General features: G+C 57.9%; 50 protein-coding genes, 1 tRNA gene and 1 pseudogene (1 of these 52 running past the window's edge). 17 read left to right on the top strand and 35 right to left on the bottom strand.

The window, feature by feature from the left end:
* The 11 genes and pseudogenes from argF to uvrA form a co-directional block, all read right to left on the bottom strand.
* A pseudogene (gene argF / locus RAE09_RS08735) lies at positions 1-398 on the bottom strand (ornithine carbamoyltransferase); it reaches 522 nt to the left of the window's first position.
* Positions 395-721, bottom strand: a complete 327-nt coding sequence (locus RAE09_RS08730) for an aminotransferase class III-fold pyridoxal phosphate-dependent enzyme (protein ID WP_005327867.1) — start codon at positions 719-721, stop codon at positions 395-397. The pseudogene argF and the gene RAE09_RS08730 overlap by 4 nt, the downstream one beginning before the upstream one ends.
* Positions 722-865: 144 nt before the next feature.
* Positions 866-3,379 (bottom strand): phenylalanine--tRNA ligase subunit beta, encoded by a 2,514-nt coding sequence (gene pheT, locus RAE09_RS08725; protein ID WP_316981483.1) that lies wholly within the window; start codon positions 3,377-3,379, stop codon positions 866-868.
* A 24-nt stretch (positions 3,380-3,403) separates the two neighbouring features.
* Positions 3,404-4,450: a phenylalanine--tRNA ligase subunit alpha gene (pheS, locus tag RAE09_RS08720; RefSeq protein ID WP_005327862.1), complete on the bottom strand. Its 1,047-nt coding sequence runs from the start codon at positions 4,448-4,450 to the stop codon at positions 3,404-3,406.
* Positions 4,451-4,553: 103 nt separating this feature from the next.
* Positions 4,554-5,357 carry a TrmH family RNA methyltransferase gene (locus RAE09_RS08715; protein WP_316981482.1) on the bottom strand — a complete coding sequence of 268 codons (804 nt, stop codon included), beginning with the start codon at positions 5,355-5,357 and terminating at the stop codon, positions 4,554-4,556.
* A gap of 108 nt (positions 5,358-5,465) precedes the next feature.
* Complete coding sequence (locus RAE09_RS08710) at positions 5,466-5,918, bottom strand: NINE protein (protein WP_179386453.1); 453 nt, start codon at positions 5,916-5,918, stop codon at positions 5,466-5,468.
* A gap of 152 nt (positions 5,919-6,070) precedes the next feature.
* Positions 6,071-6,454 carry a 50S ribosomal protein L20 gene (gene rplT, locus RAE09_RS08705; protein WP_005323264.1) on the bottom strand — a complete coding sequence of 128 codons (384 nt, stop codon included), beginning with the start codon at positions 6,452-6,454 and terminating at the stop codon, positions 6,071-6,073.
* Between the two features lie 55 nt (positions 6,455-6,509).
* Positions 6,510-6,704 carry a 50S ribosomal protein L35 gene (gene rpmI / locus RAE09_RS08700; protein WP_005323265.1) on the bottom strand — a complete coding sequence of 65 codons (195 nt, stop codon included), beginning with the start codon at positions 6,702-6,704 and terminating at the stop codon, positions 6,510-6,512.
* Between the two features lie 36 nt (positions 6,705-6,740).
* Positions 6,741-7,262 carry a translation initiation factor IF-3 gene (gene infC / locus RAE09_RS08695; RefSeq protein ID WP_080970442.1) on the bottom strand — a complete coding sequence of 174 codons (522 nt, stop codon included), beginning with the start codon at positions 7,260-7,262 and terminating at the stop codon, positions 6,741-6,743.
* A 270-nt stretch (positions 7,263-7,532) separates the two neighbouring features.
* Positions 7,533-8,381, bottom strand: coding sequence for a serine hydrolase (locus RAE09_RS08690; protein WP_316981481.1), 849 nt, complete (start codon positions 8,379-8,381; stop codon positions 7,533-7,535).
* Positions 8,382-8,388: 7 nt separating this feature from the next.
* Positions 8,389-11,229, bottom strand: coding sequence for an excinuclease ABC subunit UvrA (gene uvrA, locus RAE09_RS08685; RefSeq protein ID WP_316981480.1), 2,841 nt, complete (start codon positions 11,227-11,229; stop codon positions 8,389-8,391).
* Between the two features lie 65 nt (positions 11,230-11,294).
* Between uvrA and RAE09_RS08680 the strand changes: the two genes are divergently transcribed.
* The 4 genes from RAE09_RS08680 to RAE09_RS08665 all read left to right on the top strand — a co-directional run bounded on the left by RAE09_RS08680 (position 11,295) and on the right by RAE09_RS08665 (position 16,417).
* Positions 11,295-11,897 carry an MBL fold metallo-hydrolase gene (locus RAE09_RS08680; RefSeq protein WP_005327847.1) on the top strand — a complete coding sequence of 201 codons (603 nt, stop codon included), beginning with the start codon at positions 11,295-11,297 and terminating at the stop codon, positions 11,895-11,897.
* A gap of 77 nt (positions 11,898-11,974) precedes the next feature.
* On the top strand, positions 11,975-12,991 hold the full coding sequence (locus RAE09_RS08675; protein ID WP_005323270.1) for a DoxX family protein: 1,017 nt from the start codon (positions 11,975-11,977) through the stop codon (positions 12,989-12,991).
* A 163-nt stretch (positions 12,992-13,154) separates the two neighbouring features.
* Positions 13,155-15,380, top strand: coding sequence for a HelD family protein (locus RAE09_RS08670; protein WP_316981479.1), 2,226 nt, complete (start codon positions 13,155-13,157; stop codon positions 15,378-15,380).
* Between the two features lie 20 nt (positions 15,381-15,400).
* Complete coding sequence (locus RAE09_RS08665) at positions 15,401-16,417, top strand: App1 family protein (protein WP_316981478.1); 1,017 nt, start codon at positions 15,401-15,403, stop codon at positions 16,415-16,417.
* Between the two features lie 67 nt (positions 16,418-16,484).
* Here RAE09_RS08665 and RAE09_RS08660 read toward each other — a convergent pair whose 3' ends face one another.
* The 7 genes from RAE09_RS08660 to rpsA all read right to left on the bottom strand — a co-directional run bounded on the left by RAE09_RS08660 (position 16,485) and on the right by rpsA (position 24,668).
* The gene (locus RAE09_RS08660) at positions 16,485-16,925 is read right to left on the bottom strand and encodes a universal stress protein (protein WP_005323273.1); all 441 of its coding nucleotides are present in this window, start codon (positions 16,923-16,925) and stop codon (positions 16,485-16,487) included.
* An 83-nt stretch (positions 16,926-17,008) separates the two neighbouring features.
* Positions 17,009-17,461, bottom strand: coding sequence for a universal stress protein (locus RAE09_RS08655; RefSeq protein WP_005323274.1), 453 nt, complete (start codon positions 17,459-17,461; stop codon positions 17,009-17,011).
* A 129-nt stretch (positions 17,462-17,590) separates the two neighbouring features.
* Positions 17,591-19,684 (bottom strand): excinuclease ABC subunit UvrB, encoded by a 2,094-nt coding sequence (gene uvrB, locus RAE09_RS08650; RefSeq protein ID WP_179386448.1) that lies wholly within the window; start codon positions 19,682-19,684, stop codon positions 17,591-17,593.
* Positions 19,685-19,724: 40 nt separating this feature from the next.
* Positions 19,725-20,087, bottom strand: a complete 363-nt coding sequence (locus tag RAE09_RS08645) for a DUF4259 domain-containing protein (RefSeq protein WP_005323276.1) — start codon at positions 20,085-20,087, stop codon at positions 19,725-19,727.
* A 90-nt stretch (positions 20,088-20,177) separates the two neighbouring features.
* Positions 20,178-20,777: a dephospho-CoA kinase gene (gene coaE / locus RAE09_RS08640; protein ID WP_316981477.1), complete on the bottom strand. Its 600-nt coding sequence runs from the start codon at positions 20,775-20,777 to the stop codon at positions 20,178-20,180.
* 81 nt (positions 20,778-20,858) lie between these two features.
* Complete coding sequence (locus RAE09_RS08635; protein ID WP_250410846.1) at positions 20,859-22,910, bottom strand: glucose PTS transporter subunit IIA; 2,052 nt, start codon at positions 22,908-22,910, stop codon at positions 20,859-20,861.
* A 297-nt stretch (positions 22,911-23,207) separates the two neighbouring features.
* Positions 23,208-24,668, bottom strand: coding sequence for a 30S ribosomal protein S1 (rpsA, locus tag RAE09_RS08630; RefSeq protein ID WP_023021654.1), 1,461 nt, complete (start codon positions 24,666-24,668; stop codon positions 23,208-23,210).
* A gap of 251 nt (positions 24,669-24,919) precedes the next feature.
* Here rpsA and RAE09_RS08625 point away from each other — a divergent pair, with 251 nt between their 5' ends.
* A complete protein-coding gene (locus tag RAE09_RS08625; protein WP_316981476.1) occupies positions 24,920-25,651 on the top strand; it encodes a class I SAM-dependent methyltransferase in 732 nt (243 codons plus the stop codon).
* A 9-nt stretch (positions 25,652-25,660) separates the two neighbouring features.
* Positions 25,661-26,131, top strand: a complete 471-nt coding sequence (locus RAE09_RS08620; RefSeq protein ID WP_302257588.1) for an RDD family protein — start codon at positions 25,661-25,663, stop codon at positions 26,129-26,131.
* Here RAE09_RS08620 and RAE09_RS08615 read toward each other — a convergent pair.
* The 3 genes from RAE09_RS08615 to polA all read right to left on the bottom strand — a co-directional run bounded on the left by RAE09_RS08615 (position 26,095) and on the right by polA (position 30,118).
* Entirely contained in the window at positions 26,095-26,451 is a 357-nt protein-coding gene (locus RAE09_RS08615; RefSeq protein WP_302257587.1) for a hypothetical protein, read from the bottom strand. The two genes, RAE09_RS08620 and RAE09_RS08615, sit on opposite strands and share 37 nt — an antisense overlap.
* A gap of 75 nt (positions 26,452-26,526) precedes the next feature.
* Positions 26,527-27,381, bottom strand: a complete 855-nt coding sequence (locus RAE09_RS08610) for a DNA glycosylase AlkZ-like family protein (RefSeq protein WP_302257586.1) — start codon at positions 27,379-27,381, stop codon at positions 26,527-26,529.
* Positions 27,382-27,469: 88 nt separating this feature from the next.
* Positions 27,470-30,118, bottom strand: a complete 2,649-nt coding sequence (gene polA / locus RAE09_RS08605) for a DNA polymerase I (protein WP_302257584.1) — start codon at positions 30,116-30,118, stop codon at positions 27,470-27,472.
* Between the two features lie 149 nt (positions 30,119-30,267).
* On the opposite strand from polA, the gene RAE09_RS08600 reads away from it, so the two are divergent.
* Positions 30,268-30,341: transfer RNA gene (locus RAE09_RS08600), tRNA-Leu, on the top strand.
* 53 nt (positions 30,342-30,394) lie between these two features.
* Here the strand turns inward: RAE09_RS08600 and RAE09_RS08595 are convergent.
* Entirely contained in the window at positions 30,395-32,578 is a 2,184-nt protein-coding gene (locus RAE09_RS08595) for a LamG-like jellyroll fold domain-containing protein (protein WP_316981475.1), read from the bottom strand.
* A 425-nt stretch (positions 32,579-33,003) separates the two neighbouring features.
* Between RAE09_RS08595 and RAE09_RS08590 the strand changes: the two genes are divergently transcribed.
* Genes RAE09_RS08590 through RAE09_RS08575 form a run of 4 tightly spaced genes read left to right on the top strand, consistent with a single transcriptional unit; the run spans position 33,004 to position 36,437 of the window.
* Complete coding sequence (locus RAE09_RS08590) at positions 33,004-33,840, top strand: DUF368 domain-containing protein (RefSeq protein WP_005323286.1); 837 nt, start codon at positions 33,004-33,006, stop codon at positions 33,838-33,840.
* Positions 33,840-34,727, top strand: a complete 888-nt coding sequence (locus RAE09_RS08585; RefSeq protein ID WP_005323287.1) for an ABC transporter substrate-binding protein — start codon at positions 33,840-33,842, stop codon at positions 34,725-34,727. The genes RAE09_RS08590 and RAE09_RS08585 overlap by 1 nt, the downstream gene beginning before the upstream one ends.
* A complete protein-coding gene (locus tag RAE09_RS08580) occupies positions 34,720-35,673 on the top strand; it encodes an amino acid ABC transporter permease (RefSeq protein WP_005323288.1) in 954 nt (317 codons plus the stop codon). Before RAE09_RS08585 ends, RAE09_RS08580 begins: the two co-directional genes overlap by 8 nt.
* Positions 35,673-36,437: an amino acid ABC transporter ATP-binding protein gene (locus RAE09_RS08575; RefSeq protein ID WP_005323289.1), complete on the top strand. Its 765-nt coding sequence runs from the start codon at positions 35,673-35,675 to the stop codon at positions 36,435-36,437. Before RAE09_RS08580 ends, RAE09_RS08575 begins: the two co-directional genes overlap by 1 nt.
* 83 nt (positions 36,438-36,520) lie before the next feature.
* Here RAE09_RS08575 and RAE09_RS08570 read toward each other — a convergent pair whose 3' ends face one another.
* The 8 genes from RAE09_RS08570 to RAE09_RS08535 are packed head-to-tail and all read right to left on the bottom strand — an operon-like array spanning position 36,521 to position 43,742.
* Entirely contained in the window at positions 36,521-37,264 is a 744-nt protein-coding gene (locus RAE09_RS08570) for a TSUP family transporter (RefSeq protein WP_200435231.1), read from the bottom strand.
* Complete coding sequence (gene coaD, locus RAE09_RS08565; protein ID WP_005323291.1) at positions 37,261-37,734, bottom strand: pantetheine-phosphate adenylyltransferase; 474 nt, start codon at positions 37,732-37,734, stop codon at positions 37,261-37,263. The genes RAE09_RS08570 and coaD overlap by 4 nt, the downstream gene beginning before the upstream one ends.
* Before the next feature lie 26 nt (positions 37,735-37,760).
* Entirely contained in the window at positions 37,761-38,342 is a 582-nt protein-coding gene (rsmD, locus tag RAE09_RS08560) for a 16S rRNA (guanine(966)-N(2))-methyltransferase RsmD (protein ID WP_005323292.1), read from the bottom strand.
* Positions 38,343-38,555, bottom strand: coding sequence for a biotin/lipoyl-containing protein (locus tag RAE09_RS08555; RefSeq protein ID WP_005327804.1), 213 nt, complete (start codon positions 38,553-38,555; stop codon positions 38,343-38,345). It lies immediately after the preceding gene.
* Positions 38,556-38,574: 19 nt separating this feature from the next.
* Positions 38,575-40,707 carry an ATP-dependent DNA helicase RecG gene (locus RAE09_RS08550; protein ID WP_316981474.1) on the bottom strand — a complete coding sequence of 711 codons (2,133 nt, stop codon included), beginning with the start codon at positions 40,705-40,707 and terminating at the stop codon, positions 38,575-38,577.
* A gap of 2 nt (positions 40,708-40,709) precedes the next feature.
* Complete coding sequence (locus RAE09_RS08545) at positions 40,710-42,053, bottom strand: DAK2 domain-containing protein (protein ID WP_316981473.1); 1,344 nt, start codon at positions 42,051-42,053, stop codon at positions 40,710-40,712.
* 10 nt (positions 42,054-42,063) lie between these two features.
* A complete protein-coding gene (locus tag RAE09_RS08540; protein WP_250409210.1) occupies positions 42,064-42,702 on the bottom strand; it encodes a uracil-DNA glycosylase in 639 nt (212 codons plus the stop codon).
* Between the two features lie 2 nt (positions 42,703-42,704).
* Entirely contained in the window at positions 42,705-43,742 is a 1,038-nt protein-coding gene (locus RAE09_RS08535; RefSeq protein ID WP_084771629.1) for a thiamine-phosphate kinase, read from the bottom strand.
* On the opposite strand from RAE09_RS08535, the gene RAE09_RS08530 reads away from it, so the two are divergent.
* Complete coding sequence (locus tag RAE09_RS08530; protein ID WP_034668164.1) at positions 43,690-44,589, top strand: DUF3515 domain-containing protein; 900 nt, start codon at positions 43,690-43,692, stop codon at positions 44,587-44,589. The two genes, RAE09_RS08535 and RAE09_RS08530, sit on opposite strands and share 53 nt — an antisense overlap.
* A gap of 13 nt (positions 44,590-44,602) precedes the next feature.
* Here the strand turns inward: RAE09_RS08530 and RAE09_RS08525 are convergent, their stop codons facing one another.
* Both RAE09_RS08525 and RAE09_RS08520 read right to left on the bottom strand, forming a co-directional pair.
* Complete coding sequence (locus tag RAE09_RS08525; RefSeq protein WP_150850527.1) at positions 44,603-45,664, bottom strand: D-alanine--D-alanine ligase family protein; 1,062 nt, start codon at positions 45,662-45,664, stop codon at positions 44,603-44,605.
* A gap of 22 nt (positions 45,665-45,686) precedes the next feature.
* Positions 45,687-46,685, bottom strand: coding sequence for an NAD(P)H-dependent glycerol-3-phosphate dehydrogenase (locus RAE09_RS08520; RefSeq protein WP_316981472.1), 999 nt, complete (start codon positions 46,683-46,685; stop codon positions 45,687-45,689).
* Between the two features lie 161 nt (positions 46,686-46,846).
* Between RAE09_RS08520 and RAE09_RS08515 the strand changes: the two genes are divergently transcribed.
* Positions 46,847-47,845 (top strand): NUDIX hydrolase, encoded by a 999-nt coding sequence (locus RAE09_RS08515; protein ID WP_005323301.1) that lies wholly within the window; start codon positions 46,847-46,849, stop codon positions 47,843-47,845.
* 104 nt (positions 47,846-47,949) lie between these two features.
* Here RAE09_RS08515 and RAE09_RS08510 read toward each other — a convergent pair whose 3' ends face one another.
* From RAE09_RS08510 to leuC, 3 genes are all read right to left on the bottom strand, one after another.
* Positions 47,950-48,861 carry a hypothetical protein gene (locus RAE09_RS08510; RefSeq protein ID WP_316981471.1) on the bottom strand — a complete coding sequence of 304 codons (912 nt, stop codon included), beginning with the start codon at positions 48,859-48,861 and terminating at the stop codon, positions 47,950-47,952.
* Positions 48,862-49,060: 199 nt separating this feature from the next.
* A complete protein-coding gene (gene leuD / locus RAE09_RS08505) occupies positions 49,061-49,651 on the bottom strand; it encodes a 3-isopropylmalate dehydratase small subunit (protein WP_316981470.1) in 591 nt (196 codons plus the stop codon).
* Between the two features lie 21 nt (positions 49,652-49,672).
* Positions 49,673-51,094 (bottom strand): 3-isopropylmalate dehydratase large subunit, encoded by a 1,422-nt coding sequence (leuC, locus tag RAE09_RS08500; protein ID WP_316981469.1) that lies wholly within the window; start codon positions 51,092-51,094, stop codon positions 49,673-49,675.
* 52 nt (positions 51,095-51,146) lie between these two features.
* Between leuC and RAE09_RS08495 the strand changes: the two genes are divergently transcribed.
* The 4 genes from RAE09_RS08495 (at position 51,147) to RAE09_RS08480 (ending at position 57,385) form a co-directional block, all read left to right on the top strand.
* Positions 51,147-51,830 (top strand): IclR family transcriptional regulator, encoded by a 684-nt coding sequence (locus RAE09_RS08495; protein WP_316981468.1) that lies wholly within the window; start codon positions 51,147-51,149, stop codon positions 51,828-51,830.
* 183 nt (positions 51,831-52,013) lie between these two features.
* Positions 52,014-52,307: a hypothetical protein gene (locus tag RAE09_RS08490; RefSeq protein ID WP_083798063.1), complete on the top strand. Its 294-nt coding sequence runs from the start codon at positions 52,014-52,016 to the stop codon at positions 52,305-52,307.
* A gap of 215 nt (positions 52,308-52,522) precedes the next feature.
* Positions 52,523-55,174, top strand: coding sequence for a YhgE/Pip domain-containing protein (locus tag RAE09_RS08485; protein ID WP_034668160.1), 2,652 nt, complete (start codon positions 52,523-52,525; stop codon positions 55,172-55,174).
* Between the two features lie 3 nt (positions 55,175-55,177).
* Positions 55,178-57,385 (top strand): YhgE/Pip domain-containing protein, encoded by a 2,208-nt coding sequence (locus tag RAE09_RS08480; RefSeq protein WP_316981467.1) that lies wholly within the window; start codon positions 55,178-55,180, stop codon positions 57,383-57,385.
* Positions 57,386-57,671 lie beyond the last annotated feature (286 nt).

Raw genomic sequence — 57,671 nt, 5'->3', positions numbered from 1 at the left:
ATCTGGCAGGGATGCAGGTCGTCGGAAAGCGCATTGACCAGAGGAACGGTCGCAGTCTCCGCCATCTGGAGGAGGTTGTCATGGTCAAAGGTGCGCCACACGATTGCCTCCACGTACCGCGAAAGCACCGCGGCCGTATCTTGGTAGGACTCCCCTTTGCCCATCTGAGTCGTAGAAGTATCGACGGTAATGCCCTTGCCGCCCATATTCGCTACTGCGGTTTCAAAGGAAAAGCGGGTCCGCGTAGACGTTTTATCAAAAAGCACCGCCACGGTCTTAGGTCCCTCTAGTGGGCACTCCGCAAAGGGATCCTTCTTGAGCCTTTCAGCTAGGTCCAAAACGGTTGCTTGTTCTTGTGGGCTGAGATCGTCGTCAGCCAGAAAGTGTCGCAGGCTCATGCCAGTTCCTCCATTATCGTCCGAAGTGTTGTCAGTGCTGTGTCTAGTTCATCTTGGGAAATAACCAAGGGCGGGGTGAGGCGGAGTACATTCTCACTGGGTGCGTTGAGGATGAGCCCCTGTGCAAGCCCGTCGCGCACGGCCTGCTTAGCCACCGGTTGTGCTAAAACAATGCCGAGCATCAGGCCGCGGCCGCGTACGCGTTCTACAAGCGGCAATTTTTCAATCTCTTGCCGCAGATAGTCACCCTTATGGGTAACTTCCGCAAGAAATTCCGCATCCACGTATCCGGTGGCGCCTGCAATTGCTACTGAAATCGTCATAGGGGTGACTATAGCAATAAATACACTCGACCGTATGTTATTCATACAATTTAGAAAAATGCCTGGTTAAAGCTTCGTCAGGAGCGGAAAAATGTATGAAAAAGGGGCGGTGAGCTAAATCTCACCGCCCCTTTTTTGGGAAAGCTATGCGCGCATCTCTGCGCCCAAGCGCTGCTTAGCCAGCTCCGCTGCCGCCGTACGGTGCTCGTTGACTTCCTCATCGGTCAACGTGCGGTCCGCTGCACGGAACAGAAGCTGGAAGGCCAAGGACTTCTTGCCCTCGCCCAACTGCTCGCCACGGAAGATGTCGAAGAGTTCGACGGACTCGATGAGTTCGCCTGCTCCCTCTTCCACAGTGGCGCGCACGTGCTCTGCTGGGACGTCTTCATCCACCACGAGCGCAATATCCTGGTGCAACGCTGGGAAGGAGGACAGTACCGGCGCAGGGAATTTCTCTTCCAATGGCATAGCGGTAACGTCCAGCTCCATGGCGCAGGTGCGCGCCGGCAGGTTCAGCGCCTCCAGGACCTGCGGGTGGAGCTCACCGGCATGACCCAAGACCACATCGGTGCCAGCCACCTTCACGGCAGCACAACGGCCTGGGTGCCAAGGCAGAACGTGCGCAGCCTCCAGCTCGATATCCACACCGGCGGCGCGCGCGACCTGGCGGGCGGATTCGATGGCGTCGGCGTAGCTATATGCGCGACCCTCGCCCCACGGACCCTCATGCTCAATATTGCCGGTGGCCACCGTTGCAACGTGCAGCGGCTGCTCAGGAAGGGTATCTAGAAGTTCGGAAACAACCTGCTCAGCAGGTCGCTCCTCTACAGAAGGCATGGGCGATGCCTCGGCGCGCTTGAATGCCACCTGCTGCAGACCATACAGGGCGAGGTCGCTGCGGCCACGCGCAACATTGCGGCCGATGGCCTCCAGCATGTTCGGGAGCAGAGTCGTGGACAAGATGGCCTTATCTGCCTCAAGCGGATTCTGCACCTCTACGGTGCGGCGGCGAGCATCATCCTTGTCCAAGCCCCACACATCAAAGGTGTCGTTCGCCACGAACGGAGCCGGCAATACCTCTGCATAACCGGCATAGGCCAGGCCGTGGCCAATAGCGCGGCGACGCTTCTGCGCTGGGGTGAGACCGCGACCGCCGGCCGGAGTAGGCAGGACGGTAGGAATGTCCTCCAAGCCCTCCAGACGTAGGACCTCCTCAATGAGGTCTACATCCATGGAGATGTCGGTGCGCCACGTAGCGGGCGTTACCTGCAGCATTTCGCCCTCATCGGCAACAGCGCAACCGACTTCCTCGAGGCGGGAAATAACGGTTTCACGGGAATAGTCAACGCCTGCATACTCGCTAGCCTTTGCGGTACGCAGGGCAATAGGCTCGCGCTTGGCGACGTCCCCGATAAGCGGCCGGCCCTCCTCAATGGTGCCGCCCGCCAGCTGCTGCAAGAGCGCACATGCGGTGTCTAGAGCGACCTCGACGACCGCTGGATCCACGCCACGCTCGAAGCGGCGGGAGGACTCGGACGACAACTTATGGCGGCGGGAGGTGCGCGCCACGGTGATCGGATCCCAGATAGCGGATTCGAAGACAACATCAGTGGTCTCCGCCGAGATTTCGGAGGTAGTACCGCCCATGACTCCGGCCAGTGACTGGATGCCATTGTCATCGCAGATGACCACATCTTCTGCAGAAAGCTCACGCTTTACGTGATCCAGGGTCTCAAACTTCTCGCCTTCGTTGGCATTACGGACAACGAGATTTCCTTGGATAACGTTGGCGTCAAATGCATGCATCGGGGCGCCCAAAAGCAACATCACATAGTTAGTAATGTCCGTGGGCAGGTTGACGCTGCGCTGGCCGCAGAGCATAAGCTCGCGCTCGAGCCAGAACGGGGTACGCGCCTGCGGGTCTATACCGCTGACTTTGCGGAGGCCGAAACGCTGCGCCTTGGTCGCGGGGTCTAGAGTGACGTCGATAAGCGAGCCCTGCGCCGCCGGAACAGCAGAGGTATCAATTCCAGCAACTGACGGATCTTCGGCAATATCGGCAAAGTCCAGGTCGAAAGCGGAGGCAATCTCACGGCTCAAACCGCGTGCGGACAGGGCGTAGCCGCGATCCGGGGTGATGTTGACGTCAAAGTCGGTATCGTGCAGCCCAATAACCGGGCGAGCATCCTCGCCCACCTTATCGGCGACGTCATCGCCCAAGACGATGATGCCGTTAGCCTGTGCACCCAAACCGAGCTCAGCACCGGAGCACAGCATGCCATTGGAGATGTGATCGTAGGTCTCGCGAGCCGCAATCTTAAAGCCCCCTGGCAATTCCGAGCCCGGAAGAGCTACTACGACATAATCATTCAGGCGGAAGTTGCGGGCACCGCAAATGATGCTCTGGAGCTCACCCGTCCCATTAGCCTGGCCAACATTCACCTGGCAGTAGCGGATGGGCTTTTTGAACTGAGTAAGTTCCTCGATCTCTACCACCTGGCCGATGACCAGCGGACCGGTGCTCTCCGGAACGGCAGCATAGCCCTCGGTTTCAAAACCGACGCGCACGAATCCGGAGTCCATATCGGCAGCGGAAACGTTCCAACCAGGGTTCTTAGCGCCCAGGATGCGGGTGACCCAGTCTTGGGAAATAAGCATTAGTGTGTCTATCCTTTCTGGGTTTTAGGCCTGTACGCCAAACGGCAGGGTGAAGCGGACATCGCCTTCGACCATGTCACGCATATCGGTCAAGCCATTGCGGAACTGCAGCGTGCGCTCGAGGCCCATACCGAAGGCAAAGCCCGTGTATTCCTCTGGGTCAACGCCTACGGCGCGCAGCACATTGGGGTTCACCATGCCGCAGCCGCCCCACTCGATCCAGCCAGCGCCACCCTTCTTATTGGGGAACCACACATCAACCTCGGCAGAAGGCTCGGTGAACGGGAAGTAGTTCACGCGCATGCGCGTCGTGGTCTCCGGACCGAACAGCACCTTGGCCAAGTGCTCCAGGGTGCCGCGCAGGTGGGCCATGGTCAGACCCTTGTCCACGGCCAAACCTTCTACCTGGTGGAAAACCGGGGTGTGGGTGGCATCCAGCTCATCGGTGCGGAATACGCGGCCTGGGCAAGCGATATACAGCGGCACATCGCGCTCCAGCATCGTGCGGACCTGGACCGGAGAGGTGTGCGTGCGTAGCACCTGCTTAGAGCCCTCGCCGGAGACGTGGAACGTATCCTGCAAGGTACGTGCTGGGTGATCCGGCTTAAAGTTCAAAGCATCGAAGTTGAAGTACTCCGCCTCGACCTCGGGGCCATCCGCGATTTCCCAGCCCATACCGACGAAAATATCCGCTATGCGCTCAGAGAGTGCGGTAATTGGGTGAAGGGCACCAGTCTGGGTGCGGGTGGTGGGAATGGTGACGTCAACGGTCTCTGCTCGCAACTGCTCCTCGCGAGCCTTTTGCTCCAAGACATCCTTAACCTGGGCAAAGCGCTTTTCCATCTTGCCGCGGGCCATGTTGACAGCCTTGCCAGCGCTCTTGCGCTGGTCCTTAGGCAGCTGCCCCAATGACTGGCGAGCCTGCGGAATATAGCCGCCATCTCCTAGGTGCTCGCGGCGGGCTGCAGCCAGCTCATCGAGCGTTTCGGCTGCGTCGAAGGCTGCGATAGCCTTATCGGCCGCGGCCCCAAGAGCCTCTTCGGTCAATTCGATCTGCGGTGTATCGGACACGTACTTCGTACCTTCTTCTCGCGCGAAAACTAACGCGTGCAATCTTACTCTGTCCCGGCTAGTCCGACCGCCCCAGGGACCCCCTTTTCATTCGGAGATCTGCTTAGCTGTGTTCTTGGGCCTTCGCTGACTCATAAAGACAGATACTCGCCGCGGTCGCTAGGTTGAGTGACTCTGCTCGCCCACGCAGCGGAATACGCACCCGCATATCGGCTTCTTCCAGTAGCTCGCCCAACCCGTGGGCCTCGTTGCCAAAAAGCCACGCCGTTGGCTGTGATAGATCTGCCTCTGCGAGGTCTACTTCCCCATCAGCGGCCGTAGCCACAATCTGCATGCCCGATTTACGCAGCTGCCCCAAGACGTCCTTAATATTGGGGTCTCGCGCTACCGGGACATGAAACAGCGAGCCGGCCGAAGCGCGCGCTACCTTGCAGCTGAGGGGATCGACCGTCTCGCCCGCAAAAATTACTCCATCTGCTCCCATGGCGTCGGAAGTCCTAATCAACGTACCTGCATTGCCCGGCTCCGAAGTGAGCACGGGAACAGAGACCAAATTTGGCTTGCCGTTAAGGATTTTGCCCGCGGACCACAGCACCGGCTTGCACAGCGCGAAAAGCCCCGTGGTGGTGGCGGTATCAGATAAATGCTTAGCCGCTTTATCGGTAATGGGATGTACGTACACCCCCATGTATCCACAGGCGGTAATAATGTCACCGAAGCGTTCTGCGGCCTTTTCAGTGACGAAAACATCGACAGCCGCGCCTGTAGACACCGCGGCATCGACGGCGTTTTCTCCCTCAATCAGGAATTGCTTCGCCTTCTTCCGGTTAGCCGCACGGTGCAGCTTGGCTGCGTTAACAATGCGCGGAGTTCGTTCAGTAAAGGCAGAGTCAAAATCCAAATTCATGGCTCCTACCCTACCTACTAGTTGCCTAGCCCCAGACTCAGACCCAGCTGCGTATGCAAAACAAAAAATCCTGTTGCCCGTGTGGCAACAGGATCACAATGTTGAGTGCTACTTAGCTAGTGGCACGCCGCGGGCGTCCTTATCGTAATCACCGGCGCCGGCAATGATCATGATGAACTCAATGAAGACCCAGATTCCGACGATGGCCCAAAATGCGAATCCAAGCAAGAACCAGAAAGTAGCCCAGCCCAAGATATTAAGCACCAGCTGCGTTACGCCGAAGGTCGTGCGACCGGTATAGAAGTTATGCGCGCCGAAGAAGCCCAAGAAGAAGCACAGAAGCAAAGTCGCGATCCAAGACTTTTGCTGTCCCTGCGCCACATACTGCTGCTGCACCGGATAGGAACCCATATTCGGTTGTGGTGCATAGCCCTGGTTGTACTGCGGCTGGTAACCGGCCTGCTGGTTATAGGGGTTGTACTGCTGCCCCTGGTTGTTGTCATAGGACTGGCTAGAATACTCGCCATTTTCTGGTTGGTAGCTACCATTTGGGTTTGTCACAGGGAATCTGCTCCTTGGTCTCGGGGTCACTCGTGGTCTGGACTCAATGTAGCATGCGAGACCGAGCTCACTAGACAGATAGAGTGTAAAACGAACAAAGCCCGCTTCGCCCGGCACATAAGCCGGAGAAACGGGCGTTGTATTCCTAGTAACTAGGCAGCCTTAGGAGCGTTGACGTCCTCAGGCAGAGCAGCCTTAGCAGCCTCGCACAGTGCGGAGAATGCCTCGAAGTCATTGACAGCAAGCTCAGCCAGAATCTTGCGGTCAACCTCGATCTCAGCCAGGCGCAGGCCGTGGATGAGACGGTTGTAGGTGATGTCGTTCATGCGGGCAGCAGCGTTGATGCGCTGGATCCACAGCTTACGGAACTCAGACTTACGAGCGCGACGATCGCGGTAAGCGTAAGTCATGGAGTGCAGCCACTGCTCCTTCGCCTTACGGTACAGGCGGGAACGCTGGCCGCGGTAGCCCTTAGCGGACTTCAGAATCGCGCGACGCTTCTTCTTTGCGTTAACTGAGCGCTTTACTCGTGCCACAGTGATACTTCCTTAATTCAAATTGTGATGGCGGATGTGGGTTGATTCGGCGCTATTATGCGCGGCCGAGCAGGCGCTTGACGCGCTTGGTGTCAGGCTGGGCGACTGCCTCGGTGCCCTTCAGACGGCGGGTACGCTTGGACGGCTTGCCCTCCAGCAGGTGGCGGCGGCCAGCCTGCTCACGGCGCAGCTTGCCGGAACCGGTCACCTTGATACGCTTTGCGGTGCCCTTGTGGGTCTTCTGCTTCATGAGTATTAAGTCCTTAAATCCTACGTGGAATCTGGTCTACTTCTTGCCCTTGCGAACCGGACCCAAGACCATGGTCATATTGCGACCATCCTGCTTGGGGCGGGACTCAACAACGCCAACTTCAGCGACGTCATCAGCCAAACGCTCCAAGAGGCGGAAACCCAGCTCCGGACGCGATTGCTCACGACCACGGAACATGATGGTCACCTTGACCTTGGATCCCTTCTCGAGGAAGCGAACTACGTTACCCTTCTTGGTCTCATAATCGTGATCATCGATCTTCGGGCGGAACTTCTGTTCCTTAACCACGGTCTGCTGCTGGTTCTTACGGGCTTCGCGAGCCTTCTGAGCCTGCTCGTACTTGAACTTGCCGTAGTCCATGATCTTGGCCACTGGGGGCTTTGCCTTCGGGGCTACCTCAACCAAGTCAAGGTCAGCCTCGTATGCAAGCTTGCGAGCATCATCGGTACGGACGATGCCCACCTGTTCACCACCGGGGCCTACCAAACGGACCTCGGGTACTCGGATACGCTCATTGATGCGAGCTTCAGCGCTGATTGTGGTTCTCCTCGATTAGGGGGTGTATGAGTAAGTAGTTCACCTACCGGGACCACAAACGAATCAAACCCGGTCTGCCAAAGACAGCCGGGAGTTCTCACAGTGCCAAGCACGAGTGCTTGGTTACCTTTACCTTTATCCTACGAACGGTGTTCGCGGCATCGGGTGGGAGAGACTCCGCTTGTGACCCACGAACCTCGAAAAGGCATCATGGGCGGTAGTGGCATTGAGGATAGCAGCTTCTACCCTTTCCACCAAATCGCAACTCGCTTAGCTGTCCTTGCATTGAGCAACTGGTTCAATGTTGCCCTTCTCTACCCCTTTATCAACGATGTCCACTAACTCATGGGCGAGATACTTTACCGCTGGCTCGGCTTTGGCATAATCCTCGCCATCTGTAACCACAGATAACGCGACGCCGACGCGCTTGCCGGCAACCTCATGAACTCCAAATTGGCGGTAGGTGTACTCATTGTCGTCCTCGTCCAAGCCCCAGCCGCTTTTAGCGCGGGTTCGTTTCTCTTTCGACAGGCCAATTTTCTGCCAGGACACAATGTCTTTGAGCACCTTGTGGACGTAGTCCGCCTCCTCAATGCAAGGCAATTCAGCACCGAAGACTGCTTGGTCTTTCAATGACCACGTGGAGTAGCCAAAAGCGGTGTCATGGATATCCGCGTGTGATCCATAGTCTTCGAGCAATTCCTCTACTGCCTTATCGGCGGAGCCTTCGCGCCATTTCACCTGCGACCATAGGGCGTAGGCGGCATCGTTATCGGATTCCTTGATTGCCAGGTCGACCAAGCTCTTATCTGCGCCGTCTTTCAGCGCCGCGATGGCGATAGGGACCTTTATGGTCGACCAAACAGGGCCTTTGCCTTTATCGCCCACAGCAATGGTGTCATCGCCGGCCGAAATAGCAACCCCAACCTTGGCGTGGTACTTCTTTGCGGTCTTGTCTACTGCACGATCAAGCTGAGTGCGCACTAAGTCTGGGTCGGGCGCTGGAGAGGACGTCGCGGGTGCTGAGACGTTCTCGGACTCAGGATCACCAGAGCAAGCGCTCACCGTAAACAGAGCGAGCGCTGCCAACAGGCTGGCGCCGAGGCGGTAACTATTCACAGTGTCCCTACTTCAACATGTCCTTTAGGTAGCTACCGGTATAGGAGCCCTCCACCTGCGCGACATCTTCCGGGGTGCCCTGCGCGACTACGGTGCCACCGCCGGCACCGCCTTCCGGTCCCATATCCACGATCCAGTCCGCAGCCTTGATGACATCGAGGTTGTGCTCGATGACGAGCACCGAATTTCCCTTGTCTACAAGGCCCTGGATGACCAACATCAGCTTGCGGATGTCTTCAAAGTGCAGACCGGTGGTCGGCTCGTCCAGGATGTAGATAGTCCTACCGTTGGTGCGCTTTTGCAGCTCTGAGGCGAGCTTAACGCGTTGCGCCTCACCGCCAGACAGTGTGGTAGCGGCTTGGCCGAGGCGGACGTAGCCCAAGCCGACGTCGACAAGCGTGGCAAGGTAGCGGTGAATCGAGTTAATGGGTTCGAAGAAGTCCGCTGCCTCAGAAATTGGCATATCAAGAACCTCGGCGATGTTCTTTCCCTTGTAGTGCACTTCCAGGGTCTCGCGGTTATAGCGAGCGCCCTCACACACCTCACACGGAACATACACGTCCGGCAGGAAGTTCATCTCGATCTTGATGGTGCCATCGCCTTGGCATGCCTCGCAGCGCCCACCCTTGACGTTGAAGGAGAAGCGGCCGGCCTTGTAGCCGCGAACCTTGGCCTCCTGGGTTTCGGCAAAAAGGTTACGGATCTTGTCAAAGACGCCCGTGTAGGTCGCCGGGTTGGAACGCGGCGTACGGCCAATCGGGCTCTGGTCAACCTGGACCAGCTTATCCAGGTGCTCCACGCCCTCGACGCGCTTGGCGCGGCCGGGCACCTGGCGGGCGCGGTTGAGCTTATTGGCCAAGGTCTTGGCCAAAATCTCATTAACCACGGTGGACTTACCAGAACCAGAAACGCCGGTAATGCATGCCAACACTCCCAGCGGGATTTCGACGTTTATGCCCTTGAGGTTATTCTCGCGCGCGCCTACGACCTTCAGGGTGCGATCCTTGTCGATCTCGCGGCGGTGGTCAGGGACGGCGAGCACCTTCTTGCCAGAAAGATACTGGCCAGTCAGGGACTCCTCTACCTTTTCAATTCCCGCCGGTTCGCCTTGATAGACCACCTCGCCACCATATTCACCGGCACGCGGGCCCACATCGACAAGCCAATCGGACTCTCGGATGGTGTCTTCGTCATGTTCGACCACGATGAGGGTATTGCCAATATCGCGCAAACGCTGCAGGGTCTTAATAAGGCGCTGGTTATCGCGTTGGTGCAAACCAATGGAAGGCTCATCGAGCACATAAAGTACGCCGGCCAAACCGGAACCAATCTGCGTGGCCAAACGGATGCGTTGTGCCTCGCCGCCCGAAAGCGTGGACGCACCGCGATCCAGGGTCAGGTAATTCAGACCGACGTCCAGAAGGAAGCGCAACCGAGCCTGGGTTTCCTTGAGTACCGCACCGGCAATGATTTCCTCGCGGTGCCCCAGCACCAAAGAGTCCAGGAACTCAGAGGCATCTTCAATCGAAAGCGCACACAGCCCCGCAATGGACTGCTCACCGTGAGTAGTAGAGGCCAAGCGGACAGCCAAGATCTCCGGCTTCAAGCGCGTGCCTTTACAGGTGCTGCACGGCACGCGGCGGGTGTACTGCAGCAGGCGATCCTTTTGGGACTGAGAATCGGTCGTTTCCAGTTTGCGGTGAATGAAACCGGTCGCGCCCTCAAACGGCGCGGTCCAATTGCGCTGGCGCCCGTAGCGGTTCTTGTACCGAACCTGCACCTCCTCGTCCGTGCCATAGATGAGCGCATGGCGCTGCTCCTTGGTCAATTCGCTCACTGGCGTCTTAGGGTCAAAGCCCATTGCCTTGCCCAGACCCTCCACTAGTTTGACAAAGTAGCGGGAGTTGGGAGAGGAGTGCCACGGCTGAATCGCATCAACCGCCGGGGCATCCGGATCCGGAATAAGCAGGTCAACATCGACTTCCAGCTTGGTACCCAAACCATCACACACCGGGCAAGAACCAAACGGAGCATTGAAGGAAAAGGCACGGGGCTCATACTCTTCAATGGTCAAGGTGTGGCCATTGGGGCAGGCGGCCTTTTCCGAGTACGTGTGGGTGAGCTCTTCCCTATCTACGAACTCGATGGTGACCAGACCATCGGCCAAGCGCAGGGCCGTTTCCACCGAATCCGTTAAGCGTTGCTTCTGCGAGGCCTTCACCTGCAGGCGGTCAACCACTACCTCAATATTGTGCTTGATCTGCTTCTTTAGCTTGGGAGGATCGCTGAGCTGATGGGTCTCTCCATCCACTCGCACGCGGGAATAACCCTGCGCCGACAGGTCTTGGAAAAGATCCACAAACTCGCCCTTGCGCTTGCGCACTACGGGTGCAAGCACCTGGAACTTCAGCTTTTCTTCTAGTTCCAGCACCGCATCCACGATCTGCTGCGGCGTTTGGCGCTCAATTACCGCATCGCACTTTGGGCAGTGCGGCGTACCAGCACGGGAAAATAGCAAGCGCAGGTAGTCGTAGATCTCCGTGATCGTGCCCACCGTGGAGCGTGGATTATGGTTGGTGGATTTTTGATCAATGGACACCGCGGGTGACAGGCCATCAATAAATTCCACGTTGGGCTTATCCATCTGCCCTAAAAACATGCGGGCATAAGAACTCAAGGATTCCACGTAGCGGCGCTGGCCTTCAGCGAAGATGGTGTCAAAGGCCAGCGAAGATTTACCGGAGCCGGATAGGCCGGTAAAAACAACCATTTTATCGCGGGGGATATCGATATCCACGCCCTTGAGGTTGTGCTCGCGGGCACCGCGCACCACCAAACGATCAGCCACTGTGCTCAGACCTCCAGTCCTAGGGATTGCAATCTTCCCTCGAATGTACCCGTAGGCTGGGACACATGACTAACGAGCTTCAGCTACATCAGATTTCCGTGTCCGAGATGGACAATAACTGCTACCTCCTTCAGGCGGGCGAAGAGGGCTTGCTTGTCGACGCCGCCGATGACGCGCCCGCAATCCTCGACATGGCCCGCAAGGCCGGAGTGAAAATTACCGCGGTGCTCACGACCCACCGCCACTGGGACCACGTGCGCGCACTCGAGGAGATTTTGTCCGAAACGGGTGCTACTCACTACGCCTCCTTCCTTGATTCCCCCGCCATCCCGGCTGAGGTAGACGTGGAGCTGCGCAAGGGCGATTCCATCGAGTTCGCGGGTCTTCAGCTGCCAGTCATCATCTTGCGCGGCCACACCCCCGGCGGTGCAGCCCTAGTTGCAAGCATCGATGGCGTCACCAATCTCTTCGTAGGCGATTCCCTCTTCCCCGGTGGCCTGGGCAAGACTACCTCTGAGGGAGACTTCGTCCGTCTATATAAGGACGTCACCGCGCGCATCTTTGATGAGTTCCCCGACAATACGATCGTGCGCCCGGGACACGGCAAGTCCACGACCTTGGGCGAGGAGCGACCCAAGCTTGGTGACTGGTGGGAACGCCGCTGGTGATCCAAAGGCGGTTTTCCGCGTACAATGGTCTAGCACACGATAGGTCTAGAACAACGAGCTAAGGAGCTTTAAGGACTATGATTCGCAAGCTTGCCCGCCCCATGCTGGCATCCGTATTTGTATGGGAAGGCGTAGACAACCTGCGCAACGCGTCCGAGCATGTCAAGGAGACCGAGGGTTTCCTCAAGACCGTGCGCAAGGCCGTTCCTTCTGAGTACCAGGGCTACATCCCCAATGACCCAGAACTAGTTACCCGCGCCATTGGCGGCGCTAAGGTAGGCGCCGGCTCCACCTTGGCTCTGGGCAAGGCACCGCGCACTTCCGCTGCGGTACTGGCCGCCGCAACCCTGCCTAACCTGATTGGCAAGAATAACTTCTGGGCAGCAGACAACAAGGAAGACAAGGAATCCCGCCGCAACGGATTCGTTACCAACACCGCTTTGCTCGGCGCCCTATTTATCGCTACCCAGGACACCGAGGGCAAGCCTTCCCTGCGTTGGCGCGCACAGAAGGCCGGCAAGCGCACGAATAAGAAGATTCAGCAGGCACTGCCTACCAAGTCTGAATCCGAGCAGAAGCGCGAGGAGCTCTCTGCCCGTGCTAACGAGCTGTCTTCCAAGGCCGGCGACTGGATCAACGAGACCTCTGCCAAGGCACAGGCTTATGTAGACGACAACAAGGATGACTGGCAGTCCACCGGCCGTGGTCTGCTGGATACTGCAAAGTCCTATGTTGACGATGCCAAGACCTATGTAGAGGACAACAAGGACGATTGGCAGGAGTCTGGCCGCGGCTTGCTGGGCAACGCTAAGTCCTTCATTGAGGACTCGGTCGACAACGCCAAGACTTACGTTGAAGACAATAAGGGTGACTGGCTCGAGACCGCACAGGCTAATCGCGACATCGCCCGTACCCGTGCTGTGAAGGCAGCTACCAAGGCTCAGGCACGTGCCGACAAGGCCGTCGCCAAGCTGGATGGCGCCAAGTCCAAGCGCGCAAACAAGAAAGCCTCCAAGCACGCTGACAAGCTGCAGCAGGAGGCAAATAAGAAGATCGAGGCAGCTATCAAGAAGCTGGAAAAGCGCTCTAAGTAGCCACATCTTCCTTGGCCGAGTATCTCGGCGATGACTCAACGGCCCAGCCTTATGCTGGGCCGTTGTTCTTTGTCACAGCAGGGTCTAAACTCATCTCTCCCCCTCGCCGGACAGCGTGCCCGGCACCTTCCACCCCATCAACGTCCAATCACCAAGGAGTCACGTGAACTCAGCATCCCAAAAGCACGCGGCGGCCGCAGGTTCCTCGGAGCGCGAAGCCATCGCTACGGAGCAAGATTATGTGGACGGCCTTTTCTCCCGCCTCGACGATGAGGTGGCTGCAGCAAATGAACGGCTCAATGAGGTGCAGGCGGACGTAGATCCCTCCACCCCGGACGCAGATGCCTTGGTACGCCGCGAAACGGAATACCACGGGCTCCAAGCCAAGCTGGATCGTCTCAATGTGGCCCAAATGGGATTGGTCTTTGGCCGCATCGATATTGACGCCCCCGGTGACAATCCCACCGCGGAAGGCCTAGATCGCCGCTACATCGGCCGCATGGGACTCGATGCGCGTGAAGAGGACTATCGCACGCTCCTTCTAGATTGGCGTGCCCCCATGGCACGGCCCTTCTATCTCGCTACCACCGCCCAACCAGAAGGCGTGCACACCCGCCGCCAAATCCGCACCAAGGGGCGCACCGTCACCGGCATTCATGATGAGGTCCTTGCCGGTCCCGGCGTGCGTGAAGAAGAGGCCGGCGTAGCGAGCGAATCCGCTCTCTATCACGCTATGCAGCGAGCCCGCACGGGCCACATGGGTTCCATTGTGGAGACCATTCAGCGGGAGCAGGACGAGATTATCCGCGATAACACCCGCGGCGTGATGGTGGTAGAAGGCGGCCCTGGCACCGGTAAGACCGCAGTTGCGCTGCACCGCGTTGCCTATCTGCTCTATACCCACCGCGAGCTGCTTTCTGCCACTGGCGTACTCATCGTTGGTCCCAATAGCAGCTTCTTGGACTATATTTCGCGCGTGCTCCCAGAACTAGGCGAGACCGGCGTGGTGCTCTCCACCATCGGCGGACTCTTCCCTGGAATCGAACCGGAACACGAAGAAGACCTGGTGGCTCGGGAAATCAAGGGCAGCGACGCCATGGTGGAAATCCTCTCCACCGCGGTCAAGGACTACCAGCTGCTTCCCGACGACCCGCGTGAACTGGCAGTCGACGGCCTGGCCCTAGAGGTAACGCCCAGCATGGTGAAAAGCGCCCGCACACGTGCACGCCGCTCGCGAAAGCCACACAATGAAGCGCGTGGTGCCTTCATTGAGCACCTCGTAGAGGACCTAGCCCAGCAAATGGCAGAAAAGGTAGGTGCCGATCCGCTTGGCGGAAAAAATCTCCTTTCCCGCGCCGATATTGATCAATTCCACGATGACCTTGCTGAGGACGCGGCCGTTACAGCCTTGATCGATGAATTTTGGCCCGAACTACACCCCACCGATGTACTTGCTGCTCTAGTCTCCTCGCGAGAGCGCATCGCTTCTGCCGCCCACGGGTATGACGAGGAAACCCAAGAAGCGCTCTACCGTGCAGAGGGACGAGCATGGACGGATTCGGACGCGGCCTTGCTAGACGAGCTTGCCGTCCTCATCGGTCTGCCCAACCCTGAAGAAAAGAAGGCAGCCGATGATGCCGCGTGGCGCGAGCAAGTGGCGGATGCGGAAGACGCACTGGATATTTTGTCCTCCTCCGAGTCCACAGATAATGACGATGACATGTTTGAAGCAGAAATCCTCTCTGCCCACGATGTCATCGACGCCGAAACCTTGGCGCACCGCCAGGAGGTGCGCGATAAGCGCACCACTGCCCAACGTGCCCGCGAAGATCATACGTGGGCTTATGGTCACATCATCGTGGACGAAGCCCAGGAATTAACGCCTATGGAGTGGCGAATGCTCTTCCGCCGCTGCCCTTCGAGGTGGATGACTTTGGTGGGTGATACCTCCCAGACTGGTTCCCCGGCAGGTGTTGATGACTGGGGCGAGGCCCTCGAGCCCTTCGTGGCCCAACGCTTCCGTCACCACTTCTTAACCGTCAACTATCGCACCCCGCAGCCCATTACGGAATTGGCCAATGGACTGTTGGAAATGATTAACCCTGACGCCATTCCGGCGACAGCCATCCGTGATGGGGTGCAGGTGCGCCGGCTTGAGCAGGGCACCTACACCCCTGGAGTACACAGCGAAGAGGACGGCAGGCTCACAGCGGTTATTGATGCCGCCACGGCGGAGCGCTACAAGGGCCTCGAGTTTGATCACGTGGTCGTGCTCGATCCGCAGCGCATCGTGGATTCCTCCCCACAGGGATTGCAGAACCTCTATGTCTGCATCACTCGTGCCACTCAATCCCTCACGCTCGTTGGTGACTGCGGCGAAGTTCTTTAGGCTCCCGTAAGCTTTATGCCATGGCCTTATCTGACATCATGCGCAAAGCTGAAAGCTCACTTAACTCCATTACTTTGAAGCGCTCCCAACAGCGTGGATGGCAGCCCCTGATTGTGGGATATACAGGCTATGGCACCACCGATCAGGTGAGAATCTTCGGCCGCGTCCTCATGCACGATCCTGATGAAGGCAAGAAGGATACGTGGGGTCAGCGCGGCTACCAGCAGTTTCTTACCATTCAAGTAGGACACCACGACGTTTCGGTAACTATTGGGGAAAAGACTGTCACCGGCACCACCGATCGAAACGGATACATTGACTTACTAGTCCATGACCACGAATTAGAGCCCGGGTGGCATACGGCAACAATCGAGGCCGCAAACGCGAAAGCCGTGGAGGTCCAACTACTTATCGTTGATCCGGCGGCCAAGATCGGCATTATTAGCGATATCGATGACACGGTGCTTGTCACGTGGCTGCCGCGTGCGCTCACTGCGGCGTGGAATTCCTGGGCCAAGCGCCCTAGCAAGCGGCAGGCCGTTCCCGGAATGGCCGATTTCTATACTCAGCTACAGCAGCGCTTCCCCCAAGCCCCAGTGTTTTATCTATCTACGGGCGCTTGGAATACCTTTGGCTCGCTCAAGAAATTCCTGTCCCACCATGGTTTCCCCGCGGGTCCCATGCTGCTGACGGACTGGGGCCCAACGGAAACGGGACTTTTCCGCAGTGGTCAGGAGCACAAGCGTGTTCAACTGCGCAATCTACTCATTGCCTACCCGGATATGCAATGGATTCTCATTGGCGATGACGGACAGCATGATCCGCTCACCTACGGCGATGTGGCTAACGAGCATCCGGACCGGATCCACTCTGTGCTCATCCGCAATCTGAGCCCGCAAGAGCAGTTGCTCTCTCACGGCTCCCTGAGCCCTTTGGCCGATGCAAATGAGGAGGGCCACTTCTCTATCCCTTTGATTCAGGGCGCGAACGGCGACGCCATTGCCGCCGCATTCAACGCTGCACACCCAGCGGAGTAAACAGCGCTTAACGACGAAACCCGCCTTGGCCTTCCAACAAGACCAAGGCGGGTTTTAATCACCGCATTTAGCTGACGGTGTGAACGATCATTACATCGCAGTCGGACTGGCGAGCAACGTCTGCCGGCACGGAGCCCAGCAGGCGACCGGTCAGGGAGTTGATGCCGCGGTTGCCCACGATAAGCAGGTCAGCATCGTTGTCGTTGACGATGGACATCAGGGCCTGCACTGGGGTGCCCGGGCGAACAGCGGTTTCGACCTTGGAAGCGCCGAACTTCTCGGCGTGTGCCTTAGCATCCTTGAGGTTTGCCTCCGCCTTCTCATCGCCCAAGATGGTTACGGAATCCTGGCGCAGGGTCTTAGAAGCCTGCTCCTGGTTTTCGTAGTAAGCACAACCGATAATCAGATTGGAATCGAATGCAGCGGCGATCTTAGCTGCTCGCTCTACAGCGAGGAGAGAAGACTTAGAACCGTCAGTACCGACAACGATCGAGTTGTAGTCGCTCATGATGACCTTTCTTTGTGGGTGTGTACCCGGAGTGTTTATTTAGCCTACAGAGGCATTACTGCCAGTGTAACAACGAAAAAAGATTAACGTTTCTCGCTGGTATTAACTACGACGACGTCTACCTTTGACTTGTGGGTTAGTTCCGTTGGGACAGAACCAAAGACTCGACCACGAACGGAATTCACGCCGCGGTTTCCCACCACGAACAGGTCCACGTCATAGTCCTGACCTACTTCCAACAAGGCTTTTACTGGGTCTCCAGATTTCCCTACGATTTCAATGTGTTCCGCACCCTCCGACTCGGCGATACGGGTGGCATTGGTTAGGTAGGTACCGGCCATGTCCTCACTTACAACGGGCAGACCGGCTTCGTCGCCCCTCGGAGCACCAAGCATGGATCCAGCGTGGTTATAAAAAGCTGAGATAATAATCAGCTTAGCGTCGTACGCCCGTGCCATGGACGCCGCAGCGCGGACCGCGCGCAGGGAGGTTTCAGAGCCATCGGTGCCGACGGCAATGTTTTTATAAGTAAGCATTATTCTCCTTGCAGTTGAACTATTTCACAGTGACAACTAAACGGCGCTTCTGGCACTTATCCAGTATAACTAGCGCAGCCCTTAAGAGAAGTACCCGCGGAGCCAATCATCACTTTCAGGGGGAGAAAACTAAATTCCCGCTTCCTTCAATCCACGCAATTCCTTCTTTAGATCAGCAATCTCATCGCGCAGACGACCAGCCAGCTCGAATTTGAGCTCGCGTGCGGCGGCCCCCATTTGGGCCGAGAGGTCGTCGATAAGCGCCTGCACCTCATCGGTAGCCATGCTGGAAATATCCCGCTTCTCCACCACTGCAGAGGGGTCAGAGTTGGACTCTTCGTCCCCGCCGTCTTCATAGACTTGGTCAAGGATATCGGCAATCTTCTTCCGCAAAGGCTGCGGGTCGATGCCGTGTTCCTTGTTATAGGCTATCTGCTTTTCGCGGCGTCGCTCCGTCTCCTCGATTGCCTCTTGCATCGAATCGGTGATTTTATCGGCATACATAATCACCTCGCCAGAGACGTTACGGGCAGCACGGCCGATGGTCTGGATAAGCGAGGTGGTAGAGCGCAAGAAACCTTCCTTGTCCGCATCCAAGATGGCAACGAGCGATACCTCGGGGAGGTCAAGTCCCTCACGCAGGAGGTTAATGCCCACCAGCACATCAAACTCGCCAAGGCGCAATTGCCGCAAGAGCTCGACGCGCTGCAAGGTATCGATATCCGAGTGCAAGTAGCGCACCTTAATCCCCTGCTCCAGCAGGTAATCGGTGAGGTCTTCTGCCATGCGCTTAGTCAGCGTCGTCACCAGCACTCGCTCTTGCTGCGAAATGCGGGTGCGTACCTCATCAATAAGGTCATCAATCTGGCCCTTAGTGGGTTTGACGGTAACCTTCGGATCCACCAGACCAGTCGGGCGAATAACCTGCTCCACGTACTCACCGTCCGAGGACGTTAGTTCAAAGTCGCCAGGGGTGGCGGACATGTAGACGGTTTGTCCCACGCGTTGTTCAAACTCATCGAAGGTCAGCGGGCGGTTATCCACTGCGGAGGGCAGCCGGAAACCGAATTCCACCAGGTTGCGCTTGCGGGACATATCGCCCTCGAACATGCCGCCGATCTGTGGGACCGTGACGTGGGACTCGTCAATGATGGTGAGAAAATCCTCTGGGAAGTAGTCCAGCAGCGTTGCCGGAGCGGAGCCGGCCGGACGGCCATCGACGTGGCGGGAGTAGTTCTCGATGCCGGAGCAAAAACCTACCTGCTCGATCATTTCTAGATCGTATTCGGTGCGCATGCGAAGCCGTTGTGCCTCCAGCAGTTTGCCGCGGTTTTCCAGATCTTCCAAGCGCTCGGCCAATTCCTCTTTGATGGCGGCTACGGCCTTTTCCATGCGTTCGGGTCCTGCCACGTAGTGGGTCGCGGGGAAGATACGCACCTCGTCTACTTCCTCGATGACATCGCCAGTGACGGGGTGAATGTAGTAGAGGGAATCGATATCATCGCCGAAGAATTCAATGCGTACCGCACGTTCCTCATAAGCCGGAATGATATCGACCGTGTCACCCTTGGCACGGAAGGTACCACGGGTAAATCCCACGTCGTTGCGTTCGTATTGGATATCCACCAGCAAACGGAGAAAGCGGTCCCGGTCCAGCTCCTCGTCCACGGAAATAATGACTGAGCGATCCAAATAGGATTGCGGGGTACCCAAGCCATAAATGCACGACACGGAGGAGACAACCACCACGTCCCGGCGGGACAGGAGGGCCGAGGTAGCCGAGTGGCGCAGGCGCTCTACGTCCTCGTTTATGGACGAGTCCTTTTCAATATAGGTATCCGTCTGCGCGATATATGCCTCTGGCTGGTAGTAGTCATAATAAGAGACGAAGTACTCCACTGCGTTATGCGGCAGGAGCTGGCGCAGCTCGTTCGCTAGCTGCGCCGCCAGGGTCTTATTTGGCGCCATCACCAGCGTGGGCCGCTGCTGTTTTTCGATCAACCACGCAGCTGTGGCGGACTTACCTGTACCGGTAGCACCCATGAGTACAACATCGCGCTCATCGCGGTTGAGGCGTTCATTGAGCTCTGCAATAGCGGCGGGCTGGTCGCCGGCCGGTTCGTATTCAGAGACAACCTGAAACTCACCTGGGGTGCGCTCGACCTCGCTGACGACGCGGTGCTCGGAATTTGGAATAAGAGGATGTTCAGCAGCAAAAGCCATGCCCACTACTCTACTGCTTATACGGCGCAGCTAGCTATGTTCACGGCAAGGAGTCCTGCGCGGTGCGCAGCCACTCTTCCAGCTCGCCGGTGGTCTCCCACAGCGCATAAACCGAGGAGGTCTCTGGGCGCATCGCACTATTGATGCGACGGCGCAGCCATGCTTTAGACTGCGGCGTATACAGAGGCGCAAGATCCTCGCGGTGGATTCCTTCCGGCAGCGCATCAGCTTTCAGCTTCAATAAGGCGCCCAGTGCGATCATGGTTTCCGCGTCATCGGAGTCCATGGGCTCTTCGGCGCATGACTTCTGAAAGGCTTTGAGATCGAACGAGCCATCACGCAAGCTAGCGAGCAGTTCTCGCGCTGCATGATTGTCAAAAGGCCCAGTATCCCACGTTCCCACGGCGAGTAGCTTAAGACGCGAAAGTTAACGCAACTTCGAAACTGCGTGAACTCTAACCACCCAACGGTTAAAGTTTGGGTGACCCCGCGTCTAGGACTCCGCTTCTATGCGGTTCATGACCTCGGTCGCTCGCGCGCGCAGCTGCTCCAGCGTTCCGTTGTTGTCAATGACGTGCGTGGCTGCGGCCAATCGCACCTCATCAGGTACCTGCGCTGCTATGCGACGGCGCGCATCGTCCTCTTCCAACCCGCGTGAAGCAACGAGGCGACGGACGCGCTCTTCAACGGCCACGTCGACCACGATGACGTAGTCCATGTCTTTGTCTAAGCCGTTATCCACCAATAGCGGCATATCGTAAACGGCAAAGTCATAGCCTTCTTCACGTGCCTCCTCGAATTGGCGCTGCGTTTCCGCTTGGATGCGTGGATGGGTAATGGAGTTCAGCAACTCAGTGTGTTCCTTGTCCGCAAAGGCTCGCTTCGCTAACTCTTTGCGGTTGAGGCTGCCGTCCGGCAGCAAAATATCTTCTCCAAATGCTGCCGCCAGCTCCGATAGAGCGGGCTTGCCAGGCTTGACGACGTCGCGGGCAATGCCATCGGCGTCAACCACACGCCACCCCCGTTCGCGGCAGAGCGTTGCGACTGTTGACTTACCACTGCCAATACCGCCTGTAAGGCCAATGAGTTTCATGGCAGCCACCCTACGCGAAAAGGAACCCCGCCATACACGATGATGCGGGGTTCCTCTGTCGCTATAGGTGTCAGCGTTACTTTATTCCGCTGCTTCCTCCGGCTTCGGCGGAATGCGGAGCAGTTCATCACTCGGGGTAACCTGGCCGGCTTCGCCGGAGACCGCGCCGAATTTGGTGGCGTTAGTGACCACAACCGGAGTAATCAGGTTATAGCCCTTGGAACGGATGAACTCCGGGTCAAAGCTAATCAGCTTATCCCCTGCGGAAATGCGTTGCTTCTTTTCCACGTGCACGTCGAATCCTTCGCCTCCCAGTTCCACGGTATCGAGCCCTACGTGGATGAGCAGTTGCACGCCATTGTCGAGGCTTAGGCCTACCGCATGGCCGGACTTTTGAACGGTGAGCACCTTGCCGTCGGCAGGCGCATAGACGGTATTGCCAGTTGGCTGGACTGCCATGCCAGGCCCCAGCTTTGCGCCTGCGAAGATAGGATCCGGGACCTCCGAAAGATCAACTGCCTCGCCCTCTAGAGGGGAATCCAACACGATGTCGTCCTTACCGGCCTGCTTGGCGGCTACACCAGTAGCAGCAGCGCCCGCAGCGCTGGCAGCAACGGCGCCACCCGCATTCGGGGACTCTCCCTTGTCGGCCTTGGCGGGCTTAAACTCCGAACGAGCAGCTACGTCATCCACAGATTCGCCCTGTTCGCGGGCGATGCGCTCCAAGTCTGCCTGCTTTTCTTCTGCTGTGCGGTAGCCGAAGAACAGGGTCAGGAAGAAAGAGGTAAGGAATGCAGCCGTGATACCAAGGACGTAGCCCAGCTGCGGCGTCATAGCGCCGGTGGTCAATGCAGAGGTAAAGACGAAGGCCTCAGCGCGGACATCAAAGATACCGATGATTGCGCCGCCTACCGCACAACCTGGCAGCAACCGGTAGTAGCTGCGGCGGAAGCGCAACAAGATGCCGTAGAGGGAAGGCTCCGACACGCCACCGAGGATGCCCGCTGCGAAGGCACCAATAGAGACCTGGCGCATGGCATTGTTCTTCTCCCTGAAGGAGATAACCATGACCGCGCCAACAACGCCGAAGCAGGCGAAGTTCCATGCGCCCATCGGGCCTTGGATGAAGTCGTAGCCGTAGGTCGCGATGTTCTGAATCATGATGACATTCAGCGGCCAGTGCAGGCCCATCGGAACGAGGAACGGGTACAGCAGCGGAATGACGATAGCCAAGATGAACGGCGAGAAATCATTGATTTGGTACAGGACCCAGGAAATGCCATTGCCCACGCCAATGCCGAACGGGCCGAGCAGGAAGGCCGTTGCCGGAATCATGATGAGCAAGGAGAAGAACGGCACGAAGACCATATGAACTGCGCTCGGGATGATCTTCTTTAGCCCCTTTTCCACCCAGTACAGGCCGATCGCGGCCAAAATGGGCGGGAATACCTGGGAGCCATAGGAGTTGATGACCAACGGCAGGCCAAACACGTTGACGGTATCGCCCTGCTCACCCAGCGACATAAATTCGGGGGTCAAAAGTGCTGCGGGAATAGCTGCGGAGACCCACATATTCGCGCCCAGCTTTTGGGCCGCGGTCGCACCGACCATTACGGGCAAGAAATAGAAGACCGACTGGAACATGGCATGAGCCAGACGGAAGCCTTCCGGCTGCTCCTCCAGCGGTGCACGGAAATCCTGGATGTGTGCCGTGTCCGCCAGGATGAGCAGCATGATGATGAGCGAGGCGCCGAGCAATGCCCACAGGACGGGGCGGAAAGTATCAGAAAGGAACTCGAAGCAGTAATCTACCCAGTCATACTTACCGCGAACACCGTCATACTCCTTCTTGGAGGACGCTTCTTTGTCGCCGGAAGCATGCACACCGGGCTGCTTGATGATCTCGTTGTAGTAGTCAGCAACGCCGCCGCCCATGACTACCTGGTAGCCGTGAGCGCCCTGGGGCACGGTACCAAGCACCGCTGGGTCGCTATCGAGCTTTTCTTGGTCAACTTTCCCCGCATCGGCCAGTTGAAAGCGCAGGCGCGTCGCGCAGTGCGTCAGCGACGTGATGTTGTCGGCGCCGCCGATACTCTCAACGATGTGGGTGGAAGTGTCCTTAATAGATGCCACTTCTTACTCCTCAGTTCAAATACCACTTATAACCAGTACTGCACTGGCTATAACGTCAGGTTTGAGTATAAGAGGATTCCCACATGAACAAAAGCCCGTTTTGTGGACTTGCCAGGGAGTTTTTCCACTTGTCACTGCTTGTCCGCTGGTCAACCATCTAAAGGCAACGAACATCCCGGCAAACGATTGCACAAACTGTCTAAAAGATCACAAAAGCCGCGCCCACCCCATCTAGGTGATGAAGCGGGCGCGGCCGTGAGCCAAGCCTTCAGGCTTAGCGGAAACTAAGCGGAAGCTTTAGTTGCCAGCGAGCTTGTCGCGCAGTGCGGCGAGCTGCTCGTCGGAAGCCAGGGAGCCGCCAACCTCTGCCTGAGTCTCGGATGCCGGAGCTGCATCGGAGGAATCAGAGGAGTAGTTGGAGGACTCAGCAGACTCAGCAGCCTCAGCGGCTGCGGCGCGGTTGCGCTCGATCTGAGCGGTGTGCAGGTTGAAGCGACGCTCGGACTCTGCGTAGCGTGCCTCCCAAGCCTGACGCTGCTCGTCGAAGCCTTCCTTCCACTCGTTGGTTTCAGGGTCGAAGCCCTCAGGGAAGACGTAGTTGCCCTGCTCGTCGTAGGAGTCAGCCATGCCGTACTTGGACGGATCGAACTCTTCGGTGTAGTCCTCGTCTGCCTGCTTAACGGACAGGGAGATACGACGACGCTCGAGGTCGATGTCGATGACCTTGACCATAACTTCCTGGCCAACGGTGACAACCTGGTCCGGAACCTCGACGTGGCGCTGAGCCAGCTCGGAGATGTGAACCAGGCCCTCGATGCCCTCCTCGACGCGAACGAAGGCGCCGAACGGGACGAGCTTGGTGACCTTGCCCGGAACGATCTGGCCCACAGCGTGGGTGCGGGCGAATACGCGCCACGGATCTTCCTGGGTAGCCTTCAGGGACAGGGAAACGCGCTCGCGGTCAAGATCAACGTCCAGAACCTCAACGGTTACCTCGTCACCAACGGTGACAACCTCAGATGGGTGGTCGATGTGCTTCCAGGACAGCTCGGAAACGTGAACCAGGCCGTCGACACCGCCGAGATCGACGAAGGCGCCGAAGTTGACGATGGAGGAAACAACGCCCTTGCGGACCTGGCCCTTCTGCAGCTGGTGCAGGAACTCGGAGCGAACCTCGGACTGGGTCTGCTCGAGGTATGCACGGCGGGACAGGACAACGTTGTTGCGCTGCTTGTCCAGCTCGATGATCTTTGCTTCCAGCTCCTGGCCGATGTACGGCTCCAGGTCACGGACGCGACGCATCTCAACGAGGGATGCAGGCAGGAAGCCACGCAGGCCGATATCCAGGATGAGGCCGCCCTTGACAACCTCGATAACGGTACCGGTAACAGGCTCTTCCTTGGCCTGCAGCTCCTCGATGGCGCCCCATGCGCGCTCGTACTGTGCACGCTTCTTGGACAGGATCAGGCGACCTTCCTTGTCCTCCTTGGTGAGAACAAGTGCGTCAACCTCATCGCCGACCTCAACAACCTCGTCCGGGTTGACGTCGTGCTTTATGGACAGCTCGCGGGAAGGGATAACGCCTTCGGTCTTGTATCCGATGTCCAGCAGTACCTCGTCGTGGTCAACCTTGACGACGGTACCCTCGACAATGTCACCATCGTTGAAGTACTTGATGGTGGCGTCTACAGCTGCGAGGAAGTCCTCAGCGGTTCCGATATCGTTAATCGCAACCTGCGGGGTGTTAGAAGATGGCATATTGAAAAAATGCTCCGAATAAATGTAGGAAATCGAAATTGGACAACTGCGCGTCTCTCGAAAAAAGCTTGCTAAGCTGCGCAAATGCAGCTAAAAAGAGGAATATTCGATCCCGCCTCGTAATTGCTTAAAGCCTTCCTACAGGGGCTTAGAACAACCCGTGGCATAGACACGCCCGTCTAACACTACATCTGTCCAGCTTAAAGGGCAAATACACGGACCAACTATTTCGCAAAGGAATTTCTCCCACCGTGACTTCCCCCTCGCACGCAAACCAGGCCTACTGGGATAGCGACGCCGCCAGTTACCACGCCGAGCACCCCGACTATCTTTCTTCCTTTTACTGGTGCCCAGAAATGCTCCACGAAGATCAAGCACACTTGCTAGGCGACGTCTCAACTTCTTCCGTCCTCGAAATTGGCTGCGGCTCCGCCCCGTGCACCGAATGGCTGCAGTCGCGCGCGCACTTCGCCACCGGCTTCGATATCTCCCGCGGCATGCTGAACCACGCTGCCCCCGGACTCCCATTAGCCCAAGCCGATGCGCTTTCACTCCCCTACGCCACCGACTCCTTCGACGCCGCATTCTCGGCTTTCGGAGCCTTTCCCTTCCTTGCCAACCTTGACTTAGCCCTAAGTGAAGTCTCCCGCGTTCTTAAACCAACTGGTCGCTTTGTCCTTTCAGCCAACCACCCGATGCGCTGGATATTCCCTGATGACCCCGCCGATCTGACGGCCGATATCAGCTATTTCGATCGTGCTTATCTGGAGCAAGACCGCGATGGCAACCTGACCTATGCGGAATTCCACCGCACTATCGCCGATTGGTTTCAGGCTTTACAGGGCGAAGGCCCTTTCCTAATCGAGGACATTATCGAGCCCGAATGGCCTAAGGATCTCACCACCACTTGGGGCCAATGGTCGCCAAAGCGAGGCGAAATCTTCCCCGGCACGATTATTTTCGTCTGCCAGAATTGCCGCTAACCTATGGGCATGTTTCTGGATCGAATTGGCCTACTTTTGCGCCGTGGCCTCGCATGGTGGATCGACGCCTTCCTGGCAGCGGCCGTCATCGTTGTGGCGCGCTGGGCAATCAATGCACTTGCCGACGCCCCCTTAACCGGCCACACGCTCGAAATTTACAATGCTGTGGCCCTCGCTCTAGTCTTTTATGCCTACCGCGTATGGGCCGAGGCGACGAAGACAACTTCACTGGGAAAATGGTCACTCAAGCTGGAGATCCTCGCTACCCACCCCGGCTTGCGCGCGGCCTACCTCCGCAATTCCTGGCTGCTACTCTCCCTGCTCACGCTGACAGGATTGCCGTTCATCATGCCGCTACTACTAGGCGTTTTGAGCGTCTGCGTCCTCACCTTCGGCCAAACCCCTTTTGACATGCTGGCCAATTGCCTAGTCGAGCGCCGACCTCAGATGGACACGCCTTCTTTTCGCGGCACCAAGTAATACAGGAGCGCAAAGACTACCAGGACAGCGAACATCCAAGAAGATGGGAAGAGGAATGCTAGTGCCGTAGCTACCACCATCACCGCGGCGGCCGTTAGTCTTCTGACCTTCGGGTTGGCTGCCACGCGGGCGATGGTCATGGCGGCCACAACATACGACACCGCAATAATTCCGTACCCGATGGCATAGGCCTTATGTTCTGCAAGAAACCGTTCAAGCCCGAGGCCAGCAATATCGATGGCTAGAAAGTTTACTTGAATGGCCCACAGGCTTTCAAAGACGCGGAGGATCCACTTATTCGTCTTCTCTTCTAACGTCACTGCTCGGCAATTCCCTTCTTGGCCTATCGACTTACACTCATAACTTTTTCCGCACAGCAAAGGCTACCTAAAAACTTAGTGCGCATCCCGCCACAACTTTTGAACTTCCCGCATTGCATAGCCGGGCATGCCCAAGTCCTCAATGGCTTGCTTATTCCACGTCCCACGAACCTGGCCGTCCACCACGATGGCGCGGCGAAATACTCCACGATTTCCCGGTACCAGTACTTCATGGACCTCGCTTGTCATCGCAAATAGACGGTCTTGATAACCCAAGATGTACTCGTCAAATGCTCCCAGCAGCAATACCGATTGCTTCTTGCGCGCTTCAGCCGTTTCCACTACCTCGACAGAAACAAAGTCCTGCGAATTTTCACCACAGCGCACGATGTCCGGCGGGAGGTTCTCGGCAGCGGGCCGGATCAGTCTTTGTGGGAGCTTTGCCCACCAGGCAAAGTCCCGCAATGTTGCGGGACCGTGAGTGCGGAAGTACCGAGTCATCAGCTCCACGGTCGCCGCAACTCTATCGCCATTGAAGGTCTCCTCTAGCCCCGGCAGATCCACCGGTGTGATGAGCTGATCGGCTCCGGAATAGACAGCGTGACCGCTTTCCATTGCTACACGCACAACGTGCCAGAAAGGCACGCCCGGCAACGCTGTGGCAGCCTGTTCTTTCAGCTCGGCACGCGAAAGCGGACGACCAATGAGCTTGTTTACCTCTGCCCGCAGCTCGGTATCACCCTTGCGCCCTTTGGCGCAGAGTTCGGTTATCCAGCCTATGTCCTTGATAGAAGCCGCGAAAAGCGTATTGCGCATGGGATACCCACGCACAATGTTTCCAGCATCCGAATGGTCTTTCGCCCGCAAAGCCAGTGACCGGCGCACCGAGTGCAGGTCCTGGCCTTGCATTACGCCGAAAGCGCGGGCCACATCCTCAGCACTCTCCCACCGCCGCACTGTTAGGCCTTGCGAGGCGAGCCTCAGGCGCGCCCTTTCCCGGCGGGAGAATTTAACCGAGCTAGTGGGCTGCGGCATCCCAATCCTTGCCGGCGCCGGCGGAGACCTCCAGCGGCACGTTCAGCTCGATCGCTGAGTCCATCTCGCGCTCGAGAATCTCTCGAACCTTGTCCGCCTCACCGGGGGCGACTTCGACCACCAATTCATCGTGTACCTGAAGCAGCACGCGAGACTTCATCCCTTGCAGTGCGCGGTCTACGCGAATCATCGCCACCTTAATAATGTCAGCGGCAGTGCCCTGAATCGGTGCATTAAGCGCTGCGCGCTCCGCGTTCTCGCGTGCTAGGCGGTTATCGGAGTTTAGCTCTGGCAAGTAGCGGCGACGGCCGAAGAGCGTTGCCGTGTAACCATCCTTGCGGGCTTGGACCACGACTTCATCGAGGTACTTCTTCACGCCGCCAAAGCGCTCGAAGTAGCTTTCCATGATGGACTTTGCCTCCCCCGCCGGAATGCCCAATTGCTGGGATAGACCAAAGGCAGACAGCCCGTAGACCAACCCATAGGACATGGCCTTAACCCGGCGGCGCAGCTCGGATGTCACCTGGTCAATGGGAACGTCAAAAACTCGAGAGCCAACATAGTTGTGCAGGTCTTCGCCTTCCTTGTATGCCTCGATGAGGCCCGGGTCAGCGGAGAGATGCGCCATGACACGCATCTCAATCTGGGAGTAGTCCGCAGTCATGAGCTCATCGAAGCCATCGCCCACGATGAAGGCAGAACGGATCTGGCGGCCGGCCTCCGTACGTACAGGGATGTTTTGCAGGTTGGGTTCGGTGGACGACAAGCGGCCGGTAGAGGCCACAGTTTGGTTAAACGTGGTGTGAATGCGGCCGTCAGGCTGCACGGTTTTGATGAGGCCCTCCAGGGTGGTCTTCATCTTCTGGTACTCGCGGTGTGCCAAAAGGTGATCCAGGAAGGGATGGGGGTTCTTGGCCGCGAGCTGTTCAATCTCCTTGGCCGCGGTGGAATAGCCCGTCTTCGTCTTCTTGGTCTTGGGCAGCTCAAATGTCTCAAAGAGCACGGTTTGCAGCTGCTTCGGCGAGTTGAGGTTGAGCTTGTCATCGCCGGCAAGCTCGCGGGCGGCGCGCTCTTGTTCGGCAACCTGCTCTACAAAGGCATCCTTTTGCGTTTCGAGAATGTCAACGTCAACGGCAATTCCGGTAGCCTCCATGCGCGCCAGAATGGTTACCAGCGGCAGCTCGAGGTCGGTATAGAGCTCGAAAGAGTCAATCTCCTGTAGCTCTGCGGTGAGCCTTTCTGCAAGCTCCATAATTGCTGCGGCCTGGTCCACTAGAGAGGAATCATCCAGCAGGGAAAGCTGTTCCGTGGCGGCGCCGAGGGTCTTTTGGAGGTGGCGCTGGTAGACGTCGGCAAGCGCGTAAGTGCGCTGACCGGGCCGTAACAGGTAAGCGGCAAGGGCCGTGTCATGAGCGATGCCTGCCAGCTCAATCCCGCGGCCGGCGAGCATATGGAAAGCGGCCTTCGCTTCGTGGAAATACTTCGGCGCATCGGAGGCCAACCACTGCGCAAGGGCCTTATCGTCCTCGGCAGTAAGATCGCCCAGCTCCACTTGCAGGCCGTGGCGTTCTTGATCCACGAAAGCAATCGCCGAAACATCACCCTGCCCCGGGTTTCCCTCGCCTTGGACATAAACTGCAACGTGCTTACGGCCAGGCAGCCACTGAGACAATGGCTCATCGTCGATGACTGTTTCTAGCTCTTGGACTTCCTCGGCTTGCTGCGCTGCCTCAGCACCATCATTGGGAATGGCGGCGAGTACGCGATCACGCAGGTTGGTACCGAACTCTAGGTCATCGAACTTGGCGGCAACGTCGGCGACCTTGGCTTCCTTGAAGGCCAAATCAGCAGGACCGACCTCTAGGTCCATGTCCGTAATCATCTGGGTGAGCTTGCGGTTCATCTGCACCTGCTCGATGCGCTCGCGGAAGTTATTGCCCACCACGCCCTTAATTTCCTCGGCGTGCTCTACCAAGGATGCCAAGTCTCCATACTTGACTATCCACTTGGTGGCAGTCTTCTCGCCCACCTTTGGGATGCCCGGCAAATTATCGGAAGGATCGCCACGCAGCGCGGCAAAGTCTGGGTACTGCGCGGGGGTGAGACCGTACTTTTCTTCTACCGCGGATGGGGTAAAGCGGTGGAGCGTGGATACGCCCTTCATGGGATAGAGCACCGTCGTGGACTCATTAACCAACTGCAGGTAGTCACGGTCTCCGGTGACGATGAGAGTCTCATAGTCCTGTGCCTCGGTTGCGAGAGTAGCCAGGATGTCATCGGCCTCGTAGTTCTCACGAGAAAGGGTGGTAATGCCCAGTACCTCGAGCACCTCGCGAATGAGGTCTACCTGCCCCTTGAATTCCTCCGGCGCGGCCTCGCGCTGGGCCTTATAGTCAGGGAACATCTCAGTGCGGAAGGTCTTGCGCCCCACGTCGAATGCCACCGCAATGGCGTCGGGGGTCTCTTCCGCCACGATATTAGAGAGCATCGATAAGAAGCCATACACGGCATTAGTGTGCTGACCTCCTGAGGTGGAGAAATTATCCACCGGCAGGGCATAGAAGGCACGAAAGGCCATAGAGTGGCCGTCAATGAGCAGAAGTCGAGGCTGATTAGTAGTCACCTGCCCCATCCTAGAGAAGCACCCCGACATCCGAACACCCCGGTGTAGATATTGTGGATGACGTGGGCATTCCCCCGCTACCAATACCCAATTAGGAATTCGCCTAGTGCCTGCGCTACTATTTTCACAGTCAAAGGCAATCCGCCTTTACACTGTGCGCCCCTGTAGCCCAATTGGCAGAGGCAACGGATTCAAAACCCGTCCAGTGTGAGTTCGAGTCTCACCAGGGGCACAACGAGATAAGGCCTCGGTTTCCACTAAGTCAGGGAAACCGAGGCCTTTGCTTTAGCCCAGTTCAGGCAGGGTTGGCAGGTGGTACTTGCGCAGGAGCGCGTTGATTTGCGGGATTGAGGCCTTCAGCTGCGGTAGTGCAAGACCGATGAGTCCGGCCACGCCCGCGATGCCGAGGATTGCCCCCAGAACTGCGGGCTTGGAGCTCGCGCCGTTGCTCGATGCGGAGCTGCCCGCGGCTGGCTGCGTAGTATCAGCCGGTTTGCCGTCCCCGTGTGCACGGGCGGTAAGCCATTCGTCCTTGCCCAGAACACCCTGGGTCAGGCGGGTCTCGCCGATCCAGCCGTACCACGGATCCTGCGGGCGCTGGTTATCAAAACCGCCACCCATAACCCACTGCAGGTCGCGCGGGAGAAGACCTTCGGCACCTACCGCGTTGCGTAAGATAGGCGCGCCGTTGATGAACATCTCCACGCTATCGCGCTGAGGATCATTGACCACGGCAATGTGCATCCACTCGTCCTTGGGCACCTCGTGGGACCATACGGTAGAACCGCTTCCTTGCTTCGGCTCCGCCCACCAGCGCAGCTCGCGGAGGTTGGAGATGCCAAACATGACGGTAGGGTCCGTGTCTTCGGAGCCGTCGACTAATTTATTGATCGCAGAGTCGCGGCTAAGCGCACTTCCCCAGCCATGCTGGGCACCATTGAAGTCTTTAGGAATCTTGACGAAGGATTCGAAGGTATACCCCTTGGTGGTATCGACGCTATTGGCTGCCGCTCCCTTATCGGTGCGGAACTCGGCATTGCCTACCTTGCCGGCAGGGTCGGACCAGAAGAGGGAGCCGGAATCAGAGGACAGCGGGTGGTGATCGGAGCTATAGGTCACCCGATCGCCTAGCATGGCGCCAGAACGATGCAGGTCACTGCCCGAATCGCTGGCAATATCGGGGATGGTGGTGCCGCGGCCGGCAGGGGCGCCGTCGGCGAGCGCATGCCCGTCCTTGTCTTGGGCCTGGCCCGGGCGCCAGTGGAATACCGTGTGGTCGTTCTTGGCAAAGTCATCCGCGCCCTTGGGCAGCTCATCCTCCGCGATGGTATAGGGCCTATAGCCTTCCGCGGCGATGTCGCGCGCACGCTGCGCCAGGTCCGGCTGGTGGCCCTCGCCCACGGCGAAATCCGGCGAAAAGGACGAAAAGCGCTGCTCAAAGTCGAACGGAATGGCGTAGCTATCGCCCTCATCATCCAGGGTGAGCTTGTCGAACTGCGTCAGCTCCTCGTGCGGCTTCTGCGCCACCCACGGCGAGAGAGCGGTCATCTCCAGCTGCTTGCCGGAAAGGTCGAACTCGAGCACGCCCAGCAATCCATTACCACCCTGATAGGCCATCTGATAGTCCTGCAAGATGGAAACGACGTCATGGCCGGCATCGTTCTTATCCACGCGGTAGCCCGCACCGTGGTGGTGGCCACCCATCACCAGGAAAATCTGGTCGTTGCGCTTGATGAACGTATCCCACAAGCCCTTGCCATAGTCATCGGAATAGAAAACGTTGCCCTCCCCGTCGATGTTGAGGGCCTCATGGGTGGTCACAATGACCGGAAGGTCTGGGTGCTGATCAATGATGCCTTGCGCCCATGCAATGGCCCTTTCATCGGCGCGCCAGCCGAGCGCAAGGTTGAGGTACTTCTGACCCTCGGCTTCAAAGATGTGGGCCTCGGAGTCATTATTGACCGCAGTGTAACGTTCTTGGAAGGTCTCCGGATTAGCGGCCTTGGCACGATCGGCGCTAAACCACTTGTCATACGGGTGAGCCGACGCACCCTCCACGTCCATGTCGTGATTGCCGGGCAGGATGGAGTAGTTCAGGTCAGAATCATCGAGGACCTGCATGGCCTTATCGGCTACCTGCCATTCGCCCTCCACGTTCCATTGGTCGACGACATCGCCCAAGTAGGTGACAAAATCCATGTTCAGCTCGTCTTGGTGATCTACCAACCATTGAGTTTGGGCCAAATAGGGTTCGCTTCCGTAGCGAGCTTGGGCCAAGTTGCCCGTCTCCGGGGTGGAATAGCGCGAGTAGAACTGGGTATCCGGTAAGACGCCGATACTGAAACGAGAGCCCTCGCTTGGCGACGCCCCCTCGGCCCCAAAATCCGCAGCACTTGCGGCCGGTACAACAACGAGGTTTCCCACCACCGCGGTTGCAGTTAGCGCAGGCAGGACGAAACGATTTTTCATAGAGAGTCCTTTAAGACTGGAAAGGGATGCTTGCTCAGGGGAGATGGCGGGAATACGCAAGGGATTCTAGGACGTGAAGCTTTCCGTTAGTTGGCGCTCACGTAAACGGGAGGCTGAATAATGGGAAACTTATGGTTTCCTCTGAATGGACTATCCCACTGTGGCCAAGTCCGTATATCCTGCCCCGAACTGCATAGTTGCATTGGGGTGTATTAAACTGACAGAATATTCGTGAATACCGTTTTACCTCTACGGTTAGGGAAAAGTTCCTCCCTTCCCGCGGTAGGTAGCTAACCATCCTTTAATGAAAGATATGCATTACGCTTCACAGCGGTTCGCCTAGCCTCCCACTTCGGCACCTTTCTGCCGCCTTACTAGGCCAGTCGCCCTCCGCACCAGCCCCCTCCCAGGTAGATTTTTATTTTATGCAGTACATTTTGAACGCTATCCGCGGCGCCCTCATCGGCATGGCCGAGCTCGTACCGGGCATCTCCGGTGGCACCGTGGCGCTCATCGTGGGCATTTATGAACGCGCAGTCCACAACGCCAACGATCTCATCTCCGGCCGCTTCAAGAAGGTCGAATGGAGCTTCCTCATCTCCGTAGCTATCGGCATGTTCATCGCCGTCTTCGGGATGTCCACCGTGCTTTCTAACTTCGTGGAAAATCACGTATCGGCTTCCGGAGCGCTCTTTTTGGGCATGGTTGCTGTGTCCATTTTTGTACCGCTATCCATGCTTTCTAAGCAGGAACGGCTACGCCCCTCCTCCATCATCGCGTTCGTCGTTGCCACGATCGCAATCTTCTTCATCACCGGCTTCACCTCCGAACCGCACGAGAACCCCAGCCTCATCGTGGTCTTCTTCGCCGCCGCCATCGCGGTATGCGCACTCATCCTGCCTGGCATCTCCGGCTCGCTCATCCTGCTGACCATGGGCCTCTACCAGCCCATCATTGGTGCCGTTTCAGATCGTGACCTAGGCACTATCGCCGTCTTCGCGCTGGGTGCCCTGTGTGGCCTTGCGGCGTTTATCAAGGTGTTGAACTTCCTGCTGGATCACCACCGCGCCCCCACGCTGATGGCCATGGCAGGTTTCATGCTCGGTTCTCTGCGCGCCCTGTGGCCCTGGGGAGCTGACCAAGATGCCTCTAGCGGCATCATCATCGCCCTGTTCGTCCTCGGTGCACTCATCGTCTCCGCGTTCATCTTCGTAGATATGAAGAAAGCCCGCGCTATAGATGAAAGGACGGCGCAAAACTAATGCCAAGCACGTTTTCTCGCCGCGCAACTATCGCCGCGGTCCTCGTCCCCACGCTGAGCCTAGGCGCCTGCGTCACCAACGAGGAAGATTCCACTCCGGACGGCTGGGAAGAACCCCATTCCGCAATGGTGCCGGAAATTGCCGCCATGTATGACGACAACGATGGCGTCCTCACTGCCGGAACTAACCCACCCTATGCCCCATTTCAGCTTAAGGATTCCCACGGGGCGCTCCAGGGCGTTGAACTCGATCTTGCGCACGCCGTTGCCGGCGTCTTGGGACTCGATTTCCAGCCCGTGGAACAGGACTTCTCCATGATCCTGCCCGCCGTGCAATCGGGCCAGATTGATATGGGCGCATCCGGATTCACGGATAACCCCGAGCGCCGCAATGAATTCGACTTTGTAGATCACCTCTACGCCGGCATCCAGTGGGCCGAACGAGTAGACGGACCTAAAAAGGTTGACCCGGATAATCCTTGCGGCTTGACCGTTGCGGTGCAGCGCACCACGGTATCTGAAACCGACGATGTGCGGCCCAAGAAGGATGCGTGCAACGGCGATCTCACAGTCTTGTCTTATGACACCGGTGACAACGCCGCGCTGGCGGTACTTATGGGACGCGCAGATGCCCTGTCCGCAGACTCCCCAGTAACGGCGTGGGCGGTCAATCGCTCCGAAGGAAAGATGCGGCAGGTAGGCGATATGTTCCAAGCATCGCCCTATGGTTTTGCCGTTCCCAAGGATTCCGATCTGGGCAAGGCCTCTGCCGCGGCACTGCAGCACCTCATCGAAACCGGTGAGTATGCAGAAATTTTGTCCCGTTGGGGCATCGAGGATGGCTTAATAGACCAGGCAATGATTAATGAAAGGCCGATCAATGGTTAATGAAAATGCGGCGACGCCAGCTACGGCAGAGCCTAAGGAAAAGCCCGCCAAGATCGAGGCGCGACCTCTACGCCACCCGTGGCGCTGGGTATTCGCCGGCCTGCTTATCGTGCTCGCCGTGTGGTTTATCATCGCCTCCGCCCGCAACGAGGCTTTTGGCTGGGACACCTACTTCCAGTATCTCTTTGATAAGCGCATTGCACTTGCCTCCCTGCACACCATCGCCATCACCATTTTGTCAATGATCATCGGCGTTGTGGGTGGTGCCATCCTTGCGGTTATGCGCATGTCCCCCAACCCGGTGCTGCGCAGCGTGTCCTGGATATTCCTCTGGGTCTTCCGCGGCACGCCGATCTATGTGCAGCTGGTGTTCTGGGGCCTGCTCTCCGCCATCTACCAATCCATCAACTTGGGCTTTACCGAGGTGTCTTTGCAGACGATCCTCACCAACGCCTTCTTCCTTGCCGTGATGGGTCTGGGGCTTAATGAAGCTGCCTATATGGCCGAAATCGTGCGCTCCGGCATCACCTCCGTTCCTGAGGGCCAGAAGGAAGCTTCCAAGGCACTGGGCATGTCCTGGTGGATGACCATGCGTCGCACCGTCCTGCCGCAGGCCATGCGCATTATCATTCCGCCCACAGGCAATGAGTTCATTTCCTTGCTCAAGACCTCTTCCCTCGTGGTGGCCATTCCTTATACCGAGGAGATCTTCGGCCGTTCCACGGATATTTCCGCCGCCCTCTTCCAGCCCATCCCGCTGCTGCTGGTCGCAGCATCCTGGTACCTCGTGGTTACTTCCCTGCTGATGGTGGGTCAGTACTTCCTGGAGCGCCGCTTTGAGCGCGGTGCCACCCGCGAACTCACCGGCCGCCAACTTGCTGCGCTGGCAGACGCTGAAGGAACCATCCCCCGCAACGTATCCGTGATTTCGGAGGCTAAAAACTAATGGCTACTCCCATGATTTCCGCCCAGAACGTCCATAAGTCCTTCGGACAGCTCGAGGTCCTCAAAGGCATCGACCTTGAGGTCCAGCCCGGCGAAGTGGCCTGCCTGTTAGGCCCCTCGGGCTCCGGCAAGTCCACCTTCCTGCGCTGCGTCAATCACCTTGATAAGGCGACGGCGGGCCGCCTCTACGTCGACGGCGAGCTGATTGGCTACCGCGAAAAGAACGGCACCCTTTATGAGATCAGCGAGAAGGAAGCCGCAGAACAGCGCTCCGATATCGGAATGGTCTTTCAGTCTTTCAACCTCTTCCCCCACCGCACGGTGATTGAAAACATCATCGAGGCACCGGTGCAGGTGAAAAAGATTCCGGAAGAGACCGCCCGCGCCCGCGCTATGGAGCTGTTGGAGGACGTTGGCTTGGCGTCCAAGGCCAATAACTACCCGGTACAGCTCTCTGGCGGCCAGCAACAACGCGTGGCCATTGCTCGTGCGGTGGCCATGGATCCTAAGCTTATGCTTTTCGACGAACCTACGTCCGCCCTCGACCCCGAGCTCGTCGGCGAAGTGCTGCGCGTTATGAAGGACCTCGCAGCCGAAGGCATGACCATGCTCGTAGTCACCCACGAGATGGGGTTTGCGCGCGAGGTGGCCGATAAGGTCTTCTTCATGGACGGCGGCGTGGTCATCGAGTCTGGCAGCCCAGCTGAGGTTTTGGATAACCCGCAACAACCACGCACCAAGGACTTTTTGGCTTCGTTGCTATAACCCCACTACACTCCACAGATTGCCTTCAGCCCGCCGCCCTCTTCCGCGAAGAGGACCGGCGGGCTTTGCCGTGGCTGACTCGTCTACGAAAGCGTCAAAATGCCCCGAATCAGTGCGCTGGCCGCGCCCAACCCGGCAACGCTCAGTGAGAGCACGCGGGCCTTTTCTCGTGGAACACGCTGGGAAATGCGGGTGCCGGCCCAAATTCCGACGAACATACCTAATACACCGGCGGGCCACATCACCCAAGGCAAGCCATCAAAGTGGGCCGCACCTGTGAGCGTCTTGGTCATCACGGAAAAGAATCCGCCTACGACAAAAATCGGCTGCAGCGTAGCTGCGTAGACATTTTGGGGCCACTTTGCCGCCTGGGCGTAGACGGTAATAACAGGGCCGGCCACGCCCGCCAAGGTATTGGTAAAGCCGCCGAGAATACCGGCGGAGATGGCAGGGCCTTTGCCCTCCATCGGCGGGACAAACTTCTTTCCAAATGTCACTACGGCCAATGCGGCCAGAAGCGCAGCGCCCACCACGATCATCAGCCCTGCCGTGTCCATGCGCCTAATGAGCAACGCCGCGGCCAAGGAACCAATCACCATAACTGGAGCTATAAGTCCGAACTTCTTCCAGCTCACATTTTCACGCACGGAATAGGTGGTCAGAATCGCATTTATGCAGGCCAGAACGTTGATCACCAGGATGCCTTCGACCGGCCCCATAATGAGCATGAGGATGGGGCCGCCGATGAGGCCGAGCCCCATTCCGGATACCCGTTGCAGTGTCGAACCAACGACAACGACGAGGAAAATAACCAGTGCGAGGCTCACTGCCGGTATTTCTCCTTTACCGCACGGCCGACAGACTCTGGGAACATTCCGGTTACGTCGCCGCCAAACTTGGCTACCTGCTTACACAGCGAGGAACTAATATAGCCGTACTTCTCGTCCGTGAGTAGGAAGACAGTATCGATTCCCGAAAGGCGCCGATTCATCTGCGCCATAGGCAGCTCATATTCATAATCGAGAGAGCTACGCAGTCCCTTCACTAGGACGTCTGCCCCATGCTCCGTGGTGTAGTCCACCAACAGCCCGGAGCAATAATCCACCTTGATGGATGAATCCACGCTTTGGCGGATAAGTTCCATGCGCTCCTCCACGCTAAAGAGCCCAGAAGGCTTGTCAGGGTTACCGGTTACCAACACGGTGACCTCATCAAACATCTGGTTAGCGCGATTGATGATATCGACGTGACCTAAGGTGACGGGGTCGAAGGATCCAGGGCAGACGGCCTTAGTCATGCTACTTTCGCTTTCTTTTCAGGGGATTAGTCTTCGGCGTCCTCGCTGCCGGGGCGAGTATAGACCGCCATATCCATGCGGGCGATGCCAAAGGTGCGCTTCTTAAGCTTTTGGCCGGTGGGCTCAAAACCAGCAGGCCACACCATATCCGCGGAATCGACGTGGCGCTCAATTACTACCATTGCGCGATCAGTAAGCACCGGTTCGATGGCAGCAATGAGTGCATCCACCTCATCAAAAGCATAGGGCGGGTCCGCAAGCACCAGATCGAAGTGTTTGCGCGGGGCACTAGCCAGGTAGGTGCCTACCTTCATCTCTTGCACGCGCACGCCGGGATGCTTGACGACGCCCATGTTGTGCCGGATGATTTTCACCGCATCGGCCGAAGATTCCACCAGTACTGCTTCATCTGCTCCACGGCTCGCCGCCTCTAGGCCCAGGGCACCAGAGCCAGCAAAAAGATCGAGCACCGAAGATCCAGCAAAGCCCCACCGTGCAGTGAGAGATGAAAACAGCCCTTCGCGGGCGCGGTCTGCGGTAGGCCGGGTTCCTTCTGCAGGCACTTTAATGGTGCGTCCGCGAGCTTCGCCGGCAATAATGCGCGTCATTTATGCTTCTCCAATCTCCATCAAAAGGTCTCCGCCCACCACATCACTAAAGTCAGAGACCACAATACGGTGGACCTTTCCTGGTCCCGGGCTTTCTACGGGAGCCTCGAGCTTCGTGGCTTCAACGGTCGCAAGCGGTACTCCGGTATCAACAGTGTCTCCCACATTCACATGGCAACGGACGATGCCCGCGAAAGGGGCGTAAATTTTCATGCTTCTAGGTTAACCCGTCTTAGTTCTTCTCCAAGTATTCCTGTTCGCTTTCGCTCAAATTGCGCGTGAGTTCCTCAGCCAGCTCGGGATTGCGCATCACCATGGCGCGCGCATCCGTGTGGGTGCGCTCCACAATGTCTTGGTCATCCGCCAAGTTCAGTAGCCGCAGTGTGCGGTGAGTTCCGGACTGCATGGTGCCCAAGATGTCGCCCTCTTGCCGCTGGCGCAAATCAAGCTCGGCCAGTTCAAAACCCGAGGACGTTTGGGCGATCTGAGTGATACGACGGAAGGACGGAGTGTTATCGGCTGCCGTCGTGTGCAAAAGGCAGACGGAGGCATTGCCGCCTCGTCCCACACGCCCACGCAACTGGTGCAACTGGGAAACGCCGAAATGCTCGGACTCGCGAATGAGCATCACCGTGGCATTGGGAACATCCACGCCCACCTCAATGACCGTGGTAGAGACCAGGATATCGATCTCTCCCCTGGCAAATGACGTCATTACCTCGTCTTTATTGGGCATCTTCCCATGCAAAATGGCGACCCGCAGTCCCTTGAAGGGACCGTTTTCTAACTGCTGTGCAAGCTCTAGCACCCCGCCTTTGCCTTCAATGCGCGGGCAAACGATATAGGCCTGATGGCCGTGGGCAACCTCCTCGCGTATCCGCTCGAGTGCGCGCAGCACCCAGGTCGGCCGCCACTCGGCCACCACTGCTGACTGAATAGGTTTGCGACCACCGGGCAGCTCGGTCAGCGTTGATACGGCGAGGTCACCAAAGACGGTCATCGCAATGGTGCGCGGAATCGGTGTTGCTGTCATCACCAGCACGTGGGGGCTGAGGCCTTCACGTGCCTTTAACCGCAGGCTATCGCGCTGCTCTACACCAAACCGGTGTTGCTCATCTACGACGACCAATCCCAGGTTAAAGAACTCCACGCTGTCTTGGATAATCGCATGGGTTCCAATGACGATGTCCGCGTCACCGGAGACAATATCCAATAATGCCTGCCGCTTGTCCGCCGTACGCATGGAGCCGGTCAGGAGTACCACCTTGACCCCTTCGGGAACCGAGGTTCCGATGGAGGCAGCGTGTTGGGAGGCGAGTACTTCCGTCGGCGCCAACAGCGCGGCCTGCGTTCCTGCGTCAACAGCCTGCAGCATAGCGCAGGTAGCCACCATGGTTTTGCCAGAGCCAACCTCACCTTGCAGCAAGCGCATCATGGGCAGCGGACGAGCCAGATCGTCTTCAATCTCGCTGATGACGCGCCGCTGCCCTTCAGTCAGATCAAAGGGCAGATGGCTCAGCAGTTCCTCGCGATAGCCGCCTAAGGTAGCCGGCATGGTAGAAGCGGTCCGGGCTTCGGCATCTCGCTGGCGCAATGCCATCACCAGGCCAATGGACAGAGCCTCGTTGTACTTCAGCCTTTGAATCGCACGGTACGGGCCCGCCTCCCCCGGCTCATGGATTTCCCGCACTGCCTTATCGAGGCTGATGATCATCTGATAATCCAGCGGTTCCTCAATCGGCGGGGTCTTAGATAAGACGTAGTGGATGGCACCCATGATGTACCACGAAGTCACCTTGGACGTAGCCGGGTACACCGGTATCCATTCGCGTTCCAAGAGGAGCTGGTCGAGCCTGCCAAACTGCGACAGGTTCCGCAGCGAGCCGGTGGCCTTTGGGCGGTGCTTCTTGCCGGATTCGGCCGCTGGCTGGCGGTAATCATCCAGTTCGCCATCGGGGCGGCCAAACGCATCGATCTCTACAAAGTCCGGCTGCTGCAACTGCGGCTGATTGCGAAAGAACTTAAGCTTGCCGCTCATCATGACGCGCTGTCCGCGGTGCAACATCCGCATCACGTAATTGGCATTGAAGAAAGTCGCAACGATGCTGCCATCGAGCTGCACATTGATGATGGTGGTCTTGCCCGAGTCATGGCGGGTGAATCCGGTAATGGTTCCGGTAACCGTGACGATATCGCCCTCCGCAGCGTCTCCTAGTCCGACGTCCTTGTTGTGGCGGATATAGTCTCGCGGATAGTGAGCTAAGAGCTCACCGCAGGTCTCATACCCCAGCGCTTTGGTAATCTTCGCGGCATCTTTCGCCGCAAGCACCTCCGTCAAAGGGCGATTGTCCTGCCAGCCGAGCATTGCTATTCCACTCCGATTTCGGTTGCGATATCCGGTACTTTCAGTGCCATAACGTCCACGCGAAGCTGTTGAGCTAGGTCCTCCTGGTCTAGATCAAGGGCGCTTAAGACTGTGACCTGCTCACCGCCTTCTGCTAAGAGATCGCGGCAAGTGGCAATGATTGATTGCGGGGTTTCCTGGCTCGGGTAAGCCACTCGCATGGACTTGGCAGCATCACGCATGGCGGCAACGACGGCACCGGTATCTGGGTTATCCGGCTCATAGACAGAAATCGCCGCCAGAGCTGCAGCCAGAGATTGCGCGGGCACTACTCGCCCAGCAACGGTCTGCGAACTCACGCCGGTAGCAAGAACGATGTCCTCGTCTTTAGCCGCAATGGGATCATCCGGTGACACGACGCTAACCCCCGCAGATGCCAGAAGATCGCTGATGGGCCCGGCTGGTGCGGCAGCAAATACTTGGCGAGCAATAGGCTCTTCGGAGGCAGGTTCGGCGTGAGGGGGCAACGCTTCAAGGTGCAGGTTGGTTACTTCTCCGGTATCAAAGGCGGTTTCAATGACCTTGCCTGCCTGGCGGGAGTGGATATGTACATTAGCGCTGTCCTCGGTGGCCCGAGCGATGACGAGGCTGTCTCCCAACGGTTCAATTGCTACCTGCAGCGTGTCTATATCTCCCTCGAAGAAAAAGACCACTTCCAGTTCAGTATCCGGCTCCGGTTCGGGCAGGCCAGTGTGCGCGGTCGAGCCTTCAATTTCTGCGAGGAGAGACTCTAAAAGGATAACGAGGCCGGCGCCGCCAGCATCCACCACTCCTGCCTCGCGCAGGGCTGGCAATTGCGAAGGAGTGCGCTCGAGGGCCTTTTCCGCGGCAGCGATCGCGGCGCTCACAATACTGTGCAAGGTTGCGCCTGACTGCGCTTCAGCGTCGTCGGCGGCCTCGGCGGCTGCCTTCAGAACCGTGATAACTGTGCCTTCCACCGGCTCGGCGATGGCTCGGTCCACCAGCTCCACGGCCTGCTGCAGGGAGCGGGCAAAGACGTCGCCGTCGATAACTGAGTCCACAGTTGACTCGGCAACGCCGCGCAGAACCTGCGACAACACCATTCCCGAGTTTCCGCGGGCACCACGCACCGCCCCGAACGCGAGTGAATCGGCGACATCGCCACCGTTGTCGAGCTCCGCTACCGCTGCCTCCATAGTGTGCGCCATATTCGAGCCCGTATCGGAATCCGGTACGGGAAAGACATTGAGCGCGTTGATCTCATCGCGGCGATGGGCTAATTCCCCCACGGCGCGGGTGGCCCAATTGCGCATTCCGTGGGAATCCAGCGTGCTGGGGTAGGACATGCGCAATAGTTTACAAGCGCCAGTCTATTTCCTGTGCGCCTTGGTCCCGCAAAAGGGCGTTTGCCCGGGAAAAGGGCTTCGAGCCAAAGAAACCGCGGCTGGCAGAAAGCGGTGAGGGGTGTGGGGACTTGATACAGGGGACGTCGGGAAGAAAGCGCTCACACGCCTGCGCATCCCGGCCCCAGAGAATCGCGACCATGGGGCTGCGGTTGAGCGCGCGAATGGCAGCCTCGGTGATCTCTTCCCAACCGATGCGGCGGTGCGAACCGGCTTGGCCTGGGGCTACGGTAAGCACCCTATTAAGCAGCAGCACTCCCTGGTCCGCCCAGGCGCTCAGGTCCCCGTCTTCCCGGCCGTCGATACCCAGATCATCGTGCAGCTCGCGGTAAATATTGACCAAGGAACGCGGCGGGTTCACACCCGGGCGAGTGGAGAAGGCCATGCCCATGGCGTGTCCTGGGGTGGGATAAGGGTCTTGGCCCACAATGAGCACGCGGACCTCATCCAGCGGCATCTGTAACGCGCGGCAGACGTCCTCAGCCGGGGGCAAATAGTCCTGCCCCTCAAGAGCATGGGAGATCTGTGGCCATTGCTTTTCAACTACCGGCGCCAGTACCGGCTCCCAGGAAGGGTGGTAAGTGGGGTGCATGGTTAAAAGCTCAGCCAGCCTTTCTGATAGCTCGGTGTCGTGCCTCCCAGCGTAACCCCGCAGCCGCGGGTTACGGTGCCAATCTTTCGGAATCCGGAGGGGGCGTCCTTTGCCGTCGTGCCGATGAGGGTGTGGTCTTCGCCGCCGCTGAGTACCCATTCCCACGGGTCGCAGTCGAGTAAATCCGCGGCTTGGCACAGCAATTCTTCCGGTTGCAAGGCCTGCGGATCCAAGTCCATGTGCACGCAGGAATGCTCGGCCATCGTAGTGCAGTCTTGAATCAGCCCGTCTGAGTTATCGGTCATCGCGGTGACCCCCGCGGCACGGGCAATGACGCCGCGGCCGGGGTTGAGCCAGGGGGCACAGTGGGCGTCGATAAGCGGCTGCAGGTGCTCATGACCTGCAGGCAGGTTCCGGCCGAAGCGCTCCAACAAGGCCAAGCCGGCGGCCGAGTGGCCGATCTTGCCGTGCGCTACCACCTGCTGACCTGCCCGCGCCCCGTCCAAAGTCAAGGCGGGAAGGCTGCCGCCCAGGAAGCCTACGGCCGTGATATTGATGACCAAGAGATCAGACTTCGTGAGGTCGCCGCCTACCAACTCGGCGTTATAGAAGGAGCTATGTTCCGCAATTCCCTCGGCAATGCCACGTACGAAGGGCACCGGGGTATCGCCTGGCGCGGCGATTGCAAGCAGGGCAGCAACCGGACGGGCACCCATAGCTTCCACATCGGCAAAATTGCGCAAGATGGCCTTCTTGCCAATCTCGCGCGGGGTAGACCACTCGCGCAGGAAATGACGTCCCTCCACCATCAAATCAGTGGCCGCCACGGTGCGGGAATTCGGCGGCGCGCTGGGCAGTACCGCGGCATCGTCTCCATTGAGCCTACTGGAGGCCACGGAGGTAATTTCCCGGATGGCGGCGCGTTCTCCCACATCTGCGAGAGTCTGAGTTAAGTTCACCAGCTTCCTTTCGATACTATGAGCCCTTATGACATCCCAATTTAACCGCACCGCGATCTTCATTTCACTTGGGTTGTCCATAGTGATGGTTCTGGCGGTCCTTTTCGGCGCAAAATACGTATTCAATAACGTCGCCAAAGCACCAGTGGCGGTCTCCCCCGTGGAGTCTAAGGAGGCAGACTCGCAAGCCTGCCGCAGCTTTATCGACGCCCTTCCGGATCAGGTCATGGATAGGCCACGTGCCGATATTGCCGAGCCCGTGCCTTCGGGCGTCGCGGCCTGGGCCACTACCTCAGAGGATAAGGTCACCGTGCGCTGTGGCGTAGATATGCCTTTCCAGTACACCGAGTACTCCCAGACCCAGGACGTAGAAGGCGAACAGTGGTTCCAGGTGCGCGATGCCACCCCCGGCTCCAACCTCACCACTTGGTATGCGCCGCAGCGCTTCCCCGTTGTCGCGGTCACTGCCTCCACTGACGCAGAGCCGGGCGAGCTGAACGACGCCCTCTCTTCCCTCGAAGAAAAGCCTGCCACTGCCCACGAGGCGCCACTTAAGGCTCTCAAGGCGGGGAATGACCAGATGTGCGCAGAAGTAGACAAGGCCCTGCCCGATTCGGTGGCTGAGGGATACAGCCGCCGCGAGGTTGAGGATAAGAATACCTATGTATGGAGTGCCGAAGGCCGCGAAGACATCGTTGCGCGATGCGGCGTAGCCAAGCCGGAGAACTATCGCGCCGGAGTCAAGCTCCAACAGGTCAACGATATTCCGTGGTTCGAGGACACCACCTTGGCCCATGGCACGACCGCGGGCACGTGGTTTGCCCTCGGCCGCGAGGACTACCTTGCGCTACACGCCCCACAAGATGCCGCGCAGGCGGCCCTGGTGGAAATTGGCGATGTGCTCGCAGAGCACACGGCCGAAAAATAAGCAGCGCTTGGGCCTACTTGGCTAGGGCCTGCTCGATAAGCGCCTCGAGCAGCGCCGGGTACTCAACGCCCGAGGCCGCGAGCACCTGCGGGTACATGGAGATCGGGGTAAAGCCCGGCAGGGTATTGATCTCGTTGATGTACACAGATTCCTCGGTGACGAAGAAGTCGACCCTAGACAAGCCCTCACAGTTGAGGGCCTCGAAGGCGCGGATTGCCATGTCGCGTAGCTTTTCGGTCAGCTCGGGTGCGAACGGCGCAGGGATTTCGGCGGTGACCACATTGTCGAGGTACTTGGTGTCGAAGCCATAAAAGCCCTCGTCGGAATCATCGATACCGGCGAGCAGCGCCGGGACGGAGGCCAGCAAGGTGCCATCGGCATAGTGCAGTACGCCGATTTCTACCTCTTTGCCTACGATTTCCGGCTCCACCAGGATCTTTTCGTCGTCTTCCAGTGCCAGGTCAACAGCTGCGGGGAATTCCTCCCAGGTGGTGACCTTGGATACGCCAATGGAGGATCCACCGCGAGCAGGCTTGACAAAGACGGGCAGGCCTAGCTGCTGCTTTTCGTCCTCGCTTAGCTCGGTGCGGCCTTTGAGGATGACCTCGGGCGCTACTGGCAGGTCTGCCGCCGCCAGCACCTTCTTGGTAAATTCCTTATCCATGCCCACCGAGGACGCCAAGACCCCTGGGCCTACATAGGGCAGGCCGGAAAGCTCAAAGAGTCCTTGGACTGTACCGTCCTCACCAAAGGGGCCGTGCAGAATGGGAAATACCACGTCGACCTCTGCAAAGAGCGTGCCGTCGGTGACGTTATGGAATTGGCCCTTCGCATTGGGATCAAGGGAAAGGGTCAGCTCCGCACCAGGGCTGACCTCCGGCATAACACCATCGACAATTTCTAAGCCCTCAGTGGTGCCGGGCGTCCACGTGCCCTCACGGGTGATACCGATGGGCACCACCTCGAACTTCTCTGGGTCGAGGTGGTTCATGATCGCGCCAGCGGATACGCAGGATACGGAATGCTCGGTGCTACGGCCGCCATAGATAACGGCCACGCGGGTCTTTTCAGTCATGCCCGCAGATTTTACCCTCGACCTACTCCGACTTCTTGGACCGACCCATCAAAGCGATGATCATATCTTCTACCGCCACACCCTCGTAGCACACGCCATAAACGGCGTGCGTGATAGGCATCTCTACCCCGGCCTGCTGGGCGAGGCGATAGATGGAGTCACAGGAGTAGACACCTTCGGCGACCTGTCCATTGGTCGCGGCCTTGGCCTCTTCAATCGTGCCGCCTTGGCCCAGGCGGTAGCCAAAGGTGCGGTTGCGCGACAATGTCGAGGTGCACGTTGCCACCAAGTCGCCCATGCCTGCCAGGCCGGAAAAGGTAAATGGATCCGCCCCCAGCTCCACGCCCAGGCGGGTAATCTCCGCCAGACCGCGGGTGATGATGGTGGCCATGGTGTTATTGCCCAGCCCCTTGCCGGAGGCGATACCACAGGCCAAGGCGATGACATTCTTGCAGGCGCCACCGATTTCCGCGCCGATGACATCGGTATTGGTGTAGGGCCGCAGGTACGGCGCGGCGACCGCAGCCTGCACGCGCTGAGCGCGGTCTTCATCGGAGCAGGCAATCACCGTGGCGGCCACTTGGCCGGCAGCGATCTCCTTGGCCAAGTTCGGGCCAGACAGTACCGCCACGCGGTCTGCTGGCACGCCCGCCGCATCCATAATGACCTCACTCATGCGCTTGAGCGTGGCAGTCTCTACGCCTTTAGAAATAGACACCAGGGTCGCGTCCTCTGGCAGGTGCGGCGCCCACTTTTCCACGTTGGCGCGCAAGGTTTGGGAGGGAACGCCGAACACGACGACGTCGGCAAGCGCCAGCGCTTCGACATCATCATGGGTGGCCCGCACCACGGCCGGCAGGCGGGTATCCGGCAAATAGTCCGGATTGGTGTGGGTCTCGTTGATGGCCTGCGCCAATTCCGCGCGGCGCGCCCACAGGCGAACGTCATTTCCGGCGTCCGCAAAGACCTTGGCCAAGGTAGTGCCCCAAGAACCAGCACCCATCACGGCAACATTAACCATGGTGTCTCCTCCAAACGTGCAAATCTATAACCCCAACCTTAAAGCATGCCCGTCCCCCGTGGGGCAAGGATGCACAACGCGCCTAACCCGTGGGACAATGGGCCCTTAGACGTTGTTCTTATAAACCCAATTACTGTGGAAAGGCCCCGTGGAGGCAGACGATGCCCAATATTAAAAAGATGCACGAAACCGACAAGGATCAGCAGCACGAGGAGTTTATTTCCGGCCGCCACCAGGAAATCCCGGTGGACCCCGCCAAGGAATTCCACCGCACTACCCTTGCCGCCGGCGCCGTAATCTGGCGCGGCTCCCCGCAGGACCCAGAAATCGCGCTCATCCACCGCCCCCATTACGATGATTGGTCCCTGCCCAAGGGCAAGGTCGATCCCGGCGAATCCCTGCCCACTACCGCGGCCCGGGAAATCCTGGAGGAGACCGGCTTTAGCGTGCGTCTAGGCAAGCTCATCGGCAAGGTAACGTACCCAGTCCAGGGCCGCACTAAGGTGGTCTACTACTGGGTGGCCAAGTACCTGGGCGGAACTTATTCCGCCAATAGTGAAACCGATGAGCTACGGTGGCTGCCCATCGATGAAGCGCAAGACCTCCTGTCCTACGACGTTGATACCGCGGTAGTGGCCAAGGCGGCTAAGCGCCTACGCATCGCGCCCGCTACCCGCGTGCTTTATGTGCGCCACGCACGCGCGCATGAAAGCGGTAGCTGGCAAGGCGATGACAACCTGCGGCCACTGGATAAAAAGGGCCGCCGCCAAGCAGAGATGCTGGTGCCGATGCTCAGTGCCTTCCAGCCCACCGCCATTTACTCTGCCCTGCCCCAGCGCTGCCAGCAGACGGCTGCCCCGCTTGCCGACGAACTGGGCAAGGACATTTCCATCAACAAAAACTTTGGCGATGAGGCCTGGGAGAACGACCCAGAAGCAGCCAAGAAAGCTTTCCGCCGGGTGGTCAACGAAGGCGGCGTTCCCGTCATCGTAAGCCAGGGCGCCACCATTCCTGGCATCATCGAGGACCTCGCCCCAAAGTTCCTGAAAAAGCCGGTGGACAAGCTGAAGTTTAAGAAGGCTTCTGTGTGGGTCTTGTCTTTCAACAATGGCGAGCTCACCGGTGCCGATTACCTGGCTAGCCCACTGCCGGTGCGCTAGTTTTCTGGTTCCTCGCCGACCAACAATTAAGGCCCTGCCTTCCATCTCATGCGGTGGACGAGCAGGGCCTTATTTGCGCAACTATCGTGCGGCTGCGGGGTTTTCTAACCGCGCAAGCCGAGCGTGCGACGGACGAAGAGGACCAAAATGAGGGTGTTCAGTGCTGGGTACACAAACATGCCGACTAGGGTAAAGCTCAACACTGCGTACAGGACGGCACTCAGGACGACTACCAAGATGGTCACTCCGACATTCTTCTTCGCTACCTCGATGGAAGCCCCAAAGGTCTCGCCAACGGATAGCTCAGGACGTACGGCCTTAACAGCCGGCATCCAAGTAAAGAAGAAGGCGGCGAAGAGTCCCGGAATAATCAGGAGAATGAAGCCCAGGGAAATAACCAGCCACGAAAGCACATTCACCGCCATGAGACCGGCGACATTTTTAAAGCTCAGAAAGTCCTTTATCTCCAGCGTCCCGGTATCCACCTGTTTATTAGCAGCCTTGTACCAAGTGCTAACTGACCAAATAACCACGAGGAACATGGCGATAAAGGCTAAGAACATTACTGCAATGAGCCCACCGGTAAGCGCGGCATCGGAACCCGAGCCGCTATTGGCTAGAGCATCAATGGATGCACCGCTGCCTGCTAGGACGGCGAACATCAGCAAATAGAGGATCAAGACAACTACCATCTGCACCAGCGGACCGAAAATCCACTCCGCCCAATTGCGGCCGAAGTAGCGGAAGCTATCCGCGACGACCTGAATAGCATCTACGTCTCGGCCAAACAGGGAATCGTCTCCCGGATACGGGCTCCCGGCGTATCCGGGCTGGCCGTACTGCTGTTGTCCATACTGTTGCTGGCCAAACTGCTGTTGCCCAAAGTGCTGTTGGCCGTAGCCAGACTGGCCATTCGCCTCATTTCCATGAGATGCAGACTCATGGCCGGCTCCGGGATACTCTGCCCCGTTGTTTCCTGAATTGAAGGAATCATTATTCGAATAGGGATTGCTCATAAGTCTAAAGCTAGGGTGATACTTCGTTGCGGGAAACTGGAGCAAACAATTGTTACCTATACGTTACCGAGTTGTACCCCCATTTACCCCAAGGCAGAAGTTTAAAGTTCACGTGTGAGCGCACGGCGCCCCTACGGCCCCTTCGCGTAGCAGGACTGTAGGGGCACTGCTGGCCCGCCGATCGCCATCGATTCTTCTGCTATTGGGCGTGAACAGCGGGCTTGAAGCTGGGGCGACGCGATTCGTACGCAGCGATTGCATCCTCGTTGCGGAGCGTAACGCCGATGTCATCCAGCCCTTCCATCAACCTCCAACGGGTGTAGTCATCAATATCGAAGCGGTAGGTATTTTCACCCACCGTGACCGTTCGAGCCTCCAGGTCCACGGTGACCTGGGTTTCTCCTGCTTCCAGCTGTTTCCAGATGAGCTCAATATCTTCTTGCTCCATCAATCCAGTAAGCAGTCCGGACTTTCCGGCGTTGCCGCGGAAAATATCAGCAAAGCGGGAAGAAAATACCGCGCGGAAACCGTATTCACTCAACGCCCACACTGCGTGCTCACGGGAGGATCCGGTGCCAAAATCACTGCCCGCGAAAAGCACCGAGCCGTCCTTGAATTGCGCCTGGTTGAGTACAAAGTTGTCATCGGAGCGCCAATTTGAAAATAGGCCATCTGAAAAGCCGGTACGCTTGACCGACTTCAAGTAGCGCGCGGGGATGATCTGGTCAGTATCCACGTTGGAAGCGCGCAGGGGCACGCCCGTTCCCGTATGCGTAATAAATTTCTCCATTGTCAATGCCTTTCTAAGCGCTTAATCCAGATCTGCCGGGCTAGACAGGTAACCGGTCACGGCAGTCGCGGCAGCCACCTGCGGGGAGACAAGGTGCGTGCGCCCGCCAGGGCCTTGCCGCCCCTCGAAGTTGCGGTTGGAGGTGGAGGCGGATCGCTCGCCCGGAGCCAATTGATCTGGGTTCATACCCAAGCACATCGAGCAGCCGGCGGTACGCCACTCCGCGCCGAACTGTCGGAAGACTTCGTCGAGGCCCTCCTCCTCCGCTTGGGCCTTGACCACGGCGGAGGACGGCACGACCATCATCCGCGTATTGGCAGCGATGGTGCGCCCCTTGACCACGTCGGCCGCAGCGCGCAGGTCTTCGATGCGGGCATTGGTACAGGAACCGACGAAGACGGTATCGATCTTGATATCGCGCAGCGGAGTACCCGGCTGCAGGTCCATATACTGCAAAGCCTTTTCCACAGTGGCCTTTTCATTATCGTCACCACAATCTTCCGGATCTGGGACCTTCTCCCCTAACGGAAGGCCCTGTCCAGGATTGGTTCCCCACGTAACAAATGGGGTCAGCGAGGAGCCATCAATTTCCACGACAGTATCGAATTCTGCCCCTTCGTCCGTGGGAAGTGTCTTCCAATACTCAACTGCAGCATCCCAGTCTGCTCCTGTGGGAGCGAACTCGCGGCCCTTGACATACTCGAAGGTCGTCTCATCGGGAGCAACCATGCCGGCTCGGGCTCCTGCCTCAATAGACATATTGCACATCGTCATGCGCGCTTCCATGGACATCTTGCGGATGGCCTCACCGCGATATTCAATAATGTGGCCCTGCCCGCCACCGGTACCGATTTTCGCGATAATGGCCAAGATGAGGTCCTTGGCAGATACCCCTTCTTGCAGCTCGCCAGTCACCTCAATAGCCATGGTTTTGAATGGCTTTAAAGAAAGCGTCTGCGTAGCCATGACGTGTTCTACCTCAGAGGTGCCAATACCCATGGCGATAGAACCAAAGGCGCCGTGCGTGGAGGTATGCGAGTCGCCACACACGATTGTCATACCCGGCTGGGTGATTCCCAGCTGCGGGCCAACTGTGTGCACAATGCCCTGCTGGGCATCACCCATAGAGTGCAAGCGCACTCCAAATTCCTCGCAATTCTTGCGCAGGGTCGATACCTGGGTGCGTGAAACCTCATCCTTGATTTCCAAGAGGTTGCCAGACTTGATGCCTTGCGTGGGAACGTTATGGTCCTCGGTGGCCAAGTGCAGCTCAGGGTGACGCAACGTGCGGCCGGTCAGCCGCAAGCCATCAAATGCCTGCGGACTGGTAACTTCATGTAGTAGCTGAAAGTCGATAAAGATAAGGTCTGGCGCCCCAGCATCGCCGTGCTGGACGACGTGATCGCGCCACACTTTTTCTGCCAATGTCAGCTTCTGGTTCATAAACATCTCTCCACACTTGAAATCTCATAAGTTGGGACGTAGATTTCATTGTATGGGAGAGTATAGCGCAGTTTCCGGAATTAAAGTGTTGGATCGAGCAATGGCCATAATGATGGCCGCCGCCAACCACCCCTCCACCCTCAATGAATTATGCGAAACCACGGGGCTACCTCGGGCGACAGCACACCGATTGGCCACCGCACTCGAAGCACACCGCATCCTCGTTCGCACCCCCGATGGAAAGTGGAAGGCCGGCCCAGCCCTTCCCGGCAACCGCGATCACCTCCTCGAGGCAGCCGGGCCAATTATGGAGAAACTGCGCGAACATACCGGAGAATCCATTCAGCTCTACGAGCTCACCGGAAATACCCGCACCTGCATTGCCACCAGGGAGCCGGAATCCGGCCTCCACAACGTCGTGCCAGTCGGGCGCCAGCTACCGCTTAGCTCCGGCTCTGCCGCACGCATCATTGCCGCATATGTAGACATCAATACCGAAGACGCCTCGTTTACCCAAGAAGACATTGAGGCGGCCCGAAACCAAGGCTATTCCGAGTCTATTGAGGAACGCGAAGCCGGCTTAGCCTCCATTTCCGCGCCGGTTTTCGATGGTTCCGGAACTTTCCTCGCAGTACTGTCAATCTCCGGATCGGTCGAGCGCTTCCAACCTTCCCCGGCCCAGAAATACGCCGACATTCTCATTTCCGCCGCACGCGAATTGAGCAATCTCCTCTAAGGCCCTCCCCAGCTTTACGACGCCCGCCTCCACCTAGCCCCAAGGAGGCGGGTCCTTTTATTTCCCAAACCAGAAAATTAGAGAAACGCGCCCACACCTATTGAAACTCAAATGAAAATACGGTTTAATGAAAACGCACTGAAAACAACGGGGAACGTCCCCTACCAGAGAGGATCAGGCATCATGACCCACAACACCCACGAAGACCATACCCACACCCATGGCGCCGATTGCGGCCACGTTTCCTTCCCGCACGGTGACCACACCGACTATCTCCACGAGGGCCACATTCACCGTGAGCATGATGGCCACTGGGATGAGTGCGAGACCACCGAGCACGTTGAAGCCGAGGCGCACGCCGACCACACCCATGGTGAAGGCTGCGGCCACGTAGCGATCCCGCACGGCGACCACGTGGACTACCTGCATGACGGTCACCGCCACGCCGCCCACGGCGATCACTACGACGAGCACTAAGCGCCTATCGGGGCCCAGCCCCACGTGCTTGCCGCCTAGGTCCCTTGAACTGAGGACCCAGGCGGCTTTTTCTATGCCCACCCTACTGCTGAAATCGTCCCCGAAATTCACACCAGAAACATATCTGCAAGCTCGACGGGACGCGCTCTCTCATTTCTGTTAAAACTGACAGTCAGGCTATTAGTTCTTTCCGGTTGGGTGTTACGATTTTTCGAGTGATTACTAGTTGGAAGATTTTTCTTCAAGATTTTGTCCGCTTGTGGCGGACCCCGCAGGTCTGGGTGATCCTCATTGGTTTGATGATCACCCCAGCCCTGTATTCCTGGGTAAACATCTCCGGTTTCTGGGACCCATACGGAAACACAGAACACCTCAAGGTCGCCGTAGTTAATGAGGACAAAGGCGCATCCTCGGAAATGACTGGCCACTTAGACGTCGGCGGGCAGATGATTGACAAGCTGCATGACAATGACGAGCTGGGCTGGCAGTTCATGGACAGGCAGGAAGCCGAAGACGCCGTTAAGAAGGGTGACGTCTTCGCCTCGGTGATTGTCCCCGAAGACTTTTCGGCAGATTTCGTGAGCCTTTTTAAAGGTACCTATTCTCAGCCCACGCTGGAATATCACGTCAATGAGAAGCTCAACGCCATTGCACCGAAGATTACTGATACTGGCGCTTCGACACTAGACACCACCATCAGCTCGACCTTCAATGAGCAGGTAGCGGATTCGGTGGCTACGGAGCTAAAGAACTCCGGTGGCGATTTGAGCCAGAAGATTAACAGTACCGCAAGCAAGACCGCGGATTCTTTTTCAGAGACCGCAGATACGGTAGCTAACTCCCGCAGCCAACTTGCTGACGTGCATTCCACCATCGAGGATGCGCGCCCAACTATCGCGCAAGCCCGCAAGTCTTTGGGCACGGTGCAAAAGACCATCGACGATGCCCAGACCGCCTTGGATGAGCTGAACGCTATAACCGCAGAGGTCCAGCGGGAAGTCACTTCTTTCTCGGACGATGCCACCGCCGCCTATGTAGAAGGCACGACCGCCATGGCGGACGGCACCGCCTCCGCCAATGCCACCGTAGGCTCGGTCTCCGGCAAGCTGCGCGGCGCACTCAACCGCGTAGGTGCCGCATCTGCGGGCGCGTCAGGAATCGTCGGTGAAGCTGACCGGGCAATCGATCAGCTCGATAAGCTTGCGTCTTCACCAGCCCTGCCCCCACAGGTTTCCCAACAGATTAAGGATCAGGTAGGAGACCTCCGCAAACGCAATGATCAAAATAAGGCCGTTCTCGGTGACTTAGATACTCTCAACGGCGATACGAACGACACCATCGATTCGCTCAATAAGACCACGGGCATGCTGGAAGAGATGGCTGCCCAAACGCGCGATGATTCCCACGCGCTGCGCGATAATGTAGCCGAAGGCCTACCCAAGCTCAACGCTGCGCTTTCCGACGTCACTGCTACCACCGGCAAGCTTTCCGCCTCGCTCGAAAGCCAGCAGGCACTGGTCGGGCAAACCGATGGGCTCTTGGGGGGCGTCGACGAGCAGCTAAGCCAGGCCCAGCAAGTAGTTGAGCGTTTTTCTGTGGACCTCGACGGCATTGAGGAGGGGCTTCGTGCCTCCCGCAGCGACGTGATTGCGCTGAGCAATACTGCCAATAACAATTCCATCCTGCAGTCTGTCAAGGGCCTTAACACCGATGAGGTGTCTTCCTTCCTTGCCTCCCCTGCGGAGATGGAAAGCCACGCCGTATTCCCTGTAAAGCACTATGGTTCCGGCATGTCCTCGCTCTTTATCAACCTCACGCTGTGGATCGGCGCGTTCATGCTGCTCATCATCTTCCGTGCTGAGGTAGACCCGCAGGGCCGCAAGGACCTCACCATTACCAAGGCTTACCTTGCCCGCTTCCTTTTGCTTTCCTTCTTTGCCATTGCCCAGGCACTCATCGTGTCCATCGGCAACCTGGCCATTGGTGTTGAACATGCCAATGCATTGGCCTACGTCGCTACCGCGGTTATCGTGGGCCTGTGCTACCTGAGCATTACCTATAGCTTGGTTTCTACGTTTGGACACGTAGGCCGCGGCATCGCGGTGGTCTTCGCCTTCATCCAGATTCCGGGCGCATCCGGCCTCTACCCCATTGAGATGACGCCGGACTTCTTCCGCGCGGTGCATCCATTCCTGCCCTTTACCTACGGCATCGATGCCATGCGCGAGACCGTCGGTGGTTTCTACGGCAACCACTATGCGCGCGACCTTGCCGCGCTCATCGGCATGGCCGCGATCGCTTACCTCATCGGTACTGTGATGCGCCGCGGCCTGTCCAACGTCAACATGCTGGTCAATGACGAACTGCATAAGGGCGGTCTCGTTATCAATGAGCAGGTCCACCTGGTCGGCAGCCGGTACCGCTTTACCGACCTCCTCTATGCCTTGAATGACCGCGAGGCGTACCAACAAAGCTTGGAGGATAAGTGGAGCATGGCCCGCAGGAATTACTCCCAGCTGATGAAAATTACCGTCGCGGTAGGCCTAGCGTTAGTCGTCGCTTTGGGCATCTACTCACGCATTAACCCTGAAGAAAAGGCCATCATCTTCGGCCTGGCCTGCCTGGTGACGCTCATTGCGGTGGGCGTTATCTGCTCCCTTGAGTACATCAAGCAGAGCATCGCGCACGATAGCCGCCTGGCGGATCTCAGTGATGAGGAAATCCAGGAGCACCTCGAGCACCGACAGGAACACCCAAACCGCTACCTCCTAGAGGACTTAGACGAGGAATCCACATTTTCTAATGCCAGCGAGACCAAGGAAATGCCCGCCGTTGATGGCGATGACTCCGGAAAGCGAGGCGAGTAAGTCATGAAAAACATCCTGACCATTCTCCGCGATGACCTCCACGCCATTCGCACCAATGTAATCACCGCGGTCATCATCTTTGGCCTTGCCATCATCCCGTTGCTTTTCACCTCCTTCAACGTGTTGGCCAGCTGGGATCCCTTTGCTAATACCGACCAACTCAAGATCGCTGTGGCCAGCGAGGATGAAGGCCACGAAAGCGACCTCGCCTCCCTGAAACTGAATTTGGGCGATAAGGTGCTCTCACAGCTCAGCCGCAATCAAGATATAGATTGGGTCATTACTGATAGCGCCGATGCCGTCGAAGGAACGAAGTCTGGCGAATACTATGCCGGCATTGTTCTGCCCAAGGACTTCAGCGCGGATTTGCTCACGTTTTATGTAGAAGGAACCGAGCCAAGCAAGCTCAACCTCTATACCAATGAGAAGAAGAATGCGCTGTCTACCATCATCACGCAAAAGAGTGCGGACGGCGTCATCCAGAAAATCAACGAGTCCTTCACCCGCGTGGTATCCAATGTCGGCCTTGGCGTCGTCTCGGATTTTGATAAATACCTTAATGAGGACGATACCCAGACTGCACTCAATAACCTGCACAACCGCGTCAATAACGTCAGCACTCGCCTCGATGCTGCGGCTGGCACCGTAGGTGCACTAAGCAATCTGGTCGACTCCACCCTGCCGCTTACGCAGGCTGCGGACAATATCCTCGCCGAGGCTGGCCGCCAGGCTACGGAGACCGACAATGACCAAGGCGAAAACCCCATCGACGTTCTGCGCTCTACCCTCAATGACTCGGCTGGCTCGCTCGACGCTTCCTTGGCGGCTACAACGCAAAGCTACGACGCGCTCTCTGCCCAGGTTGATGAGTTGCTCGATAATGCAAGCACCACCAGCGCACAAACGGCGCAGACCTACCGCACCGCAGCTGAGCGTGTAGACGAGCAGACAAAGGCCTTTGAGGGAGTTCGCGCTTCCCTCAAGGACCAAGCCGATAAGGTAGCTCTACCAGCTCCAGTCGCGGGTGGATATAAGGCGATGATGGGTCAGATTGATGCCTCCATTGCGCAGAGCAACGCGCTGCATGATTCGCTGGTATCTACCGCCGATGACCTTGAGCAAGGTCGTGGCACGTCCCAAGACTCCCGACAGCGCACCAAGGGTGCCATCGCCAATGCCAAGCAGGCTGCTGAAAAGGCACGCAATTCCTATAACGAGAACCTCAAGCCGCAGCTAGACCAGCTCAACCAGAGCGTCTCGGTGGTCGCGGACGATATTGATGCTGTCAAGCAGGACATCGCAGGCATTCGCTCTTCGGTCTCCCAGAAGGAGGGGTCGCCACAGCAAAGCCTGGCGCGCGCCCGCGATACCACCGCCAGCCTTGCCAGCACCCTGCGGGAGCAAAGCGGCCGTTTTGCTGACATGGGCCGAAAAATCGACGAGGCGCGCCGTGGCGGCGATTTAGACAAGCTAGCGGATATCGTCGGCAACGATCCAGAACTGCTCGCCTCCCGCATCGCCGCTCCCGTGGCTGTAGACCGCCAACCGGTCTACCCTGTCGCTGCCTTTGGCGTGGGTATGACGCCGTTCTACCTCGCCTTGTCCCTATGGGTAGGCGCCCTTCTGGCATGCGTGCTGGTGCATACCAACGCCGAGCGTAAATACTTGCGCAAGGACGAGAACGGAAAGTACGACGAGAGCGAATTCACCCGTGGTCAAGCGTTCTTCGGCCGCTTTGCCACACTCGGCCTGGTCGGACTCGCGCAGGCCACCTTGGTGGTCCTCAGCCTCATCTTCTTTGTCCAGATCGAGCCCGCGCACCCATTCATGCTCATGTTCGCCGCATGGATAGTCTCGCTGGTGTTTATGTTGATCATCTATTCACTTGTCATCACACTCGATAGTGCCGGCAAGGCCTTAGCGGTGTTGTTGCTCGTGATACAAGTCTCTGGCTCCGGCGGCGCCTACCCGCTACCCTTGCTGCCTGAGTGGTTCCAGAACGTGAGCCCGTGGCTGCCAGCGACGTATGCCATTGATGCTTTCCGCAGCGCCATTGCGGGCATCTACCACGGCGATATATGGCGCGAGCTGGGCATGCTACTGCTATTTACCATCCCGGCACTCATCGTCGGCCTCATTCTCCGCCGCGCAATGGATGCCTACCACAAGCGCCTCAAGAAGGCGATTAAGAAGACGAAGGTCATGGCTTAGCCTCGCTTGGCGACGTCTCCCCTTCCGCACTTCCTACACCGCCCACCAAGCCCTTTTTCACGGCTTGGTGGGCTTCTTTCATGCTCGGCCCCACACTAGTGCCCGAAAGACCTAGAAGCGGCTGAGAAAGCCGCATATGTATCCGCTCAAAAAGGACTCGGATACTGAAGTGTCCCAGGTTTTGTTCCGTTTAAGTAGATGGGAAAATCTGGAATATGCCAAGAAAATTTGACCAGGATGCAAAGGACCGTGTGGTCCGTCTCGTGGAAGATCGCATCTTGGCAGA

The sequence above is a fragment of the Corynebacterium tuberculostearicum genome, from assembly GCF_032821615.1.
GTDB lineage: Bacteria > Actinomycetota > Actinomycetes > Mycobacteriales > Mycobacteriaceae > Corynebacterium > Corynebacterium tuberculostearicum_H.
The sequence above is the reverse complement of the archived record's forward strand: the minus strand, read 5'-3'. Positions and strand labels throughout refer to the sequence as shown.

Excerpts from the sequence above, each read along its gene's own strand:
- pheT (WP_316981483.1), bottom strand. The coding sequence starts at position 3,379 with ATGCTTATTTCCCAAGACTGGGTCACCCGCATCCTGGGCGCTAAGAAC.
- RAE09_RS08675 (WP_005323270.1), top strand. The coding sequence starts at position 11,975 with ATGATTCGCAAGCTTGCCCGCCCCATGCTGGCATCCGTATTTGTATGG.
- coaE (WP_316981477.1), bottom strand. The coding sequence starts at position 20,777 with ATGAAACTCATTGGCCTTACAGGCGGTATTGGCAGTGGTAAGTCAACA.
- polA (WP_302257584.1), bottom strand. The coding sequence starts at position 30,118 with ATGGGGCAGGTGACTACTAATCAGCCTCGACTTCTGCTCATTGACGGC.
- RAE09_RS08665 (WP_316981478.1), top strand. The coding sequence starts at position 15,401 with ATGGCCTTATCTGACATCATGCGCAAAGCTGAAAGCTCACTTAACTCC.
- leuD (WP_316981470.1), bottom strand. The coding sequence starts at position 49,651 with ATGGAGAAATTTATTACGCATACGGGAACGGGCGTGCCCCTGCGCGCT.
- rpsA (WP_023021654.1), bottom strand. The coding sequence starts at position 24,668 with ATGCCATCTTCTAACACCCCGCAGGTTGCGATTAACGATATCGGAACC.
- RAE09_RS08490 (WP_083798063.1), top strand. The coding sequence starts at position 52,014 with ATGACCCACAACACCCACGAAGACCATACCCACACCCATGGCGCCGAT.
- RAE09_RS08535 (WP_084771629.1), bottom strand. The coding sequence starts at position 43,742 with ATGGACAACCCAAGTGAAATGAAGATCGCGGTGCGGTTAAATTGGGAT.
- coaD (WP_005323291.1), bottom strand. The coding sequence starts at position 37,734 with ATGACTAAGGCCGTCTGCCCTGGATCCTTCGACCCCGTCACCTTAGGT.
- RAE09_RS08530 (WP_034668164.1), top strand. The coding sequence starts at position 43,690 with ATGACATCCCAATTTAACCGCACCGCGATCTTCATTTCACTTGGGTTG.
- RAE09_RS08655 (WP_005323274.1), bottom strand. The coding sequence starts at position 17,461 with ATGCTTACTTATAAAAACATTGCCGTCGGCACCGATGGCTCTGAAACC.
- RAE09_RS08730 (WP_005327867.1), bottom strand. The coding sequence starts at position 721 with ATGACGATTTCAGTAGCAATTGCAGGCGCCACCGGATACGTGGATGCG.
- RAE09_RS08590 (WP_005323286.1), top strand. The coding sequence starts at position 33,004 with ATGCAGTACATTTTGAACGCTATCCGCGGCGCCCTCATCGGCATGGCC.
- leuC (WP_316981469.1), bottom strand. The coding sequence starts at position 51,094 with ATGAACCAGAAGCTGACATTGGCAGAAAAAGTGTGGCGCGATCACGTC.
- RAE09_RS08480 (WP_316981467.1), top strand. The coding sequence starts at position 55,178 with ATGAAAAACATCCTGACCATTCTCCGCGATGACCTCCACGCCATTCGC.
- RAE09_RS08540 (WP_250409210.1), bottom strand. The coding sequence starts at position 42,702 with ATGCACCCCACTTACCACCCTTCCTGGGAGCCGGTACTGGCGCCGGTA.
- RAE09_RS08715 (WP_316981482.1), bottom strand. The coding sequence starts at position 5,357 with ATGAATTTGGATTTTGACTCTGCCTTTACTGAACGAACTCCGCGCATT.
- RAE09_RS08680 (WP_005327847.1), top strand. The coding sequence starts at position 11,295 with ATGACTAACGAGCTTCAGCTACATCAGATTTCCGTGTCCGAGATGGAC.
- RAE09_RS08575 (WP_005323289.1), top strand. The coding sequence starts at position 35,673 with ATGGCTACTCCCATGATTTCCGCCCAGAACGTCCATAAGTCCTTCGGA.
- rpmI (WP_005323265.1), bottom strand. The coding sequence starts at position 6,704 with ATGAAGCAGAAGACCCACAAGGGCACCGCAAAGCGTATCAAGGTGACC.
- RAE09_RS08525 (WP_150850527.1), bottom strand. The coding sequence starts at position 45,664 with ATGACTGAAAAGACCCGCGTGGCCGTTATCTATGGCGGCCGTAGCACC.
- RAE09_RS08595 (WP_316981475.1), bottom strand. The coding sequence starts at position 32,578 with ATGAAAAATCGTTTCGTCCTGCCTGCGCTAACTGCAACCGCGGTGGTG.
- RAE09_RS08520 (WP_316981472.1), bottom strand. The coding sequence starts at position 46,685 with ATGGTTAATGTTGCCGTGATGGGTGCTGGTTCTTGGGGCACTACCTTG.
- RAE09_RS08660 (WP_005323273.1), bottom strand. The coding sequence starts at position 16,925 with ATGAGCGACTACAACTCGATCGTTGTCGGTACTGACGGTTCTAAGTCT.
- RAE09_RS08510 (WP_316981471.1), bottom strand. The coding sequence starts at position 48,861 with ATGAGCAATCCCTATTCGAATAATGATTCCTTCAATTCAGGAAACAAC.
- RAE09_RS08580 (WP_005323288.1), top strand. The coding sequence starts at position 34,720 with ATGGTTAATGAAAATGCGGCGACGCCAGCTACGGCAGAGCCTAAGGAA.
- RAE09_RS08495 (WP_316981468.1), top strand. The coding sequence starts at position 51,147 with ATGGGAGAGTATAGCGCAGTTTCCGGAATTAAAGTGTTGGATCGAGCA.
- RAE09_RS08545 (WP_316981473.1), bottom strand. The coding sequence starts at position 42,053 with ATGTCCTACCCCAGCACGCTGGATTCCCACGGAATGCGCAATTGGGCC.
- RAE09_RS08555 (WP_005327804.1), bottom strand. The coding sequence starts at position 38,555 with ATGAAAATTTACGCCCCTTTCGCGGGCATCGTCCGTTGCCATGTGAAT.
- RAE09_RS08550 (WP_316981474.1), bottom strand. The coding sequence starts at position 40,707 with ATGCTCGGCTGGCAGGACAATCGCCCTTTGACGGAGGTGCTTGCGGCG.
- rsmD (WP_005323292.1), bottom strand. The coding sequence starts at position 38,342 with ATGACGCGCATTATTGCCGGCGAAGCTCGCGGACGCACCATTAAAGTG.
- RAE09_RS08620 (WP_302257588.1), top strand. The coding sequence starts at position 25,661 with ATGTTTCTGGATCGAATTGGCCTACTTTTGCGCCGTGGCCTCGCATGG.
- uvrB (WP_179386448.1), bottom strand. The coding sequence starts at position 19,684 with ATGGCTTTTGCTGCTGAACATCCTCTTATTCCAAATTCCGAGCACCGC.
- RAE09_RS08515 (WP_005323301.1), top strand. The coding sequence starts at position 46,847 with ATGCCCAATATTAAAAAGATGCACGAAACCGACAAGGATCAGCAGCAC.
- RAE09_RS08585 (WP_005323287.1), top strand. The coding sequence starts at position 33,840 with ATGCCAAGCACGTTTTCTCGCCGCGCAACTATCGCCGCGGTCCTCGTC.